Raw genomic sequence first — 57,671 nt, 5'->3', positions numbered from 1 at the left:
GTAAATATACTGCTCCAGGACGTTGCGGGTCTGTTCGGGGTCAGTGCCGTCGACTACCAGCTGCAGGGCGGCCCGGAGAAAACTATCCCTGACGTTGGCCAGCTCCTTTTCCAGCCGGACAAAGCCCTCTTTGCGGGCCAGGACGGCGTAATTGACGATGGTGGTGATGGCCTCGTTCAAATCCGGGGCTTTTTCCCGGAAGGCAACCTGCAATAAGCGGGGGATATTCCGCACCTCATCCCAGCTGAGGCCGATAAGGGTAGCGCCGATGGTGCCGCCGAAGACGATCATCGCCGCCGTCAGGGCCAGGAGAGCCCCCGGGCTGCCTCCCTCCAGGATAAAAGCTGCAATCAACGAGCCAAAGCCGATTACCAGGCCCAGGATTAAATTGAGATCCAACCTTCGACTTCCTTTCTTGACCATGATTTTCCAAATAACATGCTTATTCGCCATAAAATGACGGAATCCTTGTCGGATCTAATTAAGTTGATGTTAAATTGACCTTTATATTTTCTTGTGGTAGGATAGGGTTTAGATTTGAATAAGATTAAAAAAAATAAATGATGGCATTGACGGGAAGGAAGATAAAAATGAATGATCTGTTAATCAGGCGGGCGCGGTTGATGGATGGACAGGGCAGTGTTGACGTTTCTATTAAAGACGGGCGCATTCTAGCCGCCGGGAATAATGTCGCCGGGTCAGCCCGGCAGATGGTGGATGCCTCCGGCCGGCTGCTCATACCGGCCTTTATCGATGCCCACACCCACCTGGATAAAGCCCTGACGGCCCCGGAGGGTGGCGTCGGTTCCCTGGAAGAGGCTATTGAAGACTTCCAGCGTCGGAGCAAGGATATTGACAGGGGCGACTTACTGGAGCGGGGCCGGCGGGTCTTGCGCCTGGCCCTGCGTCACGGGACGACAATCATGCGCACCCATATTACCGTCAGCGAAAACCTGGGCCTGCGGGGCATCGAGGCCGCCCTGGAGCTGCGGGAGGAGTTTGCTGGCAAGGTCGACCTGCAGGTGATTGCCATGTGTAGCGGGCCGGAACCGGAGCCCACGGCGCCGTTAAAGGAACTCCTGGAAGAAGCCCTGCGTCTGGGGGCGGATGGCCTGGGCGGGGCGCCCCACCTTTCGGAGGGTATGAAACTGTGGGTCGATTATATCTTTGCATTGGCCGGCAAGTACGGGGTGGTCATCGACCTGCACGCCGATGAGACCGACTCCCCGTCGGTGGCCTCCCTGGAGTATATAGCCGCTAAAACCCTGGAGAATGGTTACCAGGGCCGGGTAGTGGCCGACCACTGCTGCGGCCTGGCGGCGGTGGATGCGGCGACGGCGGAGCGTACCATTGCCGCCGTCAAGGAGGCCGGTATCAGTATCATCACCCTGCCTTCCTGCAACCTCTACCTCATGGGCCGCCAGGATCAGGGCCTGGTCCGCCGGGGCGTCACCCGGGTGCGGGAACTCCAGGCCGCCGGGGTCAATGTCGCCTATGCCTCGGATAACATCCGCGACGCTTTCCGGCCCTTCGGCAACGCCGATATGCTGGAAGAAGCCCTGATTACCGCCCAGGTACTGCAGATGGGCACGTCGGCGGAGCTGGAGCAGGTGATCAAGATGGGTACCTATAATGCGGCTGCAGCTATCGGACTCCAGGATTACGGCGTCCGGGTGGGCGCCCGGGCTGACCTGGTACTCCTGGATGCTACTACCCCCGCCGGGGCGATTATCGGCCAGGTGGAAAAGGTCTGCGTCATCAAAGGCGGCCGGGTGGCCGTCCGCAATGATAAAAAATCCGATATTATAATTTAAGCGCTGTTCCAAGCAGCATTCCAACGCCCCACTGATAAAGCCTGGTACTATATCAGGGTGAAGACCGGCTTAAAAGCGGTTTTTAGCTGCGCCAATACGGCAACGGTATATAGACGGTTGCGCAGGGGGAAAGGAACGGGTATACTACTAATAGCCAGTCCCACTTTATATCCTGGGGGAATGAACTTGTTAGTCGACCTGAATCCCATTGCCTTTCACCTGGGTCCCATAGCAGTCCGCTGGTACGGTATTTTTATGGCCCTTTCCTTTTTGGTAGGTTCCTGGTACCTCTACCGGGAGGGCCTGCGGCGGGGCCTGGACGAGGACTTCCTCCTCAACCTGGCCATCATCGTCATCATCTTTGGCGTAATCGGGGCCAGGCTGGTATTTGTCCTGGCCAACTATCCTGGCTGGTTCCTAACGGATCGCCTGCAGGTTTTCAAGATCTATGAAGGAGGCATGTCCTGGCACGGCGGCCTCTTGGGCGGCTTCCTGTCCGGCTGGCTTTACGCCCGCCGGAAAAAGGTCGATGTCAACAAGCTGGCGGATATGGTCGTCCCCGGCTTGGCCTTCGGCTATTTCCTGGTGCGGATCGCCAATATCTTTAACCAGGAGGTCCTGGGCCGGCCCACGGACTTCTGGTTTGGCCGCTGGCCGGCCCAGCTTATCGGTTCAGCCATCGGCATCATCCTCCTGGCCCGTTACTTCTATGTGGAGAGTAAGAACCCGCCCCCCGGTTACCAGTTCTGGTCCTTTATCTTCTACCACCAGATCCTGCGGGCAGTGGTCGAAGAATCCGTGCGGGACAACCCCCTATCCGCTGTGGGTTATATCGTGCCCCACTGGGGCCTGGGCTTTTTTACCCTCACCCAGTTAACTACGCCCCCCATTCTGATCCTGGCCTATTACTTTATGTGGCGCTCCTGCCGCCAGGCCGGTGGCCGGGAAAGCTACCGCCTGGACCTCTCGTCGCGCTAAAATTGAGGAAGAATAAAGCGTAAAAACGGGACCGCGGCGGCGGTCCCGGTAAGCCCCCCGGGCAACCGGGGGATTTTTATTAGGGCGTATCAATAAAGACCATCTCCGGCCGGCCCAGGACCTGTAGGTCCTCCAGGGGGTTACCCCGGACGGCTATCAGGCAGGGGCGGTAACCGGGGCGTACCTGCCCCAGCTCTCCCGCCAGCCCCAGGGCAGCGGCGGCCGTAACCGTAGCCGCCCGGAGGATGGCCGCCGCCGGGATGCCGGCCCGGTACCAGTACATAAGCTCATCCAGGTAGGATTCCCCGTGATAGACGCCGGGAGCGCCGGCATCGGTCCCTACCACCAGTTGCACCCCCAGGTGGTGGGCCCGGGCGATCATCTCCTGCTGGGCCGCAACAGTCCGCTGAATAATCTTTATTTCTTTCTCCGGGTAGGCCTCCTTCTTGGCGCTATGGAGGCGGTTGACAATAGCGGCGACGGTAGGTACCCAGTAGGTACCCCGGGCCGCCATAACCTCCAGCTGGGCCGGGGTCAAGAAATAGCCGTGTTCTATGCTGTCCACCCCGGCGGCCAGGGCCAGGTCGACTCCGGCGGCGGAGTTGACGTGGGCCATCACCGGCCGGCCGGCGGCGTGGGCTTCCTTAACAATCTCCACCAGTTCGGCAGCGGTGAACTCCAGCTTGCCCACCTCACCGTAACGGTGAAAGGTAACCAGGCCGGATACAACGACCTTAATCTGATCAACACCCCGGTGAACCAGGCCGGCAATCATCTCTTTAGCCGAGGCCGGTTCGGTGGTGCCGGGGCCCAGGAAAGACCCATACCCCCCTTTTTTAGTAACAGCCATCCCCGTGGCCACCACCCTGGGGCCAGGATATTTACCAGTTCGAATCCCTGCCCGAGCCAGGAGGTTGAGGGCTTCCCCATCACTGCCGTCCCGGATGGCCACCAGGCCGTGGTCCAGGGAGGAGCGCAACGCCTCGCCTAGAGCCTTTTCCCTGGCCGCGGGGTCCTGCCAGCGGTCCAGGGAGGCCTGGAAGTCAATGCCGTCCAGGGCCAGGTGGACGTGGGCATCAATCAAACCGGGCAGGACCGTCAAACCCTCGAGGCGCATTTGCTGGGCCCCAGCACCAGTGCTTTCTATTCCCCTGGGCTGCACGGTGGCGATCCGGCTCCGGCGGATGCTGATTACCACCCGGGACTGTAGCCCCTCCTGCCGGCCGTCCCAGAGGTTGTCCGCCAGGAGATCCAGGTCTGTTCCCGGGCTGATACGGAAGAGTTTCATGGCCACACCCCCCAAACAGTAACTATCCTACACCTTTGCCGGATCAGGGGCAAGGGGTCACGGGTCAGGGTATCACCGGTTGCCAACTAAACAAAAACCCCGGCCGGAGGCCGGGGCCCAGGGCTATTTCATAACTCACATTCAAGAGGTCACCGCTAACGCAGGTTTTAACCGGCTATCAGGTCCACAAACTGGAACTTCAGGGTATCGACCAGGCCACGGTTGGTCAGGCGCAGTTCCGGCAGGACCGGCAGGGAGAGGAGGGCCATGGTCATAAAGGGCGACACCAGGTGGCAGCCCAGTTCCTGCCAGGCGCGGTGGACGGCCGCTACCTGGGCGGCGACCTCCTCGACCGGCCGGTCGGACATAAGGCCGGCAATGGGCAGGGGCAGGAGGGCTAAGACCTGACCGTCCCGGACGGCTACCAGACCGCCGCCGCATGCGGCCAAGGTATTACCCGCCAGGGCCATATCGGCGTCATTCATCCCGACAATGAGCAGGTTATGGCTGTCGTGGGCCACCGTCGAGGCCACGGCGCCCCCCTGGAAGCCGAAGCCCCGCACCAGGCCCAGGCCGATGCTGCCGCTGCCGCCGTGGCGCTCCACTACGGCCACCTTGGCCAGGTCGTCTTCGACACTAGCCGAGATCGCACCGGCGACTACCGGCACGCTAACCGTCAGGTGCCTGGTATTTACATTGGCTTCGATGATTTCCATAACCCGGGTCGGCACTGCCTTCTTACCCGCCGGGGCGTTGATTCGGAACTGTTCAGCCCGGAGTGGTGCCTTTAGGTGCACCGAATGGCGCACCCCTTCGGGATAGGTGACTACCGGCAGGTCTACCAGCAGCCGGCCGCCGGCGGCCACTAACCGGCCGTCGACCATGACTTTATCAATCTCCACGCCGGCCAGATCTTTTAAGAAGAGGATGTCAGCCAGGCGTCCCGGCGCGATGGCCCCCAGGTCCTGGGCGACGCCGAAGCACTCGGCCGTATTAATCGTCACCGCCTGGATAGCCCGGATGGGGTCTAGGCCCTCTTCAATGGCCCGGCGGACGACATGGTTCAGGTGCCCGGTGGCGAGGAGGGTTTCCGGATGGCTGTCGTCGCTGACCAGGACCGCCCGGCGGCTGTCGACCCGGGTCTCAGTCAGGCTTTTAATAGTAGCTTTGATGTCATGCCAGGCCGAGCCCTCGCGCATCATGGCGTACATACCCAGGCGCAGGCGGCTGAGGGCATCGGCGGTGGTGGTGGACTCGTGGCAGGAGGAGATGCCGGCGGCAGTATAAGCAGCCAGGCCCTGGAAATCAGCAGGCATGGCGAAGTGGCCGGTGATGGGTTTGCCGGCCGCCAGGGTGGCCTGGAGTTCACCGTGGACGGAGGGGTCGCCGGCTAGGACGCCGGGGAAGTTCATCATTTCCCCCAGGCCGCAGATGCCGGGCCACGGCATGGCCGTAGCCACTTCCTCCGGGCCGAAGGCGGCACCGGCGTCTTCAAACCCGGGGGCCGCCGGCACGCAGGAAGGCATAGTGGCAAAGACCCTCAGGGGCAGCTCTTGACCCTCATCCACCATCAATTTTACCCCGTCCAGCCCCAGGACATTGGCAATCTCGTGGGGGTCCATAAAAATCGTCGTGGTGCCGCCGGGGAGGACGGCCCGGGCGAACTGGGTCACCGTCACCATGCTGCTCTCGACATGGACATGACCATCCATGAAACCCGGGCAGAGGTAATAGCCGCTGGCATCGATAACCTCCGTCTCCGGTCCTATGGCCGTGGTAACATCGCCGACGCTGGCAATGCGGCCGTTTTTAATGGCGATATCCCACGGCAGGATTTCGCCGGTAAAGACATTGACAACTCTGCCGCCTTTAATGACTGTATCGGCGGGCACTTTGCCGGTAGCCGTAGCTACCAGTTCCCTGGTTACTTCAGCCAGGGGACGCCTGGTGGGGAGCACTGACAGCCATCTCCTTTTCAGGTTTTGCTTTTAGTATAAAGCTCCATCAAAAAAATAGCAAGATTAGCGCAACAATACTTTACTACGGGTTTATTTTTACTCCATCTTAACGGCAGGATTCCCGAATTCCGTGGCGAATATAGCTTTGTTATGGTAAAGTATTAGAGAGCCAGAGAACCCTATCTGCGGAGGAAGTCAATGTTAGAACGTATAATAGCCCCGGGCCATTACCGCCGTGGCGCCGGGGCCATCGAGGCAGCCGTCCCGGAGATCCAGGCCCTGGGCACCAGGGCCTGCCTGGTGGGGGGTCATCGGGCTCTGGCGGCAGCCAGTCCAGACCTGGAAGAGGCCCTGGCTGCTGCCGGTATAGAAATAGTCGCTAAGACCTGGTATGGCGGCGAATGCTGCCCGGAAAATATCGCTGCAGTAGCCGCGACCGTCAAGGAGACAGGCGCCGATTTCCTGGTGGGGGTGGGCGGCGGTAAAGCCCTGGATACAAGTAAAGGCGCAGCCTGGCAGGCTGGCGTCCCCCTGGTGGCCGTGCCGACCATTGCCGCCACCTGCGCCGCCTTTACCTCCATCGCCATTATCTATGACCGGCAAGGCCACTTCCTGGAGATCTCCCATCACGCCGTCAACCCGGCCCTGGTCCTGGTAGACAGCCGGATTATAGCCGCCGCCCCCGGGCGCTACCTGGCCGCCGGCATGGGGGATACCCTGGCTAAATATATTGAGCTGCGGGCTACCAGCATGGCAGCGGCGTCTCACCTGGCCCTGGCAGGGGCCCTGACCCTGGCCCATCTGTGTTACGACAGCATCCTGGCCGCCGGTCCTGAGGCCCGGGCGGCGGTGGAGGACCGGGCCGTCACCCCGGCCCTGGAAAAGGTCATTGACGCCGTCATCCTCATCAGCGGCCTGGTCAGCGGCCTGGGCGGCGACGACGGCCGTACAGCGGGCGCCCACGGTGTCTATGAAGGTTTAACCGCCTCGCCCCTGACCCGGGGCTACTGCCACGGCGAGCTGGTCGCCTTCGGCAACCTGGTCCAGCTGGTCCTGGAAGGGAAAGACGCTGGCGAGATTAGGCAATTGGCCGCTTTTAACCGCCGGGTGGGCCTGCCAGTAACCCTGGAACAAGTAGGTTTGTCCCCAACGGACGGGCCCTCCCTGGACCTGGTCAGCCAGGCGGCGGCCGGCAGCCCGGACATGGCCAACATGCCCTTCCCGGTGAGCGCCGCCATAATCCGCGCGGCCCTGCTGGCGGCCGACCACAGCGGCCGGGAACTGCAGGAGTATATAACTCAAGGAGGCAATCAACGTGGCTAAAAGATGTAAAAAATTTATTGCCCTGGTCCTGGTGCTGGCCTTGGCGGGCTTAATCCTGGCCGGCTGTGGCGGTGGCAACAAGCAGCAGGCCGCCGATAAAAAGACCGGCAACAGCAACCAGGAGCAAAAACTCACCCCCGTCAAAATCACCATGACCACCTGGTCGGGCTACGGGCCCCTCTTCCTGGCCCGGGATAAGGGTTTCTTCAAGAAACACGGCCTGGACGTCCAGCTTATCGTCATCCAGGGCCTGGGCGAGCGCAAGCAGGCCCTGGCCGGTAACCAGGTCGACGGCATCGCCACCACCCTGGATATTGAAACCCAGATTGTGGCCGCCGGCATTCCCCTGAAACAGATCTGGGCCCTGGACGATTCTTACGGTGGTGACGGCATCCTGGCCAAACCGGAGATTAAGACCATCAAAGACCTCAAAGGTAAAAATGTGGCCTACGACTTCGGCACCGCCAGCCATATCCTCCTCCTGTCCATCCTGGCCAAGAACGGTATGACGGAACAGGATATCAACCACGTCCAGATGTCCGCCAGCGACGCCGGCTCGACCTTCGTCGCCGGCAAAGTGGACGCCGCCGTCACCTGGGAACCCTGGCTAAGCAAAGCCGTAAAAGAAAATAAGGGTAACCTGTTGGCGACCTCCAAGGAGACCCCGGGCTTGATTATGGATACCGTCGCCCTGCGCAGCGATTGGGCCGATAAACACCCGGAGGCCCTCCAGGCCATGGTTAACGCCCTGGCCGAGGCCATGCAGTACTGGGAGAGCAATAAAGCCGATGCTAACGCCATCATGGCCAAGGGCCTGGGTATAAAGGTAGAAGAGTTCACCAGCAACCTGGAGACCCTGCGCCTCTTTAACCTGGCTCAGAACAAGGAGATGTTCGGTACGGCCGACAAGCCGGGTACCCTCTACACCTCCCTGCAACAGGCCATTGACTTTGGCTTTAACAACAAGGTCATTAAATCCAAGCCCGAGGCCAAAGCCATGATCGACCCGACCTTTGTCAATAAGGCGAAGATCTAGCAGGTAAGGGCTGTGCGCCCAGCCCGCAGAAAAGCCGCAATAGTAAACCCAATAGTAAACCATAGTAACCATAAGGAAAAGCGCTATGAAGCTCGGTAAGTATTTTAAACTCAACGCCCCCATTCCCGGCAAACTATACCTCAGCCTCAGCATCGCTGCCTTTGCCCTGCTCCTGCTGCTGTGGCAGGTGGGGGTAACGGTGGGCCACCTGCCACCGTCCCACCTGCCCGCCCCCGCAGCCGTGGCCCGGGCGGCTGTGGAGCTGGCCGGTAACGGTTTGGTTAACGACATCGGCATCAGTTTCTTCCGGGTGACCACCGGTTTCCTCCTGGCGGCCCTCATTGGCGTCCCCCTGGGGATTCTCATGGGCAGCTTGAAGGTAGCCGAAGCCTTCTTTGAGCCCCTGCTGGCCTTTTTTCGCTACATGCCGGCCTCGGCCTTTATCCCCCTGACCATTATCTGGTTGAGCATCTTTGAGATCCAGAAAATCGGGGTCGTCTTTATCGGCATCTTCTTCCAGCTGGTCCTGATGATTATGGACGTCACCCACAACGTCCCCCAGGATCTCATTGATACCGCCTACACCCTTGGGGCGCGGCCCCTGGAGGTCTTCCGGCGGGTGGTCCTGCCTGCGGCCCTGCCGGGGATCATGGATACCCTGCGGGTTACCCTGGGCTGGGCCTGGACCTACGTCATTGTCGCTGAACTGGTGGCGGCCAACTCCGGCCTGGGGTTCCTGATCATGAATGCCGGCCGCCAGCTAAGTACCCCGGATATGTTTGTCGGCATCCTGACCATTGGCGTGCTGGGGATTATCTGCGATATGACCTTTAAGGTTCTCTACCGCTGGTTCTTCCCCTGGACGGAAAGGGAGGTATAACTCTATGGCCCTGGCAACAGTGCCGCAAGCCACCGGCAATAAACTGACGGTGATCAACCTTACCAGGGAGTTCACCCTGAAGCGCGAAAGGATTACCGCCCTGGAGAGCGTCTCCCTAGGGGTGCAGGAGGGGGAGTTCGTCACCATCTTGGGTCCTTCGGGATGCGGCAAATCCACCCTGTTACGCATCATCGCCGGCCTGGCCGAGTCCAGCAGCGGCCAGGTGTATAAAGACGGCCATTTAATCCAGGGGCCGGGAGCCGACCGGGGCATGGTCTTTCAAAGCTATACCCTCTTTCCCTGGCTGACGGTGCGCCAGAACATCGAGTTCGGCCTGAGCCTGAAGGGGATGGATGGCGTCCGGCGGCGGCAGATCGCCGAGCACTACCTCGAGATCATCGGCCTGCAGGCCTTTGCTAGCGCCTTTCCCAAAAACCTCTCCGGCGGCATGAAGCAGCGGGTGGCCATTGCCCGTGCCCTGGCCAATGATCCGGACATTCTCCTCATGGACGAACCCTTCGGTGCCCTGGATGCCCAGACCCGCTTGGTCATGCAGGAACTCCTCCTCAAGGTCTGGGAAGAGACCCGGAAGACCATCCTCTTTGTGACCCATGACGTGGAGGAGGCCATCTTCCTGGGGGATACAGTTTACGTCATGACGGCCCGGCCGGGACGCCTCAAGGCGCGCATCCCCGTGCCCCTGGCCCGGCCCCGGTCCTTTGAAGTTAAAAACTCCCGGCCTTTCCTGGAATTAAAAGGCCGCATCCTGGAGCAGATCCGGGAGGAGAGCCTGAAGGCCGCCACCATGATGCCGGCCGGTTGCGCCTGAAAGCTATTTTTTGCGGCGCATCTTATCTGTAAAAAGCACTGAGGCAAAAGTGGCATTACCCTTAGTCCGGTATACTCAAATCTTAATTGAGATCTAATTTCATCTTAATTCAAACTTAACCCGGGGGAGTTAGAATGAAAACAAATCAAGGGATACCCCCGGGGAGGTATAGAAAATGTTACAGGGAAAACTGCTGGCGCTACTTAAAGAGTGCCCCTGGCTCCTGGAAAAGACGGTCGAAGACCCCCAGACCCGCCAGTCCATGACGGCGCAGGTCAACAAAAAAATCGCCGCACTGGAAGGTGATGGTCGTGCAGACAGTCACCAGCCTGCCGGCGGAGTGCTTCAAGCTGCTTGAAGGTAATTAGAGGCGGAGTTCCGGCTACCAAACCGGGACCCCGCCTTTTGCTTTCCCAATATGGGTTTGAAAGCGCCGGCCCCCAGGAAGCCAACTAGCAAGTACCTGATTGGACCTGTTCAGCGGTGGACCCGGATCAGCAGGTCGAAGAAGTCCGGGTCATCAAGGTAATTAAGACGGCTGGCGATGAGGTTGCCGTCGCCGCTTACCCGGCCGATGCCGGCATTGCCCTTAATACGACCCTGCCAGCCCTGCAGGGTATTCTCCCCATAAAAAAGGCCGGCATTGCTGTGGACGGTGATTACCAGGGATTTACCCAGGTGAATTTCTGTTTTCATGGCGTACACCCCTTAAGAGAGAATTTTACGGAGAGCCGGATCGCGCAGCCAGTCCTGGCAGAGCATATCCTGCCAGTCCGGATCCTCTACCTGAAAGGCAGAATCATCCAGGGAATTGCGGTCACCGGATAGACGGCCAAAACCGTTGTTGGTTTTACTACAGGTAGACCAGTCGTAGAAATAATTGGTGCCAATAGCCACGGCCGAACCAGTATCGACGTCAGCGATACGCAGGGTATGAATATTGATCTGGAGGAAAAACCTGGCCACCTTTACCCACCTCCTACCCGCTACTAAAGCTTATGCCGGCGGAGGAAAAGGGTACCGGCGTCAGGGGCAGGACACAAAAGATTTCCCGCCGCATAAACTGTTAGCAGACAGGGGGGGCTAAGAATATGGCCGTAGCCATCATCAACGGCGTGATCCAGGTCGTCCAGTTCCGGACCAATGCTGCCATGAGCCAGGGTAAGTGCGTCAGCGACGCCTGGACTCTGAATACCAAATCCAACATAACCCTGGGGCAAGTAAACGGTTTGTTTAATTTCCTACCCACCGGGGCTAATATCCTTTATGACCCTGACTTTATCGACAGCAATATCATTGACGGCGGGCTTAAGTCGGCCCTGGGGCCCTCCATTGTCGAGGTTGTTTAAGCCATGCTGGGGCGTTGGTGGCGGTACCTGAAGTCCCGCGACCGGTCAGGGGAACGCCCCGGGCACGAAAGGGAACTGGAGCAACGGGTTACCGACCTGCAGCTGGCGGTCAATAAAATAGCCGCTGACCTGGCGGCCCTCCTGAAAGACCTGGCCGGGCAAGCCCTGGATATTCATATCGATAAGGTTGCCATTGATAAAGTCAACCTGGACCAGCTCATTTTTAATATCGACGGCATCGGGGTGAAAGACTTAAGCGGGTCCTTGAGCATCGGCCTTAACTACGGCGGCCGGGTAGTGCGCCTGATGCCCGGCGGGGATCCTGACGCACCCCGGATACAAAGGGAGCCGGTAAGAAAACACCGGCCCTTGACCGGGGACCAGCCGCGCATTAATTTCTCGACCGGGTCCGAAGAGGGTGATAGCCGTGGCCAGGGAACGTGATCCTCTGGACGCCTTGAAAAACATTCCTTACCTGGATGAGGATTTTTTTAAAGACCTGGCCGGCATAGAGCTGCCGGATCCCACCGGCATTTTGGGCCGCCTGGGCCGGGGCAAGTGGCCACCGGTAGATGTTGTCGAGACCGCCGGCGAGGTCATTGTTACGGCAGCCATCCCCGGCCTGCACCAGGCCGGAGACGTCCGGGTGGAACTGAACGGCAGTACCCTGCGCCTGGAAGGGGAGGTCACCTCCGGCCTCCAGCTGCTGCCGGTAGTTAAGGTGCACCAGCAGGAGAGGAAGCAGGGGAAATTCAGCCGCACCCTTACCCTGCCGGCGGCCGTCAACAGCAAGAGCGCCCGGGCCACCTACCAGCGCGGCCTCCTGGAGATCCGTTTTCTGAAACAAGCCGGCACCCAGGGAGAGACCTTGACTATCGAGTTTTTTAAATAGAGGGCCGGAGTTGCCGCACCAGCGGCGCCGGGCCGCTTTTTTACTGTCCGGGGCTGGCTCTGGTTAAAAATCCTTCCTTTGCTAATAATATGCTTATAAAAGAGATAGCTTTGCCCTAGCAAATAGGATTGGTGGTCGTTCATGACCGGGGAGGCCTTCAGCATCCGTCATCGTCTGCCGGGCCGGCTACGTCTTTACCTGCCTGGACTAAAGGCAGGGTTCCTCATGCCCGCGGCCTTGGTCGCAGCCCTGCAGGCTCTACCGGGAATGCAGGAAGCCCGGGCCAGTTCTCTTACCGGCAGCCTGTTGCTGTTTTACCGGCCCCAGGAGATCGAGGAAGGGAAGCTATTACATAAAGTACAGGACCTCACGGTTGCTCAAGTCCGTCCGCTGCCGGGGCCGGTTCATCTTGCCCCTGGAGGTACGGCTCTCCTGCGCGTGTTTGCCGGCGGCGGTCTACTGGCCTTTCTGACCCTGAAGAGAATTATTCTAGGCGAGCCGCCCCTGGCCCGCTCACCCCGGGTGGTCAATTCGGCGGCCCTGGTTACCGCCATTGCCGGCTACCCCCTCCTACGGCGAGGTTTTACAAGGGCCGGTCACGGTGGGGGTTTGAACGCCGACCTTCTTTTAGGGGGGACAGCCCTGCTCCTCCTGCTGCTGCGGGAGAGCCTGCCGGGACTTTTGATCCTGGTCCTGGCAGAAGAAATGCGCCTGGCGGAGAAACTGGCATCCCGTCAGGCCCGGATAGCCCTGGCCAGCTTAGCCAGGGATAAGGAATGTACCCTGCGGCCGGCCTCCTTGCCGCCGGTAGAAGCCACCCGGGTGGAACACTATGGAGAAAAGGCCAGCAAGCTGGCCGTAGCCCTGACCGGTGGAACCTACCTCTGGCATCGGGATATCCGCCAGGCCCTGGCCATGCTGGTAGCCGGGGCGCCGGTAGCCACTTCCCTGGGCGAAACGGCGGTTGCCACCACCGCCATTCGCCGTTCGGTGGCCAACGGCATCCTGGTTGCCGACGGCCGCCACTTTATGGCTATGCCGGCCCTGGATACTTTGGTCTGGTGCGGGGGCGAACTGCTGACCACCGGGATCCCGGCGGTTCGTGAGATTTACTCCCTTGACCCGGCCTACACCCGGGAACTCCTGTTGCAAATAGCGGCCGCCGCCTGCAGCCAGGCATCCCATCCCCTGGGACCGGTCTTCTGGCGGCGGCTTCAGGAGCAGGGACTTCCCCCCGTTCGGGTCGGCGCCGCCGGGATACTCCCGGGCGGCGCCATCCGGGCGGACGTGGCCGGCCGGCGCCTGCTCCTGGGGAGCTTCCCATCCCTGCGGCGGCATAAGGTAACCAGCCGTCGCGGCCGCGCCCGGGAACAGCGCTACCGGCAGACAGGCCTCCTGCCCCTTTATGTAGTCATCGACGGCCAGCCGGTAGGCCTGATCGCCCTGGAGGAGCCGTTAAAGGAAGGAGCCCTGGCGGCCGTTACATCCCTGCGGTCTCTGGGATTGAGAAAGCAAATCCTGATCGATGACGCCGGCCCCGAGGCTGCCGGCCTGCTGGCCCGGCAACTGGGATTAGACGGTTTTCAGGTAAGTTCTACACCAGAGGAAAAGGTGGCTGTTATTAAGGGCTTAAAGGATCAGGGCCATTTAGTAGCAGCCGTTGGCAGTAAGAGGAGGGATGAGGCGGCCTTGGCCGCCGCCGATTTCAGCCTGGCCCTGGGGCAGCCCCTGGCGACGGCGGATATGTTTTCCTTAAATCCTGATCCGGCTCGGGTGCTAGAGGTATTTCGCCTGGCGCAGAGCTCGCAGATTATCTACCTCCAGGAGTTTTTCTTCGTCCAGGCCGCCAATATTATCGGTATGGGACTGGGATATTTGCGCTTCCTTTCTCCGGCTACGGCCATGGTGTGGCAAAATATGTTGAGCCTGGTTTTATTCCTCAACGCCGGCCGCCTCCGCTGGCCAGTGCAAGCTATAGGTAAACAGCCCTCAGGCCACCAGCTTAAGTAAAGTTTAACCGGCAGGCTGTTAACGGCTGCTAATTCGCTATGGTTTTTAAAGAGTTAAAGCCGGATAAAAGGCTGCTTCAGGCTCTGGCTATAACACCGGATGGGGTAAAAAAGGTTGCCGGCAGGAATTGGCAGCGATGAGGGAAGGGTTAAAAATTAGCCTGCAACACTACCTGACGCAGGAACTGGGACGCCAGGTGGCCGTGCAGGCCTGGATGTTTTTTATATGATGCCGTAACCGTAACCGGGATAAAGAGGAAAAAGGCGGCCGGCCCGGAAACCGACAATATTGCTTAATCAGCGGCGTGGCGCCAATATGAGCGAGCCCTGTTTACACCGGGCTTTTTTTATTTGGTTAATCGTCAGCAACGAATTCTTTCACCTCAGCGGCGGTCCTTTCAATGTTGGCGGCCGCTGCTTTAACATCTTCGGTAACCCGGGCGACGTTTTGAGCTTCGGCGACGAGATCGTGCCAGGCCTGCCGCCAATTTCCCTTGAGCTCGTTAAGCCGGTTGCTGACAACCATGCCCTCTCTCACCCCGGCCAGAGCCAGGGAACGCAACCCCTTGCGGGCCGGTTGCCAAGAAAGAAGAACTGCCGCTCCGGCCACTGCCCAGGCCCACGGCGTGATATTCTCCAGGGTCCTTTCTGCCAATCTCGCCAACATATACGCAACCTCCTTCATTATTTGCGCGGTACTTAACCACTGGCATTTCGCCCCGGCTACAGTAAACCATATCTTCCCCGGCAATCCAACTTGGTACTGGGGGTCAGGTGATAACCGGGAAGCGGTTTAAAACCTTGTTTTTTAGTTGTTAGCCAGGCTTCCTGGCCAACTAAATGTTAGGGATATTTTAACCCGTTTTTAGGGTTTTATGAGCACTTTTCGTAGGCAAAATTTAGGTATAAAAAACCTTGGTAGAGAAAAAAATACTCTCATGCCTATAAAAGGAAGGGAGTAGAGATAATGGCAGTATACCCTGACCGGGAGGAGGACAAACTTCCAGCAAGGCCCATGGAAGGGTCAGCCGGTGGCCGTGAGCCCCGGGAGTGGGAAAAGGAGCTTGACCTGGAGACACCGGCGATTCTGGCTAAAATTGAAGCTCAACTGCACCGCAACCTCAAAGATCTGCAACACTTAAGCGCAGATATCGACGACCCCCGGGCCCGGGGGATAGTCCAGCGCCTGCTGCGGGACTTGCGCACCCAGCAGCAGGAGGTAGCCAGCTTGCGGCGGCTCACGGACCGTTACCCGGAGCTGGGTAGCCTGGCCTGGGTGCGCCAGCGCTTGCATTACTGGCTCCAATCGAGCAACGTCCGCAGTTTCCTCTTGGGCGCCGGCCTGGGATTAGCCGTCCTGGCCGTCGTGCCCCTGGCCCGCAAGAACTGCCGGCCCCTGGTGGTAAAAGTGATGCGGGAGATAATGGAACTCAGTGCTAAAAGCCAGGAACTGGTGGCCGGGTTGAAGGAAGGCCTGGAAGACCTTGTCAGTGAGGCCCAGTTTGAGGCTATGAAACAGTCTCTGGAGCCAGGGAAGCAGGAAGGGACCCTGGCGGTAACCGGACCGGAGGAATAGGAAACGAAGGGACCTCTACCATTATAGTTAAACAGAAGGGAGCATTGGCCCTTGGCGATCAAAGATGTCGAAGCAAGCTTACAGCAACTAGCACAGGCCCTCCAGGCCGCCGTTGATACCAGCCTGGAGGTCATGGCTGTCGATAACGGGGCGAGGGAGCAGGTTTACCAGCTCTGGGAACAAAAACTGAGTGAAGGCTGGTATTACTTAAAACAAAAAAGCCAGGAAAAGGGCATTAATCCCCTGGCCGGGATTAGCTATACCCGTTTGCGCCAGGCCATACCAGTGTAGTAACAGAGGTGATGGCCCATGGCCCCCAATGCGTTCGGCATTTACCCGGTCCACCAGCTGCCGGGGAGGGTACGCCTCCATATACCCGGCCTGAAGGGCAACCAGACCTTAGCTGCCAGTATCATTACTCACCTTCAGCAAACTCCCGGCGTCCGCCTGGCTACGGCCAGCACCTGGACCGGCCGGGTGCTGGTTTATCATGACCCGAGCCATCTTTCCCTGGAGGAGCTCATGGCCCTCCTGGGCAGCATTTCCGGGGCGCCGGGGGCTACCCGGGAGGTAGCAGCCACGGCCGTCTTGCCGGAATGGCATACCTTGGCGGCTGACGATGTCTTACGCCGCCTGGCTTCCCCGCCCGAGCACGGCCTGGACGAACCTGAGGTCCGGCACCGTCAGGAGGTTTTTGGTGCCAACATCCTGGTCGGCCCCACCAGGCTCTCGCCCTGGCAGCTTTTTAAACAACAATTGCAAGACCTCATGGTACGGGTGCTCATGGCGGCCAGCGGTCTCTCTTTGATGCTGGGGCGGGTGCGGGATGCCGTCTTTGCCCTGGGGGTGGTAACCATGAACGCCGTCCTGGGGGCCTGGCAGGAGTTAAAGGCCGCTCGCTCCCTTTCTTCCCTGGGGCAACTGGCACCGCCCACGGCTCTAGTGACCCGTGCCGGCCGGGAGCAGCGCCTCCCGGCCAGCGCCCTGGTGCCGGGGGACATTATCCGCCTCCAGGCCGGCGACCGGGTGCCGGCCGACGCCCGCCTGCTCGAGGCCGTGGACCTGGAGGTGGAGGAGGCCACCCTGACGGGGGAGAGCGTACCAGTGCGGAAGCAAGTGGCGCCCCTGGGGGAAGCGGCCCTGCCCCTGGGGGACCGTAGCAACATGGTTTTTATGGGGACCAGTATTACCCGCGGCCGCGGCCGGGCCGTCGTTGTGGGGACGGGCATGGCGACCCAGATGGGCCAGGTGGCGGGCCTGCTGCAGGCACGGGAGCAACAGACCCCCCTGCAGGCCAGCCTGGGGGATCTGGGCCGGGTTCTGGCTTACGGCTGTCTGGCCGTTTCCGGGGTGGTCCTCATCGGCGGCCTGCTGTGGGGCCGGGGCCTGATGGATATGGTGATGACGGCCGCCAGCCTGGCGGTGGCGGCCATTCCCGAGGGTATGCCGGTTATAGTCGCCCTGGCCCTGGCCTTCGGCGTGCAAAGGATGGCCCGGCGGCGGGTAATCGTCCGCCGCCTGCCGGCCCTGGAGACCCTGGGCTGCACCACGGTCATCTGTACCGATAAAACCGGTACCCTGACCAGGAATGAGATGACAGTCCGCGCCGTGGCCTGCGGCCGCGAGCTCTGGCAGGCCGGCGGCGAGGGTTACCGGCCGGAGGGCAGCTTTACCCTCCGGGGCCCGGGAAGCCCGGCGGCGGAGGGGGAACTGCGGCACTTCCTGACCCTGGCCGCCCTGTGCAGCGATGCCCGCCTGGCATCCCAGGGCCGGGGCAGCAGGATAAAGTGGCTAGTAGAGGGCGACCCTACCGAGGGCGCCTTGCTGGTAGCTGCCATGAAGGCCGGTTTGGACCTGGACGAACTGCCAAGGAGTTACGCCCGCTGCCAGGAGGTACCTTTTAACTCCGAGGATCGTTGTATGACGGTCCTGAACCGGGACAGGCAGGGGCGCTATCTCTTGATCACCAAGGGCGCCCCGGAGGTGATCCTGGAGCGCTGCAACCGGGTGCGCTGGCGGGGTAAAGTAGTACCCCTGACCCCGGCCCGGCGCCGCTTGCTGGAGCAGCGCAGCGAAGAGATGGCCGGCCAGGGCCTGCGGGTCTTGGCTGTGGCCTACAGCGATGAGGAAAACGCCGGCGCGGGTTCATCCCTTATCTGCAGCGGCCTGGCCGGGATGCAGGACCCGCCGCGGCCGGAGGTACGCCGGGCCATCGCCCGCTGCCACGCCGCCGGCATTAAGGTAGTCATGATTACCGGCGACCACCCGGCCACGGCGGCGGCCATTGCTAAGGAACTGGGGATCTTGACCTCCGGCGGGGCTATCCTGACCGGGCAGGAGCTAGAAAATCTTGCTGATGCCGAGCTGGACCGCCTAGTGCCGGCAGTCCAGGTCTTCGCCCGCACCTCGCCCCAGCACAAGCTACGTATCGTCCAGGCCTGGCAGCGCGCCGGCGGGGTGGTAGCCATGACCGGCGACGGCGTCAATGATGCCCCGGCCGTTAAGGCGGCCGACATCGGCCTGGCCATGGGACAGAATGGGGCTGATGTTACCCGGGAGGCGGCCAGCCTGGTGCTGACGGATGATAACTTTGTCACCATCGTTACCGCCGTCGAAGAAGGCCGGACCATCGACACCAATATCCGCAAAGCCATCCGCTACCTCCTGGGGACCAATATTGGCGATGTAGTTCTGACGGCTACGGCCGTCCTAGCGGGGTTGCCTTTGCCCCTGCTGCCCATCCAGCTCCTCTGGCTGAACCTGGTAGGCGACAGCCTGCCGGCCCTGGCCCTGGTCAAAGACCCGCCGGCAGCCGGGATCATGGAGCAACCGCCCCGCCAGGCTCAAAGCAACTTCTTTGCCGGCGGTTTCGGTCGCCAGATCATTACCCGGGGAGTGCTCCTCGGTCTGGGCAGCTTATTTCTCTTCGCCTTAAGACTCTTCCAGACCGGCTCTGCGGCTGCGGCCCGTTCCCTGGCCCTGGCCGGGTTGCTGGCCGGCCAGCTCATTCACATCTTTGATTGTCGCCTGATGGACAACAGCGGCACCCGGCAGGGTTTCTTCAGCAATCCCTACCTTCTGGGGGCCGGGGCCTGGACGGTAGCTACCATGTGGCTTACCTTTATGAACCCCACAGCCCGTAACCTGCTGCATACCATGCCCCTCTCCGGGACGGACTGGCTGCTGGCTACAGCCACGGCGGCAGCCACCGGCGGGGCGGCCATGTTAACGGGCTAACCGGTACAGATCAGCAGCAACCAGCCTCCGGGCGTCATTTTAAATTCCGGCTGGGGCAGCCCTTTTTCCGGGTTGGCCCCGCCCTTTACATTTTTTCCTCAAACCTTAACCCGAAGTTAATGACAGAATAATAAAATCCTAACACCGGCCCTTTATAATAGAGTTGTCCGGATAAAACAGACCGGCAAAGAAATTTATCCTGAGGAGGACGAAAAGTGCTAAGGAAAGGTAAATGGCTGGCAATTCTGTTGATGGCCCTGGTGGCGGTTCTCGTCGTGGCCGGATGCGGTAAAAAAGAGCTCCCGGCGCCCCAGCAGAGCAACAGCCAGCAGCAGGGCGGCACTAGCGGGACCATAACGGCCGCCGGTTCAACCGCCCTCCAGCCCCTGGTTGACGAAGCGGCCAAGCAGTACATGCAGAAGAACCAGGGCGTGCGCATCGTCGTCAACGGCGGCGGCAGCGGTAACGGCCTCTCCCAGGTCTTCCAGGGCGCCGTCCAGATCGGTAACTCCGATATCTTTGCTGAGGAAAAGGACGGTATTGACGCTTCCCAGCTGGTGGACCACAAGGTTTGCGTCGTCGGCATGGCGGCTGTGGTCAACCCCAATGTCAAAGTGGACAACCTGACCAACCAGCAACTCATTAATATCTTTACCGGCAAGATTACCAACTGGAAGGACGTCGGCGGCCCCGACCAGAAGATCAACATCGTCAACCGCCCCAGGGGTTCCGGCACCCGGGCGACCTTTAAGAAATACGCCCTGAACGGCGCTGAAGAGGCCCAAGGTATCGCCATGGAGCAGGACGCCTCCGGTACCGTCCGCAAGACCATCGCCGACACCCCCGGCGCCGTCGGTTACCTGGCCCTGTCTTACATCGATAACAGCGTCCTGGCCGTTAAGATCGACGGTGTTGAACCCACAGTGGCTAACATTGCTGACAACAAATACAAGGTCTGGGCTTACGAGCACATGTACACCAAGGGTCAGCCCGCCGGCGAAGTCAAAAAGTTTCTGGACTATATGATGAGCGACGAAGTACAGAAAAACCTGGTCCCGCAGCTGGGTTACATCCCCATCACCGCCATGAAAGTGGATCGCGACGCCAAGGGCAACGTAACTCCCAAGAGCTAGCTTTACTATAGCGCATGAGCCGGGCCGGAAGTTGCCGGAAATTAAAAGGCCGCCTGCGGGCGGCTTTTTGCTACTTTGTTTGTCGGCGACCAGGTGCGGCTGATTATAAAGGGTTTTCGCTACGAACCATGTTTACCCGGCCCCAGGCGGCCAGTTTATCACCGGCAATGATTACCGCCCCCAGGACGCCGGGAATTTCCGCGGCGAGCCTGGCGGCTTTTTCTACATCAAGGGGATCCTGGACGGCATTGCCGGCAGCCGTGGCCACCGCATCGGCCAGGGTGGCAGAGGTGGCCAGGATAACAGCAGCGTCGGCCCGCCCGAAACTCAAAGACGGGCCGACGGTACCGGAAGAGGTGCAGATGCCCAAAGGGCACAGGCGCGGTTCGATCCTCAAAGCCAGGCGGTGGCTGAAGGGCGAAGCGCCGGCAAAAATGCCGATGAGCCGGGAACGGCTGCTATTTAAATAAATATCGCCGCCGTTTTCCACAATGATTTCTTCCTCCGGCCCTGCAAGGGCGAAGGCAACATACTGGGCCATGGCCCCGGCCACCGCCGCCATGGGTCCAACGCCGGCCAGCCTGGCAGCGGCAGCCATTTCCCTGGCGATGGGCGGGGCCTCCGGCTTGACATCATGGGGCGCCAGGGTGCGGGCAAAATCAAGATCCCGGGAAATATATGCCTCCAGTTCGCGGCGATAATAGCGGATGATCTTTTCCGCCCGGCGGACCAATTCCGGTTTAAACCGCGCCTTGGGGATACCAATGTCCAGGTCGGTCTCTTTATAGGCCACCTGGAAATGGACCAGATCTTCCTGGGCAAAGAGCCGGCGGTAGCTTCTCTCTTCGTAGACCAACTTTAAAAACGAACCTCCATGGCCTTGTACGGACAGGCCCTGACACACATCAGGCAGACGACGCATTTATCTTCATCAAAGTGCACGGTCATATCCGGTCGTTCCAAGTATAGAGCGCCGGTGGGACAGACACTAATGCAGGCACCGCAGTGGGTGCAGGTGTTTGCATTACGATGGACATCCTGGCTTAATGGTTGGATGGTAATACCCAGGGAACGCAGGTATTCCAGGCCGCGGGTGTACTGTTCCGGTTCACCCTGGATTTCCAGGACCATCATTCCTTCTTTGTAGGGATTGATGTGGGCTTTGAGGATATTGATCATCAGGTCGTAGTTACGAATGAGCTGGTAGATAATAGGTTGATCGGCTGTTGCAGCCATAAAACGGAGGACTACTCGTTTGGGGGACAATTTCCTCACCTTCCTTTTTCAGGCACAGATGCTATGGTTTCTTTTTCCTGCAAGGATTTTAAAGGCGGGGCCTCATTAATAGAAGGCAACAGGGCTACCGGCTCACTGAGGAGAAAACCGCCAGCCTGAATCCATTCTTTCAAAATGGTAGCGATCTGCCGTGCCCGGGGATAGCTCGATAGGGGCGCCGTTGGTACTTCCCGCCCCTGCAGTGTTATGCCACCTGACTTTAGCTGGGCATATGTTACATATCCAAGGGGTTGAGGGTTGCCTGCCGGGTATTCCAGGCCATAATCAACTACCGGGGCGTATATTTCTTCATCGCTGCGGGAGGCCCAATACATGATTTCTTCGTTGAGGATGGGTATGGGTATACCCAGGCCTATTGTCAGGGAAGCGCCGTAGCCCAGGAAGGAAACGCCGACCAACCACTCCGGCCGCATTTGTTTGAGATCGCCGATTACCGCCAGGGTGCCGCCGGATACCAGCTTGCCGCCTTCAGGCAGGGTCGTCAGGCCGGGGCAATGCTGCGTACCTTGCCAGACCACATAGCCGGTACCGCCGCCCAGGAAAATCCTGGTGCCGATACCGATGGTCCGAAAGTAAGGGTCTTTAAGAAGCGGGCTTAACTGCCCGGAGGTGGAGTAATTGGCATTCCCCATATGAGGTTTTAAAACACCCATATAAGTATATATCGTCCGGTCGGATAAATTGACGGCAACGTTATAATTCTGGTAGGCATTGCGGGGATTAAAAAGCACAGCCTGGTTCAGATCATCAATGGTGATAACGGTATTGATCTCCCGTCGGGGGTAGCAATCGGTACCATAGGCAATGGCCTTTAGACTTACTGGTTTTCCGGCTACCAGGTCGTGGATGACATGGCCGCCCCCGTAGCGAAATTCGCCGGGGTAAACGCTGTTTAAAGGGTCATTATCCGGGACCTCGGTGGCTCCCAGGAAAGCATCAACAGCGGCCAGGCCGGCGTAGGCCTGGACATTATTCAGCCACACCTTGCTCATTTTCATCCGGGGTTTGGTATGGCCGAAATTGAAATATGCCCCGGAAGAGCACATAGTTCCAAAGGTCCCGGTGGTGACCACGTCAACTTCCATCGCCGCCTGGCGGACACCCTTTTCCCGGACGAGGGGAATAACCTCTTCGGCCGTTACGACTACAACCTTCCCGTTTTTTATCCTGGCGTTGATTTCGGCCAGGGATTTTTCCACTGCCATTGCTATACCCTCCCTGAACTCTACCAGTTTCACTGGAACAAGCTAACTAATCTAAAATGAAAAATAAAAAACCCCTTCCCGAAAGTATAAGAAGAGGTTTAATAGCCATCACCTTATCTCTCAGGGTCTTCCTGCGGCATTTAGCACCTTCCGGCAAAATACCGGGGTTGCCGGGTTTCATCGGGGCCTTCCCTCCACCTGCTCTCGATAAGCCGTGAAACATTATACAATTTTTCCATTATAAAATGGTATCATGACAAGATAGATGTGTCAAGGAAAAATTAAATAATGTATCAAGGGACAATGAAAATGTCACTATAAAAACGCCTTAAGGGGATAACGCCGGAAATAAGCGATTTTGCAGGAAATCCGGGTGGTATGGCGAAAGTGATCTTTAAGCATGAGAAAGGTAGAGGAGGTAACCTCATTGTTCCGCGTCCTGCACCTGGCTGACCTGCACCTGGGCTACCGGCCCGATTTGCCGGCACCCCTGGATGCCGGGGTGGGCCAGGAACGCGATCATATCCTTAAGGCTGCCGTAGACCTGGCCCTGGACCCAGCCCGGGGGATCAGGCTGGTCCTCATCGCCGGGGACCTCTTTGAAACCCACCGGCCGGAGGCCGCCCTGGTAGAAGAGGTTATCCGCCAGTTGGGCCGCTTGGTGGCGGCCGGCATCCAGGTGGTGACGGTGCCGGGCAACCACGACGAGATTACCTATAACGATTCCGTCTACCGCCAGGAGGCCCGGCGCTGGCCCGGCCTCCTGGTCACGGCACCGATGCCGGAGCGGGTGGCCCGCCTGGAGATAAATGGTACTCCCTGCGACCTGGTGGCCATGGCCTACACCGGCGGCGTGACCCGGGCCGGCCGGCCCCTGGCGGAATTCCCGCCGGCCGCGGGGGAAGGGGTACACCTGGCCGTCTTTCACGGCTCCCTGGACTGGGACGGCGGCGAGCGCAGCCTGCCCCTGGACGGTGCGGCCCTGGGGGCGGCTGGTTATGACTATGTCGCCCTGGGCCATATCCACCGCGGCGGCCGGCGGCAACTGGGCGCCGGCCTGGCCAATTACGCTGGCATGGTGGCCGGCAAGGGTTTTGCCGATCCCGGTATAGGGTGCTGGACCATCGTCACCCTGGGGGATGGCCCGGCCCGGGTGGAGGCGGTACCGGCGCCGGTACCTTCCTGGCGGCTGGTGGACCTGGATGTGACTCCCTTCAGTGAACCGGAGGAATTAGAAGGAGCGCTGCGGGAATATTTATCTTCTGCAGCCCTGGTCCAGGTGCGCCTGGCGGGGGACCTGGCCTTCAGTCTTGATCTACCCGGCCTGGAAGCCCGCCTGGCCCCCCTCTGCCGCCATCTGGAACTGGTAGACGCTACCCGGGGCCTGGCGCCCCGCCTCCTGGAGGAGGTGGCCGCCGAACCGACCATCAGAGGCCTCTTCGTCCGCCGCCTCCAGGCCCGGCTGGCAGCTGCCGCGCCGGAGGAAGACGCAATCATCCGCCGCGCCCTCCGGCGCGGGTTGCTGGCCCTGAGTGGTAGCTCAGAGGAGCCCCGTATGGGGGGCTGACGCCCCCCATGAGGGATGAAAATGCAGGTGGAGGTAGGGGCTGGAGCTTGTACCGCCAGCCCCGCAGCAGTTGAGCACAGCCTTTGCGCCGACGAGCCCTCTACACTGCTGGCACTTCGCCGGCGGAAGTTTATTTATGCTGTAGTAGTTAGTAGTATTACTAGAAGTCAAGAAAGGACCGGGATGCGGCATGCCCCTTGTTATCTGGCAGCGCCTGACCCTGGCCGGCTTCGGCTGTTACCGCGATCGGGTGACCTTTACTTTCCAGGACGGCCTCAACATCCTGGTGGCCCCCAATGAACGGGGCAAATCGACCCTCATTGCCGGTTTGGAGGCCGTCCTCTTCGGCCTCCCCAATGTCAGCAATCCAGAGGCCTTCGGCAGCGCCCGCTTTACCAACCGGGAGAACCCGGATCACTGCGAGGGGGAAGTGGAATTCCTGGTCGGCGGCCGGTCCTGCAGCATCAAGCGGCTTTTCCATAACAACCGGGTTACCTTCCGGGTAAAGGGTGACCAGGGGTGGGAGGAAATCTGGCAGGGCACCCACAACCCGGCGGCCCTTCGGAAGATCCCGGTTTATATGGAACACCTGACCGCCCACCTGGGCCTTACCAGCCGGGAACTCTTTGAGGCTACCTTCTGCCTGGGCCAGCCCCTGCCGGAGGGGCGTTTCTTGAGCAGCGAGGTGCAAAGGCTCCTCTCCGGCAGCGGCGGCCACTACCAGGAAGCCCTGCAATGGCTGGCCGGCGATCTCAGGAGCCTGACCCGCTACTGTGGCGACCTGGGGGTGGGCAACAACGGCCGCAAGGATGCCCGGCTAGAGGAACTAAAGGCGGAGATTGCCGCCCTCCAGGAGCAGACTCAGGCTACCAGTACCGCCCTCGACCAGTTGACGGCCGTTCGTGGCCGCCTCCGGGAACTGGATGCAGAGATAAGGAAGAGCCGTGAGGAGCTGCAAAAACAGCAGGACCTGAAAGCTGCCTGGGACGGCTGGCGCGCCCTGCAGGTACGGTACGGCAGCGTCCTGCGGGAACAGCAGCAGGCCCTGGCGGCCCGGGACCGGGCCAGGGAGCTGGACGCGAGGATCCGCCGGCACCAGGAGGAGGCGGCCCGGCTGTACCCCGAGTGGACCCGGGCCCCGGAGGCTGCCGCCGGGCAGCTGGACCGCCTGGTGGAACTGGAACGGGAGTTGAACCGTCTCCAAGACGAAATCGAGGCCTGGGCCACCCGCCTGCAGGACTACCAGCAGGAAGAGGAGGGGCTGGCGGCCCGGCTGCAGGGGGAACTGGCGGCGGTGGCCGGCCACCCGGATATCCTGCGGGACCTGGAGGATCTGGAGGCTCTCCAGGCCGAACAGGAAAAACTGGCCGGGGAGGTCAAGGAACTGGCGACCCGGGCCGCAGCCGCGGCTGCCGGGCTGGCCGATCTACCTGATTTCAGCTCCCTGGGACGGAGCCCGGCCACGGCCCTGGAGGGGCTGCAACTGGCGGCCCGCCAGCTGCAGGAGGGCTGGGAGGATTTCCAGGAGCTGCAGCGGCGTTGCCGGGAGCTGGAAGCCGAACTGGCCGGGGAGATGGGCTGCTTTACCGCTCTGTCGCCGGAGCAGGAGGCCCTGGTAGCCAACTATGAAGCCAGCCGTCTCGCCAGGGAGCGAGAGGAAGAGGCGGCCAGGGTCGCCGTCCAGCGGATTGAGGAACAGCAGGCGAACTACCGGCGCCGCCAGGAGGAGTTTACCCGCCAGTTTGGCGATCTGGAGGACCTGGGGGAGGAAGCCTTGGAGGCGGCAGCCGCTAAACCCCGGCTGCTGGCCGGGCTCCAGGCCAGGGAAGGGGAGCTGGCGGCGGTCCGGGCTGCCCGCCAGCGCCGGCGCCAGGGGCTGACCCTGGCCCTGGCCGGAGCCGGTGTGGTGGTGGCTCTAGCAGCCGGCCTGGCCGGCGGCCGCTGGCTTCTCGCCCTGGTAAGCTTTCTGGTTCTGGCCGGCGCAGGCTATGTCATGGGCCTCTACCTGGGCCGCCCGGGCCGGGAAGAGGGGGGGCTGGAGTCCGTCCTGGCCGGCACCAGGGGGGAACTGGAACGCCTGGACGCCCGGCTGGGCCTCTGGTCCGGGGCCACGGCCGCCGAATTGGGGGAACTGCGCCAGCGCCTCCTGGCCCGGGAGCAGGCCCGGGCGGAACTGGCGGCCCTGGCCGCCTCCCTGCCCGGAGATGCAGCCGCGGAGGCGGCCCGGCAGGCCCTGGCGGCAGCTATCCAAGCCCGCCAGGAGTTTCGAGAAGCCACGGCTGGTTTTAGCGCCCGTTTTGCTGATGTGGGCGCCGCCTACCGGCGTTACCAGGAAGCGAGCCGGGAGAGGGAGCGCCTGGCCGGGGAGATGGCGGCCTTTACCACTCGAACCGTAGGGGCAGAGCCGGAGGCGGCCCTGGCGGTTCCCCTGGCGAAGTTGAGTACCCCCTGGTCGGGCCTGACCACCCTGGCCCGCCTGGCCGGGTCGGAGCCGGCCACGGTGGGCGAGCTGCTGGCCTGGCTGAAGGGTTTTGACAGGGACGCCTGGACGGATTTCCTGGCCCGGGCGCGGCGCTGGGAGGAAGCGACCCTCCTGGCCCGGCAGGTGCAGGAAAAACAGGAGCAGCTCCTGCAGCCGGACCACGAGGGCCGGACGGCCCTGGACCGCCTGGGGACGCGGATAGCCGCTTTACAGAAACATATTACCCCCTTTACCTTGGCCAGTGACCGGGAGGTCATAGCCGCCCAACTGGCTGAGGCCGGGAAGATCAAGGCGCGCCTGACCGAACTGGGCAGCCTGCGCCAGGCTGCCGCCGGCCAGATAGGCACCCTGGAGGAGCAAAGGGAGGCCCTGGAGCCGGAGACAGGGCGCCTGAGGCAAGATCTGGCCGCCATCCTGGCGGCCGCCGGGGATACCGCCGGCGCCCTCCAGCGCCGCCAAGGTTACGAGCGCCTCGCCCGGGAGTGGCGAGGCTGGGCGGAACAGCTGGCCGGCCTCCTGGGTACAGGTACCCTGGAGGACCTGGCCGCTGCTTACCTGGACGCCGCCAACCGGGCCGGGGCCATTCTCCAGGAGTGGCAGGACCTGGTTCGGGAGCACCCGGGCCTGCCCGAGCCGGGGCCGGCAACGAACCGGGAGGAACTGGAGGAACACTACCGCGCCCTCCAGGCCGGGATCAAAGAACTGGAAATCCGCCTGGAAGCCCTGGCCGGGGAAGAACGGGAACTTATGCGCCAGCAGTCCCGGCTGGAGGGCCAGCAAACGGTGAACGTCGCCCTGGCTGCCGAGACCCTGGCCAACCGGCAGCGGGAGCTCACCCGCATGGAAGTAGAGGCCAGGGCTTTGGCCCTGGCCTACCGGGAACTGGAGGCGGCCGCCGGGGAATACAGCCAGAACTACCGCCAGGAACTGAGCCGGCGGGCCGGCCAGTACTTTATCCTCTTCACCGGCCGCCCGGAGCGCCGGCTGGAGATTAGCGAGGATTTTCAAGTGGCGGTCCGGGAAGGGGGGGCGCCTGTAGCCCTGGCCCAGCTCAGCCGCGGCGCCCAGGACCAGCTCTACCTGGCCTTACGCCTGGCCATTGGCGACCTCCTGAGCGCCACCTTGACTCTGCCCTTTATCTTTGATGACTGCTTTGTCAACTGCGACGCCGAGCGCCGGGAACGCATTAAGGAAAGCCTCCTGGCGCTGGCCCCCCACCGCCAGCTTATCCTGCTATCCCATGACCCGGATTTTGCCGCCTGGGGGACGCCGGTGAAGATCGAAAGGTAAGGGTAACCTGTTAAGTTCTACTTTATGATTCTTTTGTTCATAAAACGGAGTGGGTACGGCGATGGTAGGGAGTGAAGGCGGCGAAGACCTTTAATAAGATTTAAACAGGGCCTTTGTCCCCCGGAGGCCCTGAGAGGTATTTTGGGTACAGGCAGGTGTTGACCCTTGGCTTTACGTCTGGTCCTCGGCCGCGCCGGGTCGGGCAAGACGCGCTTCTGTCTCGAAGAAATCAGGGCGGCCCTGGCTGAAGGGCCGGCGGGTCCGGCCCTCATCCTCCTGACCCCCGAGCAGGCCACCCTGCAGATGGAAATGGATCTACATAGAGTCGCCCCGGGACCGGGCTTTAGCCGCGCCCAGGTTCTGAGCTTCCGCCGCCTTGGTTGGCGGGTCTTCCAGGAAGCCGGGGGCGCCGCCCGGGAGCACCTGGGGGAGATGGGCAAGCGCATGGCCCTACGGGCCATCCTCCAGGCGCGCCAGGGGGACCTGACCCTCTTTGCCTCCCTGGCCGGAAGCCCGGGCTTCATCGAGCAGCTCGCCCATACCGTCGCCGAACTGAAGCTCTACCGGGTGGAGCCGGTTGACCTGGAACGGCTGGCGGACGATTACCGGCAGAAGGGTCAGGGGGATACCATCCTGGGCCGTAAACTCCACGACCTGGCCTTGATTTACGGTGAACTGGAGCATTACCTGGCCGGCCGTTACCTGGACCCCGACGACTACCTGGCCCTCCTGGCCCGGCGTTTACCGGAGGCTTCTTTTATCAAAGGAGCGTTAATCTGGGTTGACGGTTTCAACGGTTTCACCCCCCAGGAGGAAGGCGTCCTCCAGGCCCTGATGGCCGCCGCCGGCCGGGTGACGGTCACCCTCTGCCTGGACCCCTCCTTGCGTCACCAAAAGCTGGGTGAAACGGAGCTTTTCCACTCCACGGCCGTGACCTGCCAGCGCCTGCGGCACCTGGCCCTGGCCACCGGGGTAAATATGGAACCCGACCTGGCCCTCCGGGGCACGCCGCCCCGCTTCCAGGCCGCCCCGGCCCTGGCCCACCTGGAGGCTTTCTTTGGCCGCTGGCCCCTGCAACCCTTTAACGGGCCCCCGGACGGCATCCGCCTGGTGGCCGCAGCCAACCGCCGGGTGGAAGTGGAGGCCGCCGCGCGGGAGATCCTGCGCCTGGCCCGGGACGAGGGCCTGCGCTGCCGAGAGATGGCCGTCCTGGTGCGCGACCTGGAGCCTTACCACGACCTTATCGTCAACATCTTCCGCGACTTGAACATCCCCTTTTTCATCGACCGCCGCCGGCCGGTGGGTCACCATCCCCTCATCGAGTTGGTGCGGGCCGCCCTGGAGACGGTGCTGGAAAACTGGGCCTATGACCCTGTCTTCCGCTACCTGAAGAGCGACCTGGTGCCCGTTGCCCGGCGCATAGTCGACCGGCTGGAGAACTACGTCCTGGCCCACGGTATCCGCGGCCGCCAGTGGCTGGATGAGCGGCCCTGGACCTTTAGATCCGGCCGTGACCCGGCAGCGGCTGCGGCGGCGCCGGTCGGGGGCCAGGCTGCTGGTGTGCCTGACAACCTGGACCCTGCCCTGGCGGCCCTGAACCGTTACCGGCGGGGGGCCACCGCCCACCTGCAGCGCTTGCACCGGGCCGTCCAGGGCCGGACCCTGACGGTGCGGGAGATTACCGCCGCCCTCTTTAACCTGCTCCAGGAGCTGCGGGTGCCCCGGATTTTGGCCGCCTGGCGCTGCCGGGCCCTGGCTACCGGGGAACTGGACGCCGCCCAGGAACACGAGCAGGTCTGGGACGGCCTCATGGACCTCTTTGATGAACTGATTACCGGCCTGGGGGATACCCCCCTGGGATTAGAAGAGTATGCCGCCATCCTGGATGCCGGTATGGAAGGGCTGAAGCTGCGTCTCATCCCCCCGGCCCTGGATCAGGTAGTGGTGGGTACCCTGGACCGCTCCCGCCAGCCGGAACTCCAGGCCGCCCTGGTCCTGGGGGTGGGTGAAGGAGTGCTGCCGGCGCGGCTGCCGGAGGATGCCACCTTCAGCGACCGGGAAAGGGAAGAGCTGCAGGCGGCCGGGTTGGAGCTGGCACCGACCGGCTCGCTGCGCCTTTATCATGAGGAGTACCTGGCCTACCTGGCCCTGACCCGCTCGCAACGCTTCCTCTGGTTGAGCTACCCCCTGGCCGATCATGAGGGCCGCGCCCTGGCGCCCTCTCCCCTGGTGCGCCGGCTGCGCCAGCTCCTGCCGCAGCTGCCGGAAGAGAGCGCGGGCCTGGATCTGCCTGGCGGCGCGGCCGACCTGGAATACGTCACCACCCCGCGGCAGGCAGCCGGTTACCTGGCCCGGCTCTCCAGCCATCACCAGGAACTGCCTCCCCTTTGGCAGGAGGTCTACCGCTGGCTGGCTGCCCATCGGGAGGCCTCCCGGTGGCTGGGGCTCCTACGGGGTACCGGCTATCGCAACCAGGTCGAACCCTTGGCCCCGGAAGTTGTCGCGCTCCTTTTTCCCCAGCCCCTGCATACCAGCATTTCTCGCCTGGAGACCTACGCCGCTTGCCCCTTCCGTTACTTCCTGGCCTACGGTCTGGGCCTCCGGGAGAGGGAAGTCTATCAGGTAGACCCGGCCGATATGGGCCAGTTTTATCATGCTGCTTTGAAACTCTTTGTCGAGGAATTACAGGCCCGGGGCCTTAACTGGGGCAGCCTTAGCGACCAGGAGGAGGCAGCCCTGCTGGACCGGGTGGTAGCCGCCCTGGTGCCGGCCCTCCAGCACGAGATCTTGAGCAGCAGCGCCCGTTACGGCTACCTGCGCCGCCAGCTCACCCGCACCCTGGAGCGGGTCCTGGGGGTCCTGGGCGAGCACGCCCGGCGGGGGGAGTTTCGCCCCCTGCTGGTGGAGGCCGCCTTCGGTCGCGGCGGGGAACTGCCGCCCCTGGAGCTGGAGGTCGCCCCGGGCCAGAGGGTGATCCTGGCAGGCCGGGTGGACCGCATCGACGTTGCTAATTTACAAGGGCAGATCTACCTGCGGGTTATTGACTATAAAAGCAGCCAGACGGATGTCAACCTGGAGCGGGTTTACTACGGCCTTTCCCTGCAGCTGCCCCTCTACCTGGAGGCGGCCCTGGCGGCGGCGCCCTGTTTGCTGGGCACGGCCGCCACGCCGGCCGGCATCCTCTATTTCGCCGTCCGCAACCCGGTAATCCGCCGGCGGCTGCCGGTGCGGGGGGAGGCCGAGGTGGCCAAACTCCACCGCCAGGAGTTAAAGATGCGCGGCCTGATCCTGGATGAGCCGGAAGTAATCCGCCTCATGGACCGAGAAGTGGAGCGCAACCCGGACCTGCTGCCGGTGCGCCTCAACAAGGACGGCCGCCCGCGCAAAGGTGCGCCGGTAACCGGCCGGGAGGAGATGGCTCTCCTCCTGAAGCTGGCCCGCGCCCGCGCTGCCGGCCTGGCCGCATCTATCCTCGCCGGCCGGGTAGACATCAGGCCCTACCGCCAGGGCACCAGGAGCGGCTGTGAGTACTGCCCTTATCACCCGGTGTGCGGTTTCGATTTACAGCTTCCCGGCCCGGCTTACCGCCGCCTGGGCGTACTGCAGGGGGAAGACTTCTGGCAGGCCGCCCGGCATTTGTTAAACCCTAGTTTATGAGACTATAGTTCGAAAAACGGAGCGGAAGCGGGGAAATAGGGGGAGGGTGGGGCCTGTCCCTTTAAGTGTGATTTAACTTCATCCTGGTAGAAGCCATTTTCGGAGAATCATGAAGGTGGTAGAAGTGGCCGAGAAAAGCCAACGCGAATGGACGCCGGAACAGCTGGCCGCCATCCAGACCCGGCAGGCCAACCTGCTGGTGGCCGCGGCGGCCGGGGCCGGCAAAACGGCGGTACTGGTGGAGCGCCTTATCCGCCGCCTGACGGACCCCGGGGCGCCCGTCAGCCTGGAAAATTTGCTGGTGGTGACTTTTACCGATGCCGCCGCCGCCGAGATGCGCCAGCGCATCGGCGCCGCCCTGGAGGAGGCCGTGGCCCGCCGGCCGGAGAACGAGGCTTGGCGGCGCCAGCTCCTGCTCTTGAACCGCGCCGCCATCAGCACCATCCACGCCTTCTGCCTGCGGACCTTACGCACCTATTTCTATCGTCTGGACCTGGACCCGGCCTTCCGGGTTATGGACCCGGCCGAGGCCGACCTGATGCAGCTGGAGGTCTTGGACCGGGTGCTGGAGGAGGCCTTCGCCGCCGAGCCTGACGGCGGCCCCATCACCGACCTGGCGGACGGCCTGGGGGGTCGGGGTGATGCGGCCCTGGTGGATCTGGTGTTAAAGGTTTGGGGCTTTACCCGCAGCCTTCCCTGGCCGGAGAAGTGGCTGGAGGATGTGGCGGCGGCGTATGACGTTCCTGCCGGCACCCCCCTGGCTGAGCTACCCTGGTACCGGGAACTCCAGCAGGCTATCGCCCTGGTTCTGGAGGAGGCGGCCTTTTACCTGGGGCAGGCCAGGGCCCTGGCGGCCGGCCCCGGCGGCCCGGCCGTCTACCTGGACTACCTGGAACGGGAAGAAAGAGAGGTACGGGAGCTCCGGACGGCTGTGAACGACCTTTCCTGGGAAGAATTCTGGCAGCGGCTGGCGGGGATCGACTTTGCCCGCCTGCCAGCGGTACGGCGGGAGAGCGTCGACCCGGAGCTGAAAGAGAGGGCCGCCGGTTACCGCGACCAGGCGAAGAAGCTCCTCCGCAGCCTGCAGCAGGAAGGCGACCGTGACGAAGATGCCATCAGGGATGAATTAGCCCGGGCCGGGACGACGGTGCAGGCCCTGGTCGGATTGGTGCGCCGCTTTGCGGCCGCCTACAGTAAGGAAAAGCGCCGCCGCAGCCTGCTGGACTTCAGCGACCTGGAACACCTGTGCCTGCAGGTTCTCCTGAACCCGGCGGCCCGGCCCGGCGAGCTGCGGCCCTCAGAGGTGGCCCTGGAGCTGCGCCGGCGTTACGAAGAGGTCCTGGTGGACGAGTACCAGGACATCAACAGCATCCAGGATGCCATCCTGACCCTGGTGAGCCGGCAGGGGGCCGCGGCTCCTAACCTCTTTATGGTCGGCGACGTCAAACAAAGCATTTACCGCTTCCGCCTGGCCAACCCGGAGCTTTTTCTGGCGAAGTACCGTACCTACCCGGCTTACAAAGGGGAGCCCTCCGTGGTGGCGAGCCGTACCTCCCGCTTCCCCCATCCATTTTTAGGGGAGGGATGGACGGACGGCGGTGAAAGGCCCGCCGGGGAGGAGGGCTCTGCTAGGCCAGTCGCTGGCCCGTTGGACCAGGAGGGCCGGTGCAATGGGGGGACGGCAGGAACCCCAGGCGTAGCTGCCAGCCCTGGCAGCCAGGGTCCCTGCCGCCGTATCCTGTTGAAGGCCAATTTCCGCAGCCGCCAGGGTGTGGTGGACGGGGTGAATTTCATCTTCCGCCAGGTGTTCTCACGCCAGGTGGGGGAACTGGAGTATAACGTCGACGCCGCCCTGGTAGGTCGGGCTGCTTACCCGGAAAACCCGGCGGCGGTGACACCGGCGGTGGAGGTCTATCTCCTGGAAAGGAAGGTTGAAGATGATGTTACCGCTCTAGATGTGGGTGAAGATTTACCTTCTCCGTCATCAACAGTCGGTGCCGGCGCCACCGGGCACCCCGGTGCCACCCTTCCGGACCGGTGGGATACTGCTTTACTGGCAGGGGGGCAGGGGAACGAGCCCGCCAGCAACGAGATCAGGTACGGGGGCGTTACCCCGGCGACAAGTTCAGGAACCCTAGATGTAGAGGATTTGACGGCCCTGGAGCGGGAAGCGCTCCTCGTCGCCCGGCGTATCCGGGAAATGGTTTGGGGCACCCAGGAACACCCAGGGCCGGAGTTCCAGGTCTGGGATACGGAAAAGAAGGCCTACCGGGATGTAACCTGGCGGGATATAGTCATCCTGTTGCGGGCGACTAAAGACCGGGCGCCCGTGTTCCTGGAGGCCCTGCAGCAGCACGGCATCCCGGCTTACGCCGACCTGGGCGGCGGTTACTTCGCCGCCACGGAAGTGGAAACCATCCTTTCCCTGCTGCGGGTAATTGACAACCCCCGCCAGGACATTCCCCTGGCAGCCGTCCTGCGTTCGCCCCTGGTAGGCCTGACGGCGGAGGAGCTGGCCCGCGTCCGCCTGGCCGCCCCGGGAGAGGACTTCTACACCGCCGTGGTTAAGACGGCCGGGACAGCCAATTGCTCAGCTTCCGGGGCCAGCGGTAAGGATATGGCCCCCGACCTGGCCGAGTATGGTGGCCCTGATGTAGCCGGCGCCCTAGTTTTTGAGGGCGACAGTAACTCCCCGGGAACTAGTCTGTCCGCCCGCCTGGCGAGTTTCCTGGCCCGCCTGGAACGGTGGCGCACCATGGCCCGCCGCCAGCCACTGGGGGATGTCATTTGGCAGCTCTACCGCGAGACCGGCTACCTGGAGTTTGCCGGCGGCCTGCCGGGGGGAGCCCAGCGCCAGGCGAATTTACGCGCCCTCCTGGACCGGGCGCGTCAATTCGAGGGCTTCACCCGCCATGGCCTGTTCCGCTTTTTACGCTTTATTGAGAGGCTGCAGCAGAACGAAGGCGACCTGGGCACGGCTCGCGCCTTGGGGGAGAATGAAGACGTCGTCCGGGTGATGAGCATCCACAAGGCCAAGGGATTAGAGTTCCCGGTGGTCATCGTCGCCGACCTGGGCCACGCCTTTAACCTGCGCGACCTCTCCGGAGATGTCCTCCTCCACGGCCACCTGGGCCTGGCGCCCCTGTATTTTGACACCGCCGCCGGCGTCAAATATCCCACCCTGGCTTACCTGGCTACGGCCCACCGCCTACGCCTGGAGGCTTTAAGTGAGGAGGCGCGTATCCTTTACGTCGCCCTGACCCGGGCGCGGGAAAAGCTGCTCCTGGTGGGTTCGGCCAGGGACCTGCCCCGCCGGGCGGCTTCGTGGTGCGCCGGCCTGGTGCACCACGAAGAGCATTTACCAGCTATGCTCATGGCCCGGGCCGGCAGCCACCTGGACTGGGTGGCCGCCGCCCTGGCCCGTCACCCTCACGGCGCCCCTGTGCGGGAGTTGGCCGGGGTAGAAGGGGGCTGTATTCTGGCCGACCCCTCCTGCTGGCGGGTGGAGGTGGTAAGGGGACCGGAAGTGGAAACCGGCCTCCCAGGAACGGCCGTAGGACTGGCTCCCTCTTGCCAGCAGTTAGACAGAGTGGTGGAGGTCGCAGAGGGTGATACCCGGCCTGTTAATCCCCTGGGAGGGGAACAGGGTCTGACTGGGGGGAAGGAACAGGAAGCGCAGATACCTATCGCTGCCGGTACCGCCGCCCCGGTGGCTCCGCCTGCTATACCCGACGTGAATGAAAATGAACCATCGTGCTGCCGGGCAGTTCCAGGTCCTTCTCCCGCTGGCGTCCGGGAAGTACCGCAGCCAGCGAGGGATATTCCCCGCCTGCAGCAGGAAGTAGACCGGCGCCTGGCCTGGGTCTACCCGCACCAGCCCCTGACGGCCCTGCCGGTAAAGCTGGCCGTCACCGAGCTCAAACGACGCTTTGATGTCTTTAATGAAAATGACGCCCCCGTACGTCCTGGTAGTGAGGCATCGGCCGGCCGGTTGCTGCAGACCAGCGCCTTTACCCGCCGGCCCCTCTTTCTCCAGGAGCAAAAGGGCCTGACGGCAGCCGAAAAGGGCACGGCGACCCACCTGGTCCTGCAACACGTTGACCTCAGCCGGCCGGTGACGGGGGCAAGCCTGGCCGGGCTGCTGCAGCTTCTGGTAGAGGAGGAGGTACTGACCCCGGAGCAGGCACAAGCCGTAGACCTGGGGGCCATCGGTGCCTTTTTTGCCGGCCCCCTGGGACGAAGGTTGCTTGACCGGCCGGACCGGGTGCGGCGCGAGTTACCCTTTTCCCTGGCCCTTCCGGTGGCCGAGCTCTATCCCCACCTGCCGGCAGCCATAACTACCGGGGAGATAACCATCGTCCAGGGAATCATCGACTGCCTGGTCGAGGAAGAGGGCGGCTTCTTGCTTCTGGATTTCAAAACCGGCAGAGTCCCACCAGATCCCCGAGCCGCCTATGGCGATCAGCTCTGGTTTTACAGCCGGGCGGTAGAGACTATTTTTAACCGCCCGGTAAAGGAAGCTCTCCTCTACTTCCTCGACGGTGGCAAGGACTATAGGGTGTGCATGACCTCGAAGTCGAAGGGCCGCAAATTTCGGCCCCGTGCGTCAGTACTGTGACCAGATAGTACGCATTGCCACCTCTGGTGATTTTATGTTATAATAACGACTGTTTCGGCAACAGTCGCGTCAAACCATCTAAAGGGTGATTTTATTTTGGCTAAAGGGCTAGACGATTTTAAAAATATTTCTTTAGCCTTACCCCTGTGGACCAGGGACTTTATCCTATTATCCCTGGCTAACCTTTTTGTTTTTACCGGTTTCCAGATGCTCATGCCTACCCTGCCTAAATATGTAGCCGCCCTGGGCGGCAATAGCCTGGTAGTAGGTTTTACCATTGGCATCTTCACTATTTCGGCGGTGCTGGTACGGCCCTGGCTGGGGCGGGAGATGGACCGCCGCGGCCGGCGGGGCATCTATCTCTTTGGCCTTTTGATTTTCGTGCTGGCGGTGCTGGCCTACTCCATGGCCACGTCCATTTTATTTTTACTGCTTTTGCGCCTTATCCACGGGGTAGGTTGGGGCGGTTCTACCACTGCTGGTGGGACTATGGTGACGGACGTCCTGCCGCCGCAACGGCGGGCTGAGGGGATGGGTTACTATGGCCTCTTTTCCAACCTGGCCATGGCCATTGCCCCGGCTCTGGGTTTAGCCCTTCTGGAGCAAACCAGTTTTCAGATACTCTTCCTGACATCGGCCGCCCTGGCCCTGGCCGCGGCCTTGGTAGTCAGCAGGGTAAAAGTACCGCCGGTAGCCGGCCAGGGTGGGTCGCCACCGGCCCTTTTTGAACCTCGGGCCTGGCGCCCGTCTTTGATTGCTTTTTTTCTGACCATCAGCTATGGTGGGGTGGTAACCTTTCTGACCCTCTACGCCGCCGAGCGCAACATTGCCAATATCGGGCTTTTCTTCACCTTTTATGCTGCGGCCCTCATGCTTATCCGGCCCTTCGCCGGTATGGTGGCAGACCGGAGCGGACCGGCCCCCATACTGATACCGGGCTTGCTGGCCACCGCCCTGGCCACCCTCCTCCTTTCCCTGGCCGGGAGTCTCCAGGTCTTTCTGATGGCGGGGGTACTTTACGGTCTGGGTTTTGGTTCTGTCCAACCTACCCTCCAGGCCATGGCCGTAGCCGATGTTGCCCCCAACCGCCGCGGCGCGGCCAATGGTACCTTTTTTTCTGCTTTTGACCTGGGGATCGGCCTGGGGTCTACTCTCCTCGGGGCGGTGGCCCAGTTTACCGGTTTTGCCGGTATGTATGCGCTGGCCTCCCTTTTTAGCCTGGGGGGGCTTATAGTTTTCCTACTGGGTCAAAGGAGAATAACTACTTGATTATGACCTGCTTATCACTCTATAAGGAAACCCCGGCTTTAGCCGGGGCTATGGTAACTGTTCACAGAATTACCCGCTGCGTCAGGGCCTCTAAGAACGCATCATCAGCCTTGCGGGAACGAATTTCCCCGCGGCTGGGGCGCTAAAACCACCTTAAACTTCATCACTATATATCTCGGCCAGGGTACGGGCATCCCGGGCCATTTCCTGCCGTAGCTCCGGTGGGGACATGACCTCCGCCCGGCCACCGAAACCCAGCAACCAGCGCTTGACTTCATGCAGGCCGCTGAGGTGCATTTTTAACACTAGGCCCCCATCGGGGAGTTCTTCCAGCGCCTGGCTGGGGTGCCACTGGCGCTCTTTGATCCAGCGTGCCTGTTCAGGCTGGAAACGAATAATCACTTCGTATACCCGGGGCCCGCGTTCTATCCCCAGGGAATGCTGCAGGTAAGCTTCAGGGGAGAAATCAGGCGCCATTTTAAATTTTTGCCCGGTCACCTGCCACTGCTGGATGCGGTCCAGGGCAAAGAGGCGTATTTCCCGGCGAAAATGGCAGTAGGCGATAACATACCAGGCGCCTTTATAAAAACGCAGGTGGTAGGGGTCGATTAAACGCCCGGTGACGGTATCCCGGCTGGCTGTATAATAAACAATATGTACCGAACAATTGGTCTGGATGGCCTGGCAGAGATCGCTGTAGACGGCGGCCAGCTTTTCGGCGTCACCCCTTAAAGTTTCAATAGCAAAGGAGATATCTTCATCCAGCAGGGCCAGGTCTACTGTTAATTTCTCGGGGAGCATAACTTTTAATTTAGTTAAAGCACCCTGGACTATCTGGCCGAAGGGGGTGCCGCCGAACTGGCTTAAGAGCCGCTGGCCCAGGTACAGGGTTAGGAGTTCACCTTCAGTCAGCCGTAAGGGCGGCAAGCTGAAGGTTTTTTCGTAGCGATAGCCCCGGTGCCAGTTGTCATAGACAATGGGCGCCCCGAAAGAATCCCGCAGGATCTGGATATCTCTTTCGATTGTCCGCGAAGAAACCTCCAGGCGCTCGGCGATAGCGGCCACGTTGGGGTAGCGGCCGGCGGCAATCCAGCGGTGGATGGTGTAGATGCGCGTCAGGGATTGGCGGCTGACACCGTCAATCCCGATTTTGTTTCTTTTAAGGACCAGGCTCACTAAAATCTCCTCCAGCTTATTTATTCGCGCTTGCTTAGCTTTTTCCTTTAGCGGGAAGAAATTCCTCCGCAATGAGATGTATTTCTATCGTTTGCTGGCGGCGGTATGCCGTGATGAGGGGTTCCGCATTATGGTATAATTTTGGTAGCCGGGGACAAAGGGAGAATAGTTGAACCCTGGCTATTTTCGAAGGCAGAAATTACTTTAAGGGTGGCAGTAACTATGACCGGTAAAGCCGATGTCCTTATACTTACCTCAAGTTACGGCGGTGGCCACCTTCAGGCCTCCCGGGCTTTGATGGAGGGTCTTCAGGCCCTGGCTCCCGATATGAGTTACGCCATTGTCAACTTTATGGCTGAAGTGAGCCCCTTGGCTAACCGCCTGGTGGAAGTCTCCTACCGTCGTGCCGTCATTCATGCCCCTTTTCTGTGGCGGCAGTTTTATCATCTCACTTCCCGTTACAACAACCCCACTTCCGGCTGGCAGTGCCAGTTGAACCGGCTGCTTCTTTTCTGGGCCCGTTCCCTCCTGGCCCTTTATCAACCCCGGGTAGTAGTCAGCACCTTTCCCGTGCCCGCCGGGGTGATGGGGGAATTAAAAAGGCGCTATCTCATGAGCTTGCCCCTGGTAACCATTATTACTGATCAAACTGTCCACAACCAATGGTTACACCCGGCCACCGATCTCTACCTGGTGGGTTCGGAGTATGTCCGGCGCCAGCTGGTTTACCGGGGAATAGAACCGGAAAGGATAGCCGTTACTGGTATTCCTATCAGCCCGGCTTTTGCCGCCAGACGGGCTCCTTTGTCTACCAGGTCGGAGCTGGGACTCGATCCGCATTTGCCAGTGGTCCTAGTGATGACCGGGGCTGAAGGCATGCTTCCCCAGGCTCCGAAGTTGTGCCGCCACCTGGCCTGTTTACCCTCCCCGCGCCAGGTTGTAGTTATATCCGGGCGCAATACAAGCTTACGGACAAAGGTAAAAGCCGAGGTCGATGGCTGCCCGTGGCCCGTCCTGGTCCTGGGTTTTGTCAATAATGTCGAGGCCTGGATGGCGGCTGCCGACGTACTGGTAGGTAAAGCCGGCGGCCTGTCTACTTCTGAAGCCCTGGCCAGGGAACTGCCCATGGTAATTATCCGTCCTATACCCGGCCAGGAGGAAGCCAATACGCGTTTTCTGACCCGGGCAGGGGCCGCCCGGCGTGCCCGGGATGTGCATGAGGCTGTAGCTATGACCGAAGAGATATTACAGGACCCGGAGATTGCCCGGGCTATGCGCCGGTCCGCTGCCGGCATCGCCCGCCCCAGTGCTGCTTACGAGGCAGCCGCTATGGTATTGGCCCTGAGTAAAGAAAGTTATGGATCTACCCTGGTAGCTAACTAAACCTCTGAGCTATTCTATCCGGCGCAGCCGATTACCTCACTACCCCGGCCACCATCACCGCCCGCCGTCCCTGTGAGCCATTCTATTCTGAACGGCCGGTTGCTTTCGAATCAGGCTACCGATTCAAGTACAAAAGACGCAGGCCCAGGAGGCATTCCAGCGTGGCCAGTCGCATCTGAATAGAGTAACTGTCCAGGTGCAAAAAGATGCATCCCTGGAGGTTGTCAAGTGCAGTCAGTTACATCCGGAAGTAGTGTGGGTAGTTGTAACTGGCCTTTACCAAGGAAATAACTCGCCCTGTCATTTTCATTCTTCTGCTGTGCTACCTGGCGGCATACGCGCCTTTGCATACCTTCAGTATAAACCTCCATTAGCGCCCCCAGTCTCTTTTTTATACCCCTCTGGGCCCTAAATTTCGTAGATAATTTTTTGGCAAACATATGTACCCGACAGTATTTGGCGGTGGTGAGGATTATATTAGAAACAGGCCCGGTGGGAATGGGTAAGAAGAGGAGGGGATTTGGGTTTTGCCCGAATCAGAAGAGGGTAAGGGGTCAAAGGATAAATTTAAAATCATCTTTCGTTGACCGTGGGGTGCAGAATATGGGTTGTACGAAATACCCATTACAGTTAAAAGACGACACTGAAAGAAGGATATTCCATGATCATGTCGAAAGAAGATATAACGATTTTATATAGAGGTGGAGCTGGGGGCTATGGTTGGTTTAAAAAGGGGTGAAAGTGGAATTATAAGGCACCCAAAACGGCAATTAATGCAGCACAAGGCTTATTTTGGAGGTGATTAACCTGCGTTTACTAATCATCCTCGAGCCAGTAAAGGAAGGGGGGCGGGAGCTAACCATTCCCCTCGACTTTCGTCGCTATTTTATTTCGCTGCTCAAAACCCTGGCGGATACTTCATTCCTTGCCCAACGGTTTACCCTGGCAAAACCGGGCTATAGTCCCTATGTATTTTCAGTGGGGTTCACCCGGATTACGGCTTTAAATACCCCTAGAAACAAAATGACCTGCCGGCCACCACTTTTTATGACCATTTCCACCGGTATTTTCGATGTAATGACTGCTCTGGTGAATGGAGCCGTTGCTTTAAAAGGCAAAGAGACAGTCCTGGGATTGTACTTAAAAGATGTGCTTCTCCAGCCATTAAAGCAAATCCAGAGTTCGACCCAAAAGTTTCGTTTCCAGAGCCATGCCATCTTGAGAGGTCCCAGTGGTTATATTGATGGCTCGGATGTAGAAGAAATGGAGGAAGCCATTAATACCCACCTTTATAAGCGTCATGGTTTTTTGGTTAAAGAATATCACTTGGAAAAAATTAGACTTAATCCCATTCGCGTGATAACCCCATCTAATTATTATAAAGGAGTCTGTTTTCACTATGGTGGGGAGTTGACCACTATCCAGGGTCACATTCATTTACAGGGGAACCAGGAGACTTTGCAGTTTCTTTATGATTACGGTTTGGGAGTCAGGACAGGCCAGGGTTTCGGCCTGCTGGAGGTGGACAACTAAGCTATGCAAGATGTAGAGATTTATCCTGCCTCCTGGTACTACAATGCCTGCGTCCAGGGGTTTCTGGAGGTATTGGCATGGGGTTTGGGTAACGAAGGTGAAGAAATAATAACTGAACAGATTTTACGAAGTGATGGCCGGGCCGTTATTCCCGGAGACCTGATGACTGCGGCCTTCAGTCCCCGGTGCATACCTTATGAAGGACCTCCCCTGAAAGAAGTGCCGGAAAAATTACCCATTTTGAAAAGGATCGGTTGGTGGTGGATAGAAAAAAGCTTTAAGGAGGGTTTTATTTCTAATAGTAATAAAAACAGAAAGGATAATAATCCAACTGATGAAGAAAAGATTAATATGGTTTTTGGAAGGTTATTCCATTTCAAAAAGGGCTATTATCCTAACTTAGCCAATCTAGCCCATCTCAAAAGTGTTAAGAGTAAAGTGGAATTCTTGAACTTATGGTTTGACGTGGAGCGTATCGATACATTAAAAAAGGCAACATGTAGCTTTTGTGGTCAAAAGATTGAGCTAAATAAAATCGACAATATTTATAGCACCTTTTTTTTACTACCGATGTCAATTCATCTCGGCAATAGTTACGAAGAATTTCCTAACCTTTTTTGGGATGGAACACCTAACCTTATTATGTGCAAACAATGTCGTTCCTATTTTTTATGTTTTCATCTGGTGAGCAAGAATGGTTTTTTCATTAATACAGATTCCTTATTAGTTAACTGGTATTTGAATCATCTCCTTGCTGGAAAGATCGATAGCGATTACCATCAATCAATTTTAAATGCTTTGCAGTACAACCGTCAATTAAGAAATGCCATAAGTAGTTGGGGATTACAGAATACGGAGATATTGTTATTCGGACCAAAAGATGTGAGATATTACCCCATCTCTGCAAGACTTGTCCGGCTTTTGCTTATACCTCAGGTAGCTACATTAATAGGGCGGATTCATAAAGATACTAAACTTCCGTCCGCCGTAAACATAGTTTGGGAGATCATTCTTCAAGAGCGTTTTGATTATCTACCAATTGTAATTTTCAAGTCCTTGAGGGCACAGCTTACTGGAAAAAATAAAGAAAAAGATCCAGAAGTTATTTTCTCTAGTCAAAAGAACGACTGGCCGGTGAATAACCTTATTCAACTTTATTTTACCATAAAGCAGCAAATAGCTAATAATAAAGGTGGTGCAATTATGGGCAATATTAACTTAAGAGAAATCCGGCAGGAGGCAAGGAGGGCTCCTTTAGATTTGAATACCAATACCGGAAAAAATCTGGCCTATCGTTTAATGGAATTGACTAGATTAAACAAAAAGACAGAGGTTTATCACTTACTTTTAAGATTATATCTTTCCAGCGGCACTAAGCAACAATTCCCTGTTCCCCTGGCCAGGTTGTTTGAAACTAATGACAGTGAGTCGTTTAAGGCCGGTATTTATGCCTTCATTGCTGGGTTAAGTTGCTCTGATACTCAAGAAGACAGTTAACCGTATCAATTTATTATTTGAAAGGAGTTGCACATTTAATGAAGACCAAAGGGATAACGGCAACAGTTATTTTTGAGAGTGCGGCTGTCAACCGCGATGAAAAGCTGGCAGGTAATATTACCTCAATAAAGAAACTATCACGTTTCGATGGTACTTATTCCTTCTTGAGCAGGGCGTTTATGAGGCACCATATGTTTGTCACTTTCAAGTATCTATTTGATTGGAAGGATGCTCCGACTGTAATTGCAAAAGAAGTGATCCAACATGATTTCCCGAAAGCCAACATTGTTGAATATCCCGAAATTGATTTCTTCGGTTTTATGAGAACAGAAGATAAACAAAATAAGAAGAAAACTCAACAAGAAAAGACTGAAAACGGGGGAACTAAAGACCAAAATGATAGTAATAAAAATAGTACTATTATCCGCAAAGCTCCGCTAGGCATTACTAAAGCAATTTCCATAGAAACCTGGCAAGGCGATATGGCCTTTTATGCTAATCATGATATGGTCCGAAGAGCAACGCTTGATGGGTATAGTGCCGATCCCAATCCTTTTCAAAAAGAAGAGCACTATTCTTTTTACCGTTTATCCTTCACCCTAGATCTTTGCCGTTTAGGTTATCAGGATATCTGTATAGTTGGTGAAGATAATCTTAAGGCATTTATAAATTGGTGGGAGAAGTATTCGGATATCTTATCATCGGAAGACAAGGAAGGGTTGATGGAGAGTTTAGATGATCTAGGACGGTCGGGTTGTTTTCCTCAAGAAATGATATGGCGTAAAATCTCGAAGTCGAAGAAAAGTGATAAAGCACAGGGCTTTGTAGGATTTCTAAAGGACAATAAAGCGGCAAAGAATAATAAAATGGCTAGAGTTGCCTTTGTACTCAGTAAATCCAAGCGCCACGAACGTATAAGACAATTCTTAACCGTACTCAAAAATGGCTTTATTGTCCATTCTGGTACGGAGGATTATGGCATGGTACCGTTATTTATTATTCTAGGAAATTTAAAGGTACCAGCACCTATTTTCAACAGCGAGGTTAGATTAAAGGATGGCAAAATTGGGGCCGAGCCTCTAAATAGGGCGCTCAAAAATGATTATTTATTGGAGGCCTGGTATGATGGCGATTTACCAGTTGACGGAATTTTAACGGGTGATGCCCTTAAAAAATGGGATAGCGTAGACGCTGTATTAAAGGCGATAAACGAAAGGGAAAAATCCGAGATAGCACCGGGGGTTGAAGAGTAATGGTTACCGAAGCAAATGGAACTCTATCGGTTTTCCTGCTGCAATTGAAGGCCCCGACAGCTCATTTCCGGGTTATCCATAGCAAAAATCCCCTAAAAACCTATCCCCTTCCCCCTTATTCCACGGTTATAGGTCTGCTGGCTAATATCCTGGGCGATGAAGCTAAAATCGCTGCGCTGTTGACGGGCAGATTGGCCCTGGGGATCCTGGCTCAACATGAGTATTTGACCAAGGAATATACCTGGCTACGTAATATGAGCCCAAGCGCCCATAAAAACCGGTTTTTTTCCGTCTATAACCGCCAATGGCAGGAAACCCCGGAACATCCCGGCGGCCAGAGCCCGGTTGTGGTTGAGGTTTTAAATGAAGTAAAGGTTTATATCTATCTCTACCATCATAATGCCGCTATAGTCGCTTCCCTGCAAGAAAACCTCAGCCATCCAGAAAGATGGCTGAGCCATCTGCACCTGGGCCGCGCTGAAGATTGGGCTATGGTAGACAAGACGACTGTATTGGAGCTCAGGCCTTCAAATACCGCCTCCGATCTCCAGAAGGCCTGTGACTATTACCAGTGGATGCCTGCACCGATTAAGGCCTATGGGTTGGGCGATCTGCTTGCAACTAACGATTATACCAGCCTCTACAATAAAATGCAGGGCAATGTTATGCTGGTAACTTCCCTTTATAAACGGGTCCCGGTACCTTATGAGAGCGGCAGGAAAGGTCTGATCCGTAACTTTACCCACATCCCGGCCCGCCTCTGTTGTAGCCAGGTTCCTTTCCTGGATAACTTTAACTTACCGACCTTATTGGTAGACACGGAACTGAAGACCCCGGTTTACATGGCAGCAATAGATTGCGGAGCGAAGGGGATGGTCACCGGTGTCAATGACGATGCTGGCTAAAAGTAATGGCGTAAGCTTAACGAAACATACCGCCGATGTACTGGCGGCGGTCGAGGTTTTGCGGGAAAGGTTGAATGGCCAAGTACCCGATGAGTGGTGGCTTGGTTTACTGTATGCTGCTTTGCTCCACGATTTGGGCAAAATTGATCCTGCTTTCCAGGAACGGTTAACGAAGGCGGGGACGAGAAAAAGGAATGGCGGCGTATTTGAGGGCAAGCCTATGGAAGCGGCGAAACCTGATATACCCCATAGCATCTTTTCTTTCTTTTTTATCAGACCGGAGCGCTTTGCTTTTGCAGACCCCTACTTTGCCCATACGGTAATTTCCGCCGTTGTTTTTCATCACTGGCGGGAGAGCTTTCCAGATTACTTGCTGGGTAATCAGGAGTACCGTATCAAGGAAAAGGCCCAGGAATTGAAGAAAGGCAGGCAAAACTGGGTCCAGTGGAGTCAAGAACTTTTTACCGAACTTGCTCTTTTAGCCAAAAAATACGGCTTGGATCCGGCAGTAATGGGTCTTAACAATACCCTGGTAGATTATCTTTCTTTTAATTCGTTGGGTGCGGCCGGGCTCCTTATACCACCCTACACCCTAGTATACCTTCCGCAACAGATTAAGGCCAGGGTTGCCGGCGAGGAAAAGAGGGACAGAGCTAGAATCTTTATTGCCGGCAACCTCATGCGTGCTGACCACTTTGCTTCCATGATAGAGGATAGCAGGACCGGGCTGGATATGGATGCTATTGAAACGGGGCGGATGTTCACCAGCAACGAAATCGGGGAATGTTTATACGATAGGTTTGGTCAGCGTGATTACTGGCAAAGGATATTTTTTATTAAGCATCCGCAACTGGCAGGCAAGAACCTGGTGCTGGTGGCACCGACAGGATATGGGAAGACCGAGTTTGCCTACCTGTGGGGAGCAGGTAAAAAGAATTTCTTTATCCTGCCTATGCGAGTAGCAGTCAATAAGATATGGCAACGCACCAGGGATATCGTTAATGAATTGGGGGGCAGGGGTGATGACTGTGTAGCTCTTTTGCATGGTGATGCTGCCCTACAACTCTTTACCAGCTACCGCTCCCGGGGCGACCTGGATAGTGAAGGTAATACCCGTAAGGCTATGGAACTGGCCCGTCATTTGTCCAGGTCTTATATTATCGCTACAGCTGACCAAATTGCCCCGGCGGCCCTTAGATATCCCGGTTACGAACGGATCTTTGCCGCTCTTATGAATGGGGTGCTGGTTATCGACGAAGTCCAGGCCTATGACCCCAGGGCCGCCGCCATTATGACCCACCTGGTACAGCAAAACACTTATCTGGGTGGTTGTAACCTCATTATGACGGCAACCCTGCCACCCTTTATCCGTGAAGAACTTACCAAACGCCTGAACCTATCCGATGACCAGGTTATACGCCTTATTGATGAGCCGGAATTTCAGGGGGGTGCTTCATCTTGTCGCCACCGCCTGGGCTTTATAATCCATGCAGGCGATTTTGCTACCGCTGTAAAGGAAATTATCCTGGCTGCTACCAGGGGTAAAAAGGTCCTGGTAGTCATGAACACCGTGAAGGCAGCCTGTAAAGTTTTCGATGCAATTCAGGCGGGACTACGACATGAGCATCTGGATATTAAGACAGCCCTTCTTCATTCCCGCTTTACTATAAGCGACAGGAGTAAGCGGGAACAATTGGTGTTTGAATATATGCCCAATATGGTTCAGCGGGATCCAGGTCCCTGCATTGTTGTGGCTACTCAAATTGTGGAGGCCTCGCTGGATTTAGATGCGGATATTCTTTTTAGCGAACCCTCACCTTTAGACAGTATGATCCAGCGGATGGGACGGGTTTTCCGCCGCTACGCCCGGGAATTGGGTGATTTCGCACCTGCTGAGGCCAATGTCATTATCATGATCGATGCAGGTAATAAAGGGCGTAAAGATAATTCCATTTCAGATGAAACTACTCTGGATAAAAAGAAGAAGCAAAGAAACGATGTCCAACTGGCTTCAGGACTAGGAAGGGTCTACAATAGAGACCTGATGGCTCTTTCCCTGGTAATTATTCTAATGGCTATGGAGGGGCAGGAATATAACTTAAAGGAGATCCCGGAAAAACTGGCAACTAAGCCGTGGCAGGAGTGTTTTAAGAAAAAGAAAGGGAAAACAGGTGAAATTAACCAGCAGCTGGTGGAGATTATTCAAAGGGTTAACGGGAAAACTTTATGCTTAACGGAAAAGCAAAAGCAGAATTGGATTGAATTAACCTACGGGACCCTGGATAAGATGCGCCAGAATGAGAAACTGGCTATAGACGATTATATTAAGACTTTTGTGGAGACCCTGGCGACCCTTGATCACGGTTATTGTTCCGACCGTAAAAAGGACGCTGAAAGGCTCTTCCGGGACGTAAGTGATGTAACCGGTATTCCCGTAGAAAAAGAGGAAGAATTTTATCAGCGGATTCGGGCTTGGCTTGCCGGCAAAAAGATTGCGGATCTAAATTTTTTGGAGCTTAATGTTGACATCCTTCCCGAGTTTACCGTCAGTTGTTCTTATTACTCGACATCCAACGGGGAAAAGCTCAAGGATTTAGATCTTGATGCCATGCTTCCTCCAGATAGCGGTGATGGGGACCTGGCTAAGGTCAGGGATAGATTGGAAAGGTGGTTAGATGGGATATTCATTCTGGATCTACCTTACGACCAGGTTAAGGGGTTAGTGTTACAAAATGAATAGTGATTTAGCCAGCGAAGTACGAGCGGCCAGCATTACTGGTACCATGGTGGCTTATTATTATATCTGTCACCGGAAGCTATGGCTTTTTGCAAAAGGTCTTAACCTGGAGAACATATCAGGCAACCCTGATGTAATCAAAGGTAGGGTGTTGCATGAGAGTAGATTCCAGCGTGAGAGCCATAAAGAAATTAGTTTTGATACTGTTAAAATCGATTTCTTACATTACGGTGACCAGGTTTACGTTCACGAGGTCAAGAAAAGCAAGAAGTTCGAAGAGGCCCACACCTGGCAGCTGAAATATTATATATACCTGCTGCAAAGTAAAGGCGTTAATTGTTCCTCGGGGGTAATTCATTACCCGGCCAGTATGCGTAAGGAAGAAGTATATTTTTCTTCAGAGGACCAGGAGCATTTGGAGCAGGCCCTGGCCGGGATAAAGGCTGTCCTTAATGAGCGGGTACCTAAGAAAAAAGGCGGCCGTAGGATCTGTTCCCGTTGCGCTTATTTTGATTTCTGTTATGTTTGAAACAGCAGACTAATTTCTATTTCGATATGGTGAGGCGGGAAGACCTCAATGAGCAGGACATACTATGTGTTTTCTCCAGGGCGTCTCCAACGAAGGGATAACACCCTGGCTTTAGAGTTTCAAGGAGAGCGACGGGTGATACCGGTTGAGGATGTTGATCATATTTATTGTTTTTCCGAACTTGACCTGAATACCAGGCTTTTGGATTTTCTAGCGCAAAAACAAATTTGCCTTCATTTATTTAATCACTATGGTTATTACTCGGGTAGCTTTATTCCTCGAGAAAGCCAATTATCTGGGTTTCTCCTGGTAAAACAAGTGGAGCATTACCTGGATCCTGGTAAACGACTGGTGTTGGCTAGGACTTTTGTCACAGGGGCACTGCATAATATTCGCCGCAACCTGGAGAAAAGGGAATATGAAGATACATGTAAGAAGCTGGATGAAATTAAGGAAGGCATCAGTAAAACAGCGTTTATTGATGAGCTGATGAGTTTGGAGGCCCATGGCCGCAAGGCCTATTATGATCGCTGGGAAGAGATTACCGGCTGGGAATTTAGCAGTCGTAGCAAACGCCCGCCGGGCAATGCCTTAAATGCCCTTATATCCTTTGGCAATGCCATGATGTATACGACAGTTTTGAAGGAGATATATCGTACTGCTTTAAACCCGACTATTAGTTATCTACATGAGCCCTCAGAAAGGCGATATTCTTTATCCCTGGATATCGCTGAGATATTTAAGCCCGTCTTTGTCGATAGGATCATTTTCCGGTTAATTAACCTGGGCATGATCAAGGAAAACCATTTTGATACAAATGTTAATTCTGCCTACCTCACCGAAGAAGGAAGAAGGATTTTTGTCAAAGAGTTTGAGGAGACCATGGAAAAGACCATTTTACATCGCAACCTGAAGAGGAATATTCGTTATAAAAGCTTGATACGGTTGGATCTCTATAAGTTAATTAAGCATCTCCTTGGTGAGGAAAGCTATTCCCCTATGAAGGTGTGGTGGTAATATTAGAGTAATTCTTGTTTACGATATTAACACGGAAGACAATGACGGTAAACGGCGGCTATTGAAAATCATGAAGACCAGCCGAAAATATCTTTCTCATGTACAGAAATCAGTTTTCGAGGGCGACATTACTGAGGGGCAAATTACTTTGCTTAAGAAGGAGGTGCTGGGCATAGTTAATAAGGGAAAGGATTTTGTTATTATTTACAGTCTTAAAGACGGTGTTAAGTTAAATCGCGATATCTTAACTGATACTCCAGATCCCACCAATAATTTTCTGTAAGCTGTCGATAGTTTGCAAAACCGGAGGTTTGACGCAGGATTTGGTTTTAAGCTACTCAAACCTAAGGTGGGACAACTATTTTTTTGCAGTACCAATCGGCCATAGAGGAATCTGAACAAGCATGGGCAGCTTATTGTTTAATCAAGAGTACATGTACCAATCGGCCATAGAGGAATCTGAACTCTGCGCCGGGGCCTTTGATACCGTCGTATTGCAGGGTACCAATCGGCCATAGAGGAATCTGAACATCATGGTTTGCGGGTCCAAGCACCTTTGCGCCACGTACCAATCGGCCATAGAGGAATCTGAACTCAATTTCCTGCACGTAAGCAGCGCGGGTCAAATCTAGTACCAATCGGCCATAGAGGAATCTGAACTGCCTTCCGGCTGGTTCGCTTTGGCGCAGGTATACGGTACCAATCGGCCATAGAGGAATCTGAACGGATACTTCTTACGCCTGGCACGGGACGAAAAGCGTGTACCAATCGGCCATAGAGGAATCTGAACTTCCGTCACGACCTGCCGGAATTCCCGTGCCTCATGTACCAATCGGCCATAGAGGAATCTGAACGGCAGACCCAAATAGGGCTACTTCTATCCGGCCCAGGTACCAATCGGCCATAGAGGAATCTGAACATAGGCCATCCATCCAGCAAAACGACCGAAGGGGAGGTACCAATCGGCCATAGAGGAATCTGAACCTTTGACATTTTTACCTCCTTTTGTCCCTACCGCTGTACCAATCGGCCATAGAGGAATCTGAACGAATAAGCGGTGGATGGTCATGACGGTGTTCCAAACTGTACCAATCGGCCATAGAGGAATCTGAACCAGAACCCGGCAGGCCGTGTCCTATGAACCGGCTGGCGTACCAATCGGCCATAGAGGAATCTGAACGGGTTATCCGGGGCTTTTTGCGCAGGCCCTCGTAGCGTACCAATCGGCCATAGAGGAATCTGAACAATCTTCCAGGGCCAGCTTGCCCTTGGCCTTCTTGTCGGGTACCAATCGGCCATAGAGGAATCTGAACCTTCCTTGGATAACGGTAACATCATCACCGACGGGTACCAATCGGCCATAGAGGAATCTGAACGCCTACCGGCACCATGACGATCACCCTGGCTCCCCGGGTACCAATCGGCCATAGAGGAATCTGAACGGCCGAAAAACGGTTCTGGGAGGAACACATTCTGCCGTACCAATCGGCCATAGAGGAATCTGAACTTATCAACTAATCGAAAATAAAAAAGTTAACCCTTCAGTACCAATCGGCCATAGAGGAATCTGAACGGTCTTAGCCTGCTCGTCCGGCATGTCCACGATTTCGTACCAATCGGCCATAGAGGAATCTGAACATGTAAGGCGGCGGGAGTTATCCCGCTATTCTTATAGTACCAATCGGCCATAGAGGAATCTGAACTTGCTCATAACGCGTACAATCCTAATAACGTTGCCATGTACCAATCGGCCATAGAGGAATCTGAACTTGGGTGCTTGGCGAAAACGTTACTGGAATCATCAAGTACCAATCGGCCATAGAGGAATCTGAACAGGGGAATATTATGGTCATCCGTGAGGAAGAAGGAGGTACCAATCGGCCATAGAGGAATCTGAACACTGCCGCACTGGGCGGCCACAGGTTATCCAATCGAAGTACCAATCGGCCATAGAGGAATCTGAACTTCGCAGCCAAAATGGTGGACTTGCAGGTTCTCGGTAGTACCAATCGGCCATAGAGGAATCTGAACCCCAAAGATCCTTGAGAAACATTTTAATCATATAGCGGGTACCAATCGGCCATAGAGGAATCTGAACTCAAATACTTATACTTATAATAGTACTGGTACAAGTGTACCAATCGGCCATAGAGGAATCTGAACACAAAGTTACTTGAAAGGCCGCCTTTCGCTCCGGGCGTACCAATCGGCCATAGAGGAATCTGAACGGGCATCGATTAAATCGTCATGGGCGGATCGTGGATGTACCAATCGGCCATAGAGGAATCTGAACGCTAAAAAAGCGATAGCCTATCGGTCAGGGATAAAGCGTACCAATCGGCCATAGAGGAATCTGAACCTGAAAAAAGCAGGTAGGTTCGCGCTAACGGAATAGTACCAATCGGCCATAGAGGAATCTGAACTTGTCACATTGAAAACCTGCACCCCGGTTGCCAGCAGTACCAATCGGCCATAGAGGAATCTGAACATAGCACTTCTGCCAGGGTAGTCTTGCCTACGCCGTGTACCAATCGGCCATAGAGGAATCTGAACTAGCGATAGCGTCGTTAATATGGCTTTTGGGCAGGTACCAATCGGCCATAGAGGAATCTGAACTCAACATGGTGGACCACTTGCCCTGCATTTTCCCCGGTACCAATCGGCCATAGAGGAATCTGAACTCACACACCCACCCCCGTTATTATTGCAAGAATAAGTACCAATCGGCCATAGAGGAATCTGAACAATATGCGGATATGTGTCGCCTTCCAGGAAGGAAGCAGGTACCAATCGGCCATAGAGGAATCTGAACTAGGGATACTGCAATATTAATGGAGTTATAAAAGCCAGGTACCAATCGGCCATAGAGGAATCTGAACGGAAAAATCTTTCCTGGCTTTCTAAATTTATGCTTGTACCAATCGGCCATAGAGGAATCTGAACTTTTTTATAGACCAGTCAGCAAATGCATCAGCAAAATGTACCAATCGGCCATAGAGGAATCTGAACTGCCTATAAGGCAATCGCTCCTACTGCTGGTGTAGAGTACCAATCGGCCATAGAGGAATCTGAACGCGGCTATTTTAGTTGCTCCTGAAGTTATGCCTTATGTACCAATCGGCCATAGAGGAATCTGAACATTCGTGCCTGTATTTATACGAAATGGCAAGGTTTTGTACCAATCGGCCATAGAGGAATCTGAACGCTGGAGAAAGGCCCGCGGTCTGGCATCGAACAGCGTACCAATCGGCCATAGAGGAATCTGAACAACGGGGATACGGGTGGGAAACTAATCCTTGGGTATGTACCAATCGGCCATAGAGGAATCTGAACTTAGTTATATGCCATACCCTGGCCGGTACGACTTAGTACCAATCGGCCATAGAGGAATTTGAACTCTTATCATGGTTAGCCAGATACCAGGCTTTTTCGTTGGTACCAATCGGCCATAGAGGAATCTGAACAACTGCAACCGCCGCCACTCGGTCATAAACCGCCCCACGTACCAATCGGCCATAGAGGAATCTGAACACTGGGGTGATAGCATGATCACTCCAGGCATTTTAAGTACCAATCGGCCATAGAGGAATCTGAACCAAAATTTGAGAAAACCAGATGATGTCAACTACTCGTACCAATCGGCCATAGAGGAATCTGAACTGGCATACAAAGGCATCCCCGTCCGGGGTTTATAGGGTACCAATCGGCCATAGAGGAATCTGAACAATATGACCGCAACAAGGTGGAGATACATTTCCCGGTAGTACCAATCGGCCATAGAGGAATCTGAACGGGGCTGTATACTAATGTCGGCGTGGCCAGGGAGCTGGTACCAATCGGCCATAGAGGAATCTGAACTAGTAATCCCAGAAACATTGCGCCTATGATTTCCATGTACCAATCGGCCATAGAGGAATCTGAACGGGTATCCGATCTCCCGGCGGCGGCATGTTCGGGGAGTACCAATCGGCCATAGAGGAATCTGAACTCTTACAAGCTATACGGTATAATTTTGATGCCTTAAGTACCAATCGGCCATAGAGGAATCTGAACCGCCGGGGCAAAACTGGGCAAAGGTAGCGCACTCATCGTACCAATCGGCCATAGAGGAATCTGAACGGCAACAACAACCAGGTACTGGCCAAAGGCGCAGCGTACCAATCGGCCATAGAGGAATCTGAACAAGAACTTCCGTCAAAATTGTTAACCTGAATTGGCAGGTACCAATCGGCCATAGAGGAATCTGAACGAGCCAGATGTGCTCGCCTTCCCAGGGATAGGCCATGTACCAATCGGCCATAGAGGAATCTGAACCGTAAAATGAGCGAGTCAAGAATGCCGAGAAAACCAGTACCAATCGGCCATAGAGGAATCTGAACGCCCAGGCCGGCATGCTGTCTCCAGCTACGCCGTCTGTACCAATCGGCCATAGAGGAATCTGAACTACTCCAGATAATTTCTGGCAGGTGTGGATCTCAGAGTACCAATCGGCCATAGAGGAATCTGAACCAGCACCGACGGGGTAAATAACGTCCTGGCTATACGGTACCAATCGGCCATAGAGGAATCTGAACCGACGTGGCAGACCGTCTCGTAATCGTGCTGTTGCGTACCAATCGGCCATAGAGGAATCTGAACGGGGTAACGGCAACACTGATACCCTTTTTTATCGTGGTACCAATCGGCCATAGAGGAATCTGAACCGGGTATTATGACCGCATCGAACCCGGCGAACAAGTACCAATCGGCCATAGAGGAATCTGAACCGGGTATTATGACCGCATAGAGCCCGGCGAACAACTGTACCAATCGGCCATAGAGGAATCTGAACGGTGAATATAAAGCAAAAGATTATGAAGAGATAATAGTACCAATCGGCCATAGAGGAATCTGAACCTGCGCCGGACATCGATAGCCCGGTAAGCCGGTTCCGTACCAATCGGCCATAGAGGAATCTGAACGGTGAATATAAAGCAAAAGATTATGAAGAGATAATGTACCAATCGGCCATAGAGGAATCTGAACCGGCCAGCGGGCCGCAGGTAAGCGTCACTACAGGAGTACCAATCGGCCATAGAGGAATCTGAACTGAAACAGTTATTACTTCAAGGACGAGGTATATTAAGTACCAATCGGCCATAGAGGAATCTGAACTGATCCAGGACGCCCTTGCCGACGAGGAAAAGGGCGTGTACCAATCGGCCATAGAGGAATCTGAACCCCCACTGGGGGATTATGATATCGAACTCCTCTGCAGGTACCAATCGGCCATAGAGGAATCTGAACCGGTGCAAGACGGCGTAGCCGGAGACAGCATGCCGGTACCAATCGGCCATAGAGGAATCTGAACTGAACATCGCCGAAACTGGATCAGCGGGACCTATTACGTACCAATCGGCCATAGAGGAATCTGAACCCCAGAAGGTCTGACTATTGGCCGTAAGGCTGCCAGTACCAATCGGCCATAGAGGAATCTGAACTTCACCTGGCCCCTTTCATATTCTCGGACTCAAACAGGTACCAATCGGCCATAGAGGAATCTGAACTTCCCGGCGTTTCGACGTATATGCACCATTCCGGCGTACCAATCGGCCATAGAGGAATCTGAACTCGTTTTTGCCTTCTAAATCGCTTTCTTCGCCGCTTGTACCAATCGGCCATAGAGGAATCTGAACGTAAATCGCCGTCGTTCCCCACCTGGAATTCCCCATGTACCAATCGGCCATAGAGGAATCTGAACAGTATTGCGCTAACGGCATCGTCATTTTTGACCACGTACCAATCGGCCATAGAGGAATCTGAACATAAAGCCGAAGAGGCGGCTGAGAAGTTCGCCCGGGTACCAATCGGCCATAGAGGAATCTGAACAACATTAAAAGAGGACATCGCCGAAATTAAAGCAGGAGTACCAATCGGCCATAGAGGAATCTGAACGGCAGAAAGAACAGGCGTCCGGGGCCGACACACCTTCGTACCAATCGGCCATAGAGGAATCTGAACCCTACTTGCGATGTTTACGTTCCTCGCTGGCAGACGGGTACCAATCGGCCATAGAGGAATCTGAACTGGAACCACTAACCCGCGTAATAAATAACGCTGTTTGTACCAATCGGCCATAGAGGAATCTGAACCTTTAGTGGGGAGTGGTTGACACCTCTTCCCTCTTTGTACCAATCGGCCATAGAGGAATCTGAACTGCCCTTTGTATTGCCGGATATGACGACAATAAACGTACCAATCGGCCATAGAGGAATCTGAACAAAGGATCACGAAATGATCATGGCAGAGTTTAAGCAGTACCAATCGGCCATAGAGGAATCTGAACGAACACCTGGGCCGAGTTGGTGAAGTCCATGACCGCGTACCAATCGGCCATAGAGGAATCTGAACTGGGGATGTTCCGCCTCACCGAACCTCCCCGTATACGTACCAATCGGCCATAGAGGAATCTGAACTTGCACAGGTAAAAATGCTTGTAATAGGAAAACGAGTACCAATCGGCCATAGAGGAATCTGAACCTAAAATATCTTTACTCAGAACGGGCGAGAAACAGGTACCAATCGGCCATAGAGGAATCTGAACGCCGTAACCGTTATCCCCCCGTCCGGTGTAGAGTTGGGTACCAATCGGCCATAGAGGAATCTGAACTGCCCTTTGTATTGCCGGATATGACGACAATAAACAGGTACCAATCGGCCATAGAGGAATCTGAACATAATATTCTCGACTGAAATGGTAAGAGCGATACTTGTACCAATCGGCCATAGAGGAATCTGAACACGTTCGCAGGAACTTACGCACCAACTCGCACCCCTGTACCAATCGGCCATAGAGGAATCTGAACTGTGTAAGCAATTAGACGGTATGCCTAGCCAAGCCGGGTACCAATCGGCCATAGAGGAATCTGAACTACCATACCAATACCGCTGCCAACCATGATGCAAAGTACCAATCGGCCATAGAGGAATCTGAACCCTGGAATTCCCCGTCTGGCCCCAGGTAAATGTCCGGTACCAATCGGCCATAGAGGAATCTGAACGGGAGATAACCACCTACCTGACGGCTTACACCCATGTACCAATCGGCCATAGAGGAATCTGAACTTGCCACAACCGCCGGGTTGCGCCTGGATATTATTGGTACCAATCGGCCATAGAGGAATCTGAACGACTTTGAGCAGTAGGTGGTGCTCGTCCAGCACCTGTACCAATCGGCCATAGAGGAATCTGAACCCAGGCCAGGAGGTTAAAGCCCGGCCAGCGGTTAGGTACCAATCGGCCATAGAGGAATCTGAACCACCCTGGCCGGGACGACTTATACCGACCAAAGCGCGTACCAATCGGCCATAGAGGAATCTGAACTGGGATTAAGTTTACGGACGCCGAATGGCAGGCACGTACCAATCGGCCATAGAGGAATCTGAACCACTCTGTCCCTCCTGTGTGGGGCACCGACGGCGCAAGTACCAATCGGCCATAGAGGAATCTGAACCATTCACCTGCTGGCTGGTGCCAATATTGATAATTGTACCAATCGGCCATAGAGGAATCTGAACTTGCGTTGGATATTACGTTATATTGCGTTTAAATGTGTACCAATCGGCCATAGAGGAATCTGAACGTAAAATCCCCCTGCCGACATGAGAGGAACGCGCGAGTACCAATCGGCCATAGAGGAATCTGAACCCATTTTAGCATTTATTTCCTTTTTCTCTTTATACACGTACCAATCGGCCATAGAGGAATCTGAACGGGGAATAGGCGTGCAGGTATACTGAGTTTTAATCAGGTACCAATCGGCCATAGAGGAATCTGAACAATACCCGCTGTATAGTTCGATTTCCTTTTTGCCTGCGTACCAATCGGCCATAGAGGAATTGTTTATGATAGCCTAATAGTATACCACCATAGTCATTGAAAAGTACCCCACCCTAAGATAAACTCACTGAAGTAGG

39 protein-coding genes, 1 CRISPR repeat array and 1 riboswitch (1 of these 41 running past the window's edge) are annotated in these 57,671 nt (G+C 56.9%); of the genes, 29 read left to right on the top strand and 10 right to left on the bottom strand.

Annotation, left to right across the window (positions count from 1 at the left end):
- Positions 1-399 carry the 5' portion of a flagellar motor protein gene (locus SDD30_RS11940; RefSeq protein ID WP_434075146.1) on the bottom strand. It extends 429 nt beyond the left edge of the window, so 399 of the gene's 828 nt are visible here — the first part of the coding sequence; it begins with the start codon at positions 397-399; its stop codon lies beyond the left edge, outside the window.
- A 191-nt stretch (positions 400-590) separates the two neighbouring features.
- Here SDD30_RS11940 and SDD30_RS11935 point away from each other — a divergent pair, with 191 nt between their 5' ends.
- A complete protein-coding gene (locus SDD30_RS11935) occupies positions 591-1,814 on the top strand; it encodes an amidohydrolase family protein (RefSeq protein WP_434075145.1) in 1,224 nt (407 codons plus the stop codon).
- A 186-nt stretch (positions 1,815-2,000) separates the two neighbouring features.
- On the top strand, positions 2,001-2,792 hold the full coding sequence (locus SDD30_RS11930) for a prolipoprotein diacylglyceryl transferase (protein WP_434075144.1): 792 nt from the start codon (positions 2,001-2,003) through the stop codon (positions 2,790-2,792).
- Between the two features lie 79 nt (positions 2,793-2,871).
- Here the strand turns inward: SDD30_RS11930 and SDD30_RS11925 are convergent, their stop codons facing one another.
- Positions 2,872-4,080: an amidohydrolase family protein gene (locus SDD30_RS11925; RefSeq protein ID WP_434075143.1), complete on the bottom strand. Its 1,209-nt coding sequence runs from the start codon at positions 4,078-4,080 to the stop codon at positions 2,872-2,874.
- Between the two features lie 167 nt (positions 4,081-4,247).
- Entirely contained in the window at positions 4,248-6,038 is a 1,791-nt protein-coding gene (gene ade / locus SDD30_RS11920) for an adenine deaminase (protein ID WP_434075142.1), read from the bottom strand.
- A gap of 198 nt (positions 6,039-6,236) precedes the next feature.
- Here ade and SDD30_RS11915 point away from each other — a divergent pair, with 198 nt between their 5' ends.
- From SDD30_RS11915 to SDD30_RS11895, 5 genes are all read left to right on the top strand, one after another.
- Positions 6,237-7,361, top strand: coding sequence for an iron-containing alcohol dehydrogenase family protein (locus tag SDD30_RS11915; RefSeq protein WP_434075141.1), 1,125 nt, complete (start codon positions 6,237-6,239; stop codon positions 7,359-7,361).
- A complete protein-coding gene (locus SDD30_RS11910; RefSeq protein ID WP_434075140.1) occupies positions 7,354-8,397 on the top strand; it encodes an ABC transporter substrate-binding protein in 1,044 nt (347 codons plus the stop codon). The genes SDD30_RS11915 and SDD30_RS11910 overlap by 8 nt, the downstream gene beginning before the upstream one ends.
- Before the next feature lie 85 nt (positions 8,398-8,482).
- On the top strand, positions 8,483-9,277 hold the full coding sequence (locus SDD30_RS11905) for an ABC transporter permease (RefSeq protein ID WP_434075139.1): 795 nt from the start codon (positions 8,483-8,485) through the stop codon (positions 9,275-9,277).
- Between the two features lie 4 nt (positions 9,278-9,281).
- Positions 9,282-10,106: an ABC transporter ATP-binding protein gene (locus tag SDD30_RS11900; protein ID WP_434075138.1), complete on the top strand. Its 825-nt coding sequence runs from the start codon at positions 9,282-9,284 to the stop codon at positions 10,104-10,106.
- A gap of 175 nt (positions 10,107-10,281) precedes the next feature.
- Entirely contained in the window at positions 10,282-10,464 is a 183-nt protein-coding gene (locus SDD30_RS11895) for a hypothetical protein (RefSeq protein ID WP_434075137.1), read from the top strand.
- A gap of 119 nt (positions 10,465-10,583) precedes the next feature.
- Here SDD30_RS11895 and SDD30_RS11890 read toward each other — a convergent pair whose 3' ends face one another.
- Together SDD30_RS11890 and SDD30_RS11885 are read right to left on the bottom strand one after the other, a co-directional pair.
- Positions 10,584-10,802, bottom strand: coding sequence for a hypothetical protein (locus tag SDD30_RS11890; protein ID WP_434075136.1), 219 nt, complete (start codon positions 10,800-10,802; stop codon positions 10,584-10,586).
- Between the two features lie 12 nt (positions 10,803-10,814).
- Complete coding sequence (locus SDD30_RS11885) at positions 10,815-11,072, bottom strand: hypothetical protein (RefSeq protein ID WP_434075135.1); 258 nt, start codon at positions 11,070-11,072, stop codon at positions 10,815-10,817.
- Between the two features lie 125 nt (positions 11,073-11,197).
- On the opposite strand from SDD30_RS11885, the gene SDD30_RS11880 reads away from it, so the two are divergent.
- The 4 genes from SDD30_RS11880 (at position 11,198) to SDD30_RS11865 (ending at position 14,357) form a co-directional block, all read left to right on the top strand.
- The gene (locus SDD30_RS11880; RefSeq protein ID WP_434075134.1) at positions 11,198-11,455 is read left to right on the top strand and encodes a hypothetical protein; all 258 of its coding nucleotides are present in this window, start codon (positions 11,198-11,200) and stop codon (positions 11,453-11,455) included.
- A gap of 3 nt (positions 11,456-11,458) precedes the next feature.
- The gene (locus tag SDD30_RS11875) at positions 11,459-11,899 is read left to right on the top strand and encodes a hypothetical protein (protein ID WP_434075133.1); all 441 of its coding nucleotides are present in this window, start codon (positions 11,459-11,461) and stop codon (positions 11,897-11,899) included.
- The gene (locus SDD30_RS11870) at positions 11,883-12,347 is read left to right on the top strand and encodes an Hsp20/alpha crystallin family protein (protein WP_434075132.1); all 465 of its coding nucleotides are present in this window, start codon (positions 11,883-11,885) and stop codon (positions 12,345-12,347) included. Before SDD30_RS11875 ends, SDD30_RS11870 begins: the two co-directional genes overlap by 17 nt.
- 141 nt (positions 12,348-12,488) lie before the next feature.
- On the top strand, positions 12,489-14,357 hold the full coding sequence (locus SDD30_RS11865; RefSeq protein WP_434075131.1) for an HAD family hydrolase: 1,869 nt from the start codon (positions 12,489-12,491) through the stop codon (positions 14,355-14,357).
- A gap of 354 nt (positions 14,358-14,711) precedes the next feature.
- Here SDD30_RS11865 and SDD30_RS11860 read toward each other — a convergent pair whose 3' ends face one another.
- A complete protein-coding gene (locus tag SDD30_RS11860) occupies positions 14,712-15,023 on the bottom strand; it encodes a hypothetical protein (RefSeq protein WP_434075130.1) in 312 nt (103 codons plus the stop codon).
- A 300-nt stretch (positions 15,024-15,323) separates the two neighbouring features.
- Here SDD30_RS11860 and SDD30_RS11855 point away from each other — a divergent pair, with 300 nt between their 5' ends.
- The 4 genes from SDD30_RS11855 to SDD30_RS11840 all read left to right on the top strand — a co-directional run bounded on the left by SDD30_RS11855 (position 15,324) and on the right by SDD30_RS11840 (position 20,302).
- Positions 15,324-15,932: a hypothetical protein gene (locus SDD30_RS11855; protein WP_434075129.1), complete on the top strand. Its 609-nt coding sequence runs from the start codon at positions 15,324-15,326 to the stop codon at positions 15,930-15,932.
- Positions 15,933-15,983: 51 nt separating this feature from the next.
- Positions 15,984-16,223, top strand: a complete 240-nt coding sequence (locus SDD30_RS11850) for a hypothetical protein (RefSeq protein WP_434075128.1) — start codon at positions 15,984-15,986, stop codon at positions 16,221-16,223.
- 18 nt (positions 16,224-16,241) lie between these two features.
- Positions 16,242-19,169: a cation-translocating P-type ATPase gene (locus SDD30_RS11845; protein WP_434075127.1), complete on the top strand. Its 2,928-nt coding sequence runs from the start codon at positions 16,242-16,244 to the stop codon at positions 19,167-19,169.
- Between the two features lie 215 nt (positions 19,170-19,384).
- Positions 19,385-20,302, top strand: coding sequence for a phosphate ABC transporter substrate-binding protein PstS family protein (locus tag SDD30_RS11840; protein WP_434075126.1), 918 nt, complete (start codon positions 19,385-19,387; stop codon positions 20,300-20,302).
- A 103-nt stretch (positions 20,303-20,405) separates the two neighbouring features.
- Here SDD30_RS11840 and SDD30_RS11835 read toward each other — a convergent pair whose 3' ends face one another.
- Genes SDD30_RS11835 through SDD30_RS11825 form a run of 3 tightly spaced genes read right to left on the bottom strand, consistent with a single transcriptional unit; the run spans position 20,406 to position 22,803 of the window.
- Positions 20,406-21,158 (bottom strand): UPF0280 family protein, encoded by a 753-nt coding sequence (locus SDD30_RS11835; protein ID WP_434075125.1) that lies wholly within the window; start codon positions 21,156-21,158, stop codon positions 20,406-20,408.
- 2 nt (positions 21,159-21,160) lie between these two features.
- Positions 21,161-21,568 (bottom strand): NIL domain-containing protein, encoded by a 408-nt coding sequence (locus SDD30_RS11830; protein WP_434075124.1) that lies wholly within the window; start codon positions 21,566-21,568, stop codon positions 21,161-21,163.
- Between the two features lie 5 nt (positions 21,569-21,573).
- Positions 21,574-22,803, bottom strand: coding sequence for a homocysteine biosynthesis protein (locus SDD30_RS11825; protein ID WP_434075123.1), 1,230 nt, complete (start codon positions 22,801-22,803; stop codon positions 21,574-21,576).
- Between the two features lie 110 nt (positions 22,804-22,913).
- A riboswitch (SAM riboswitch) is annotated at positions 22,914-23,017 on the bottom strand.
- Positions 23,018-23,230: 213 nt separating this feature from the next.
- On the opposite strand from SDD30_RS11825, the gene SDD30_RS11820 reads away from it, so the two are divergent.
- From SDD30_RS11820 to SDD30_RS11800, 5 genes are all read left to right on the top strand, one after another.
- Positions 23,231-24,370 carry a metallophosphoesterase family protein gene (locus SDD30_RS11820; protein ID WP_434075122.1) on the top strand — a complete coding sequence of 380 codons (1,140 nt, stop codon included), beginning with the start codon at positions 23,231-23,233 and terminating at the stop codon, positions 24,368-24,370.
- 190 nt (positions 24,371-24,560) lie between these two features.
- On the top strand, positions 24,561-28,142 hold the full coding sequence (locus tag SDD30_RS11815; protein ID WP_434075121.1) for an AAA family ATPase: 3,582 nt from the start codon (positions 24,561-24,563) through the stop codon (positions 28,140-28,142).
- Between the two features lie 165 nt (positions 28,143-28,307).
- On the top strand, positions 28,308-31,799 hold the full coding sequence (addB, locus tag SDD30_RS11810; RefSeq protein ID WP_434075120.1) for a helicase-exonuclease AddAB subunit AddB: 3,492 nt from the start codon (positions 28,308-28,310) through the stop codon (positions 31,797-31,799).
- A gap of 124 nt (positions 31,800-31,923) precedes the next feature.
- Positions 31,924-36,417: a UvrD-helicase domain-containing protein gene (locus tag SDD30_RS11805; RefSeq protein ID WP_434075119.1), complete on the top strand. Its 4,494-nt coding sequence runs from the start codon at positions 31,924-31,926 to the stop codon at positions 36,415-36,417.
- A 96-nt stretch (positions 36,418-36,513) separates the two neighbouring features.
- On the top strand, positions 36,514-37,686 hold the full coding sequence (locus tag SDD30_RS11800; RefSeq protein WP_434075118.1) for an MFS transporter: 1,173 nt from the start codon (positions 36,514-36,516) through the stop codon (positions 37,684-37,686).
- Positions 37,687-37,839: 153 nt separating this feature from the next.
- On the opposite strand, the gene SDD30_RS11795 is transcribed toward SDD30_RS11800, so the two are convergent.
- A complete protein-coding gene (locus SDD30_RS11795) occupies positions 37,840-38,862 on the bottom strand; it encodes a helix-turn-helix transcriptional regulator (RefSeq protein WP_434075117.1) in 1,023 nt (340 codons plus the stop codon).
- Positions 38,863-39,084: 222 nt separating this feature from the next.
- Between SDD30_RS11795 and SDD30_RS11790 the strand changes: the two genes are divergently transcribed.
- From SDD30_RS11790 to cas2, 9 genes are all read left to right on the top strand, one after another.
- Positions 39,085-40,245 carry an MGDG synthase family glycosyltransferase gene (locus SDD30_RS11790; protein ID WP_434075116.1) on the top strand — a complete coding sequence of 387 codons (1,161 nt, stop codon included), beginning with the start codon at positions 39,085-39,087 and terminating at the stop codon, positions 40,243-40,245.
- A gap of 798 nt (positions 40,246-41,043) precedes the next feature.
- Positions 41,044-41,778: a CRISPR-associated endoribonuclease Cas6 gene (locus tag SDD30_RS11785; protein ID WP_434075115.1), complete on the top strand. Its 735-nt coding sequence runs from the start codon at positions 41,044-41,046 to the stop codon at positions 41,776-41,778.
- Between the two features lie 3 nt (positions 41,779-41,781).
- On the top strand, positions 41,782-43,275 hold the full coding sequence (locus SDD30_RS11780; RefSeq protein ID WP_434075114.1) for a Cas8a1 family CRISPR/Cas system-associated protein: 1,494 nt from the start codon (positions 41,782-41,784) through the stop codon (positions 43,273-43,275).
- 38 nt (positions 43,276-43,313) lie between these two features.
- Positions 43,314-44,528 (top strand): type I-B CRISPR-associated protein Cas7/Cst2/DevR, encoded by a 1,215-nt coding sequence (cas7i, locus tag SDD30_RS11775; protein WP_434075113.1) that lies wholly within the window; start codon positions 43,314-43,316, stop codon positions 44,526-44,528.
- Positions 44,528-45,433 carry a type I-B CRISPR-associated protein Cas5b gene (gene cas5b / locus SDD30_RS11770; protein WP_434075112.1) on the top strand — a complete coding sequence of 302 codons (906 nt, stop codon included), beginning with the start codon at positions 44,528-44,530 and terminating at the stop codon, positions 45,431-45,433. Before cas7i ends, cas5b begins: the two co-directional genes overlap by 1 nt.
- A complete protein-coding gene (gene cas3 / locus SDD30_RS11765; protein ID WP_434075149.1) occupies positions 45,417-48,173 on the top strand; it encodes a CRISPR-associated helicase Cas3' in 2,757 nt (918 codons plus the stop codon). The genes cas5b and cas3 overlap by 17 nt, the downstream gene beginning before the upstream one ends.
- Positions 48,166-48,699 carry a CRISPR-associated protein Cas4 gene (gene cas4 / locus SDD30_RS11760; RefSeq protein WP_434075111.1) on the top strand — a complete coding sequence of 178 codons (534 nt, stop codon included), beginning with the start codon at positions 48,166-48,168 and terminating at the stop codon, positions 48,697-48,699. The genes cas3 and cas4 overlap by 8 nt, the downstream gene beginning before the upstream one ends.
- 48 nt (positions 48,700-48,747) lie before the next feature.
- Positions 48,748-49,716, top strand: coding sequence for a type I-B CRISPR-associated endonuclease Cas1b (gene cas1b / locus SDD30_RS11755; protein ID WP_434075110.1), 969 nt, complete (start codon positions 48,748-48,750; stop codon positions 49,714-49,716).
- A 1-nt stretch (position 49,717) separates the two neighbouring features.
- A complete protein-coding gene (gene cas2 / locus SDD30_RS11750) occupies positions 49,718-49,999 on the top strand; it encodes a CRISPR-associated endonuclease Cas2 (protein ID WP_434075148.1) in 282 nt (93 codons plus the stop codon).
- An 88-nt stretch (positions 50,000-50,087) separates the two neighbouring features.
- Positions 50,088-57,534: a CRISPR direct-repeat array (repeat unit 29 nt; unit sequence GTACCAATCGGCCATAGAGGAATCTGAAC).
- Positions 57,535-57,671 lie beyond the last annotated feature (137 nt).

The sequence above is a fragment of the Moorella naiadis (nom. illeg.) genome, from assembly GCF_051020825.1.
GTDB lineage: Bacteria > Bacillota > DSM-521 > Neomoorellales > Neomoorellaceae > Neomoorella > Neomoorella naiadis.
This window is presented reverse-complemented; position numbering and strand designations above follow the sequence as displayed.

Bases quoted from the DNA above. Each gene is read 5' to 3' on its own strand.
- cas5b (WP_434075112.1), top strand. From the start codon at position 44,528: ATGGTTACCGAAGCAAATGGAACTCTATCGGTTTTCCTGCTGCAATTG.
- SDD30_RS11825 (WP_434075123.1), bottom strand. From the start codon at position 22,803: ATGGCAGTGGAAAAATCCCTGGCCGAAATCAACGCCAGGATAAAAAAC.
- SDD30_RS11900 (WP_434075138.1), top strand. From the start codon at position 9,282: ATGGCCCTGGCAACAGTGCCGCAAGCCACCGGCAATAAACTGACGGTG.
- cas1b (WP_434075110.1), top strand. From the start codon at position 48,748: ATGAGCAGGACATACTATGTGTTTTCTCCAGGGCGTCTCCAACGAAGG.
- SDD30_RS11815 (WP_434075121.1), top strand. From the start codon at position 24,561: ATGCCCCTTGTTATCTGGCAGCGCCTGACCCTGGCCGGCTTCGGCTGT.
- cas3 (WP_434075149.1), top strand. From the start codon at position 45,417: ATGACGATGCTGGCTAAAAGTAATGGCGTAAGCTTAACGAAACATACC.
- SDD30_RS11915 (WP_434075141.1), top strand. From the start codon at position 6,237: ATGTTAGAACGTATAATAGCCCCGGGCCATTACCGCCGTGGCGCCGGG.
- SDD30_RS11845 (WP_434075127.1), top strand. From the start codon at position 16,242: ATGGCCCCCAATGCGTTCGGCATTTACCCGGTCCACCAGCTGCCGGGG.
- cas7i (WP_434075113.1), top strand. From the start codon at position 43,314: ATGAAGACCAAAGGGATAACGGCAACAGTTATTTTTGAGAGTGCGGCT.
- SDD30_RS11875 (WP_434075133.1), top strand. From the start codon at position 11,459: ATGCTGGGGCGTTGGTGGCGGTACCTGAAGTCCCGCGACCGGTCAGGG.
- SDD30_RS11925 (WP_434075143.1), bottom strand. From the start codon at position 4,080: ATGAAACTCTTCCGTATCAGCCCGGGAACAGACCTGGATCTCCTGGCG.
- SDD30_RS11780 (WP_434075114.1), top strand. From the start codon at position 41,782: ATGCAAGATGTAGAGATTTATCCTGCCTCCTGGTACTACAATGCCTGC.
- SDD30_RS11880 (WP_434075134.1), top strand. From the start codon at position 11,198: ATGGCCGTAGCCATCATCAACGGCGTGATCCAGGTCGTCCAGTTCCGG.
- SDD30_RS11860 (WP_434075130.1), bottom strand. From the start codon at position 15,023: ATGTTGGCGAGATTGGCAGAAAGGACCCTGGAGAATATCACGCCGTGG.
- SDD30_RS11790 (WP_434075116.1), top strand. From the start codon at position 39,085: ATGACCGGTAAAGCCGATGTCCTTATACTTACCTCAAGTTACGGCGGT.
- SDD30_RS11895 (WP_434075137.1), top strand. From the start codon at position 10,282: ATGTTACAGGGAAAACTGCTGGCGCTACTTAAAGAGTGCCCCTGGCTC.
- SDD30_RS11855 (WP_434075129.1), top strand. From the start codon at position 15,324: ATGGCAGTATACCCTGACCGGGAGGAGGACAAACTTCCAGCAAGGCCC.
- SDD30_RS11865 (WP_434075131.1), top strand. From the start codon at position 12,489: ATGACCGGGGAGGCCTTCAGCATCCGTCATCGTCTGCCGGGCCGGCTA.
- SDD30_RS11935 (WP_434075145.1), top strand. From the start codon at position 591: ATGAATGATCTGTTAATCAGGCGGGCGCGGTTGATGGATGGACAGGGC.
- SDD30_RS11890 (WP_434075136.1), bottom strand. From the start codon at position 10,802: ATGAAAACAGAAATTCACCTGGGTAAATCCCTGGTAATCACCGTCCAC.
- cas4 (WP_434075111.1), top strand. From the start codon at position 48,166: ATGAATAGTGATTTAGCCAGCGAAGTACGAGCGGCCAGCATTACTGGT.
- SDD30_RS11905 (WP_434075139.1), top strand. From the start codon at position 8,483: ATGAAGCTCGGTAAGTATTTTAAACTCAACGCCCCCATTCCCGGCAAA.